This window comes from Marivirga tractuosa DSM 4126, assembly GCF_000183425.1.
GTDB lineage: Bacteria > Bacteroidota > Bacteroidia > Cytophagales > Cyclobacteriaceae > Marivirga > Marivirga tractuosa.
In genome coordinates, this window is sequence record NC_014759.1 from 576713 (window position 1) to 634383 (window position 57671).

Sequence of the window (57671 nt, forward strand, 5' to 3'; positions counted from 1 at the left end):
ATATAGTAATAAACCAGTTCTACGGTGACATAACACTCAAAAATAGGTTGATAGGGATCCAAAATCGTCCGTAACACTGTTTGTTAAGAGGTTGGTAAGCCAAAAAATTATCCCTAGTTTTGAACAATTTTGTTGTAAAGCAGTTGCTTTTGTAACTATTTACCTATCAAATCGCTATTTAAGACTTAATTAAGTTCTTAACTACGTACAACAAGTTTAAAATCAGTTTTTAATTAACTTTCAAGTTATCTATGAACAAAATTTTAAGATTAGTACTCATTCCATTTTTTTTACCAGCATTACTTCAATCAAATTTACAAGCCAATTCTTCACCCACTAATGATTCTCTACAAGTAGAAGTAGAAGTCATTAACCCTTCTTCTACAATCAATAATGGAGAAATCAGGTTGAAGGTGACTGGTGGAAAAGAACCCTATCAATATAAATGGTCAAATCAAAATACGGCTTTAACAGCTTCTAAAGCATCCGGTCTGATCGAAGGAAAGGAATACACGGTAAGAATTTCTGATGCAAATAATCAAGTCCTAGATAAAAAAATTACTATTGAAGCAGAATCTATCACTGAAAATTTTAATGCGGTTTTTGATCCCGTGGTTGAAGTCATGGGAAATGTCCTGTTTTGGGATCCATTTGCTGCTATTGGATTGTATGATCCAGTAGTGATGACGGACCAGGAAATGATTAGAACTCCAGATTGGAATGCAAGAACGGATAAAATTTTCATCTTGAAAGAAAAACTTGTAGCCGATGGTGAGCAAGTAAAAGAAGGAGATCCACTTGCTATTGTTTCAATAGATAAGCAAGATGCTGACACTGTGAAAGCTACAGCAAATGGAGAAATCAACTTTAATGTAGAAGAAGGTGCCGTAATTTTTAGCCCTGACAATACAAAAGATTTAATCGAACAAGGAGCTCAATATTTCGCAAGCATCAAATTTGATGAGGAACAACCATTGCTTTACGCAAACGGAGATATTAGGAAAAATAGCATTCCTTTCATTGTAGTTTGGTTGATTGCAGGTGCTGCTTTCTTTACTGTCAGAATGGGCTTCATTAATGTCAGAGGGTTTAAACATTCCATTGATCTGGCTAGAGGAAAACACAGTGATCCAAATGCTCCTGGTAAAGTAACCCACTTTCAAGCTTTAGCAACAGCAGTTTCAGCCACTGTAGGATTAGGAAATATAGCAGGTGTGGCTGTGGCAGTGTCCATTGGTGGTGCTGGTGCTACTTTCTGGATGATATTGGCAGGTCTATTGGGTATGTCCTCGAAATTTGTCGAATGTACACTAGGTGTAAAATACAGAGAGATAAAAGCCGATGGGAAAATATTTGGTGGCCCAATGAATTATTTGCGATACGGACTTGAAAAGCGAAATATCAAAGGGGTCGGAAAAGTGTTGGCAGGAATATTTGCTGTACTTTGCATAGGAGCATCTTTTGGAGCTGGAAACATGTTCCAATCCAATCAATCATTCCAAATTATGGCGTCTCAGTTTACCGTCTTAGAAGGTTGGGGCTTTTGGTTCGGAATTGGATTAGCTGTTTTAGTTGGTATCGTCATTATCGGTGGTATCGAAAGTATTGCCAAAGTAACAGAGAAAGTAGTTCCAATTATGGCCATTGTTTATGTAGTGGCCGCCTTAGTTATAATTGGAATTAATTATGAAAATATAGGTCCTGCATTTTCTGCAATTTATAATGGTGCATTAAACTCAAGTGCTCTTAAAGGTGGATTTTTGGGAGTATTAATCATCGGATTCCAAAGAGCCGCCTTTTCAAATGAAGCGGGAGTAGGTTCTGCTGCGATTGCCCATAGTGCCACTAAAACCCATAACGCGCCTTCAGAAGGATTTGTCGGCTTAATGGAGCCATTTATTGATACAGTGGTTGTTTGTACCTTGACGGCATTAGTTTTGATCTTTACAGGAATGCACGAAGTACCAGATGTAACCGGTGTGAAATTAACGGCTCAGGCCTTCGGTTCTGTGATCGGTTGGTTCCCTTATGTATTGGCTATTGCCGTATTCCTTTTTGCTTTTTCTACTATGATCTCTTGGTCATATTATGGAATGAGGGGTTGGACTTATCTTTTCGGAAAAACAAACAAATCAGAATTAGCTTATAAAATTACTTTCTTGGTATTTGTTGTGGTGGGTGCATCGGTGAGTTTAGGTGCTGTTCTCAGCTTTTCCGATATGATGATATTGGCTATGTCGGTCCCGAATATGATTGGACTTTACATAATGTCAGGTGAGGTAAGAAAAGATTTGGCCCATTACTTTGAGAAAATGAAAGCAGGTAAACTTGGGCAACCTGATGATGATTTAAAAGCAGATGTATCTGCCATAAAAGGTGACGACTGATTATCTAATTATTCTATTCAAGACCTCATGCTTATTTTGTCTTGAAATGGGCAACTGTTTGGATTTCACATTCAGACAGTTGCCTTCAATTGATTCCACTTTACTAATATTGACAATGTAGCTTTTGTGTGATCTTATAAAATGATTTGGAGGCAATTTTTCTTCCATACTTTTCATCGTCATTAATGAGATGATTTTCTGAGAATCAGTATGAATAATGACGTAATTCTCCATTGCTTCAACATAGCATAGTTCATTGATCACCACTTTTTCCAGTCTCTGCTCTGATTTCACAAAAAAGTAATCTAACTCCCTATCTTGTACAGTTTCCTGATTGCTTGAATTCTCCAAAACAAATCGATCTTTAGCTTTATTGACTGCTTTTAAAAAGCGATCGAAAGGATAAGGCTTTACCAGGTAATCAATCACATCTAGTTCGTAACCCTGTAAGGCATAATTAGGATATGCTGTGGTAAAAATCACCATTGGAGGTTTAGAGAGTGATTTTAAAAATTCAATTCCTGTAATTTTTGGCATTTGTATATCTAGAAATATCAAATCGATTAATTGTTCGGATAGTATTTTATTCGCTTCTAACGCATTTTCACAATAGGCAACCAAATCCAAAAACTCAATCTCAGCAACGTAAGACTTTAAGCCTTCTGCTGCCAGATGTTCATCTTCCACAATTAAAACTTTCAAGTTCTTACGCATAGTCAGATAATTCTAATTCAAGATTTACGATAAATAATTCATCTGTTCTACTGATCTCTAATTGGTGTTTGTCTGGGAAAAGCAGTGCCAATCTTCTTCTCACGTTGGCAAGACCAATTCCTCCCTCCTTTCGTGGTGCTGATTGCTGATCAAAAGTATTCGAGAATTCTACTTTTAGTTTATTTTTATCTTTGGCCATATTAATTCTAACTTGATTGGGCTGATCCGTATTGGAAGAAAGGTGTTTGAAACAGTTTTCTAAAAATGGAATCATCAATAATGGAGGCAAAGAAAAATCATGCAGCGCTCCCTGTTTTTCAAAATCAACTTCCACTCGATGTGCTCTTCTTAGTTTTTCTAATTCAATATAGTTCTCTAAATATTTGATTTCTTCTTCTATAGTAATTTTATCACTACTGAAATCGTACAACTGAGACCTTAACAAATCTGATAATTTAATTAGCATATCAGCCGCTTTATCAGGATTCATTTTGATTAAAACATATACGCTATTGATGGTGTTAAACAAAAAATGAGGATTTACTTGGGCTTTTAAATAGCTAAGCTCTGACAATAGACTCTCCTGTTTTCGTTCCTTCTCAAACTTTTGCTGACGGGATTTGTCTATCATAGATTTGACCCCAATCAGAACGCCTCCCATAAAGAGATTAGAAATCAAAAACACAGAGAATATGGTAAGAAACTCTTTTCCGAAATAGAGCGGCATTTGATCCCCTAAAATCAAATAGATTACTCCATACATCACCAACGAAAGAAAAACTGCAAGAACGACATAGCCGAGGAAAAACAACCACGGCTTGCCTTTTTTAAAACTGAAAGCTGTCAATACATATTGCGATATGTAATACATCAGCGCATGCGAAAAAACATAGACTGAAGTGACTAATAGTAAATCAAGTTTATTTTCATAAAAACGGTTGTAGCCAGCCGCTGCTATGATTAAGTAAAGTAGCCATCCAATTAGATGATGAATTTTGTACTGAGTCAATCTTTTTAAAATCATTCCCTAAAGATATTAAAGAAGATGCTATTCACAACTTGGCTTGACGAATTGCTTGTATCAATTGACGAATGGTATTTTAGAGGAATATTACATAAAGCTTCTAGCGTTTTGTGTAGGAATGCAGTTGGTCAATATAATCAAGCCAATGGTCAATCAAATTTAATTAACTCAAAATTCAGTGCTTGATTTGAGCAAACAAAAACTAAAAAGTCATGAAAAATTTATTCTTAAAATTATCAGCAGCACTATTGAGCATTGCTCTTATAATGATGGCTGCGAAAGCAAAATCCGAAAATATACTCAGCACCACCATTGTTGGAAAAGGACAGCCCATGATTCTTATACATGGTATGTCATGTTCAGCTGATGTTTGGAATGAAGTAACCGAGCACTACAAAAATGATTACGAAATTCACCTGGTTACTTTAAAAGGATTTGGAAATAAGGAAAGCGTAGAAAGTGAGCATTTCTTAAAAGAAGTAAGAGATGAGTTGATTGACTATGTAAAAACCAATCAATTAAAGAATACAATATTAATGGGACATAGCATGGGTGGGTTTTTATCACTTTGGGCAGCTTCAGAAGAACCTAATCTTTTTGCCAAGATCATTTCAGTTGATGGAATTCCCTACTTCCCTGCTATTCAAATGCCAGGGCTCACGCCTGAAAGAGCACAAAACATGGCTCAACAGATGCAAGCAAATATGAAAAATGTGAGTGAAGATGCTTTTGCGCAACAGCAGAAGATGATTATCGCTGGAATGATTGCAACTCCAGACAAAAGAGAACAAGTGGTTGAAATGGGGATTAATAGCAATAGAACTGTTACTACTCAAGCTTATGGAGAAATGTACACCACCGATATTCGTTCGGAAATGAGTAAAGTAAAAACACCTGTTCTAGTATTGGGCGCATGGGCTGCTTATGAACAGTATGGAAGTACAAAACAAGCTGTTGAAAGTAATTATGAAGCGCAGTGTAAGGACATCGAGAATGTAAAAGTAGCGGTAGCGGATGAAGCTTACCACTTTATTTTCTACGATGAGCCTAAATGGTTTTTTAATCAGGTGGACAGTTTTTTAGCTTCAAAATAATTGAAATCTAGAGTGTGATATCGAATCACACTCTCTTCTTATTCACCAAAAAATATTAAAATCATGATGATCATGTCCGTATTATTAAGTGTGGCAATTACATTCTACATCCTCATAGTAACAGGAAAAATCAAAAGAATAGAAAAGTGAAAAAGCCTCCTACGATCTTTTTCTAATTGGCTCTAAAATAATCCTAAGCAGTAGCACTGCAATCAGAATCGTTACTAAGGCTAAGGATTTCTCAAATATTGATGCCGCCAATATATTTCCTAGCGTATTTAGCAGAAACATGAAAAAGAATAAGCTCAAGCCTATTCTTGATATGATTAACCATATTTTAGACTTAGCCCTATTTCTTAATAAAATCAATGAAAAACAGAAGCTTGAAGCCAGGATTGAAACCATCTCCAATTTTATAAATTCATCTGAACTTTTAATTTCCCCACCCCAAGTATATTTCATAAAAAAATCGATCTCAAAAAGAGTGAGGGATACAATCAAGATGTGAAACGCAATTAAAAAGCCAATCAATAACTGACTAACTGTTAAGGCCTTTTGAAAAGTAATAATTTGTGACATGGCAGTTCTTCCAAAGATTTATTTCAATAGTAAAAATTCAATATAACGGAAGGCTGATGCTAAAAGATTTGATCTTTCTGCTGCTTTCACCTCAAATGTATTGAGGGTAGCTCGATTGATCATTCTACCCCCAGAAAAGACAATCTGAGGTTGTTCTAGAGTTGCTAAATTATCAAGAGGATTATCATCGACAAGTAACAAATTTGCCACTTTACCCCTTTCAATGGTACCAAAGTCATTTAAGAATTCATGTGTTTTCGATGGATTTATGGTAGCTGTTTTTAAAACTTGATAATTGCTTAGTCCAGCTTTCTTGTAAAATGCCAGTTCCTGATGAATGGATTTTCCTGGAATGGTCACCCCTATTCCAGCATCAGTACCGCAAACTATGTTTACACCAGCTTCGTGCAATTTTTTAATAGCCAATAAATGAAATTCATGTTGATTTTTAATACTGCTTTCAATCGTACTGTCATTTCTTTTTGCACTATTCCATCGACTAAATTGTGCTTCACTATCCACCATCCTTATTAATGGATTCATATAATTCAAATCCGATGAATGTAGGATAGAATCATTGATAATCATTTTATAAATATTGTGATAGACAGTAAGTGTGGGACAAAAGGAAGTTCCTTCAGCTTTTGAGAAATCTATCACTACTTCTTCTAATTTCGCTGAATCCAATTTGTATTCTAATGGTTGCTGTACTATATCTTCTGCATGCTCAATAGTTTTAATCTGCGAATTAAAATGATAATCATAAGCAACTTTATTACTCGGATGCGCTGCAATATCCAATCTGCTCAACTTAGCTTGATCTATAACCACGTCAAAATACTCCTGAGGTAATCCATAATAGGTTTTGATGAAATCATAGCCTTTTTCCTTCGTATCGATAACCACCTCTTTAGCTTCCTCTTCGCTGAAAATTTGCAAATTATCATCCCCCATGAATTCTGAACCCGTCAACTTGGGACCACTAGTAAAAAAATTAGGACTTAAAATCTCTCCAGATTCAATCAGTTCCTTCATTCTTAAATGCATGGGTTGCCCCCATAGGTTTCGTACTGTGGTGACTCCATTGGCCAAATACAAACCTAATTCATATTCATCCCAAACATGCACATGCATATCGATCAAGCCAGGCATCAAGTATTGATCTTTACCATCAATGATGGTGTGTTGCTCTACGCTAATATCACTTGAAATTTCAGTTATCACTCCATCTTCGATTAGCACCATTTTATCAACTAAAATAGTGTCGGAGGACATGGGCACAATATTTACATTTTTTATCAGATAAGAATTTCTTTCCCCTTCAGGATGGTTTGTAATTTTAAGATAACGGGTGTTTCGGTTATCCAATATGAATACAGTCAAAATGAAAATTACGATAACTGTAATAAGTACTATAATAGCTTTAGCCGCTATTTTTAAGAGTTTCATTTCTTTAAAAAGTAAAGTCTACTAGAGTTAATACACCAGTAAATATAGCAGTTTCGGAATAATTTCACTAGAAATCTAAGTGATGTTATTCCATCTTGACCAATTCACTTTATTTAAGCAGAATTTAAATTGTATCACTTTTTAAATGATACTTCCCTCCCTTTCCAAAATTCATCTTCATCCTGATTAGGCTTACGTACAAATTCATGCTGCCACACTCCCTCTAGATTGTCATTGGAATCTATTCTTAAACGAAAATCGGCAAACATGGGCGTCACGGCTATTAGGTGGAGGGAATCCTTTGTACTTGATTTTACAACAACCGGATAGGTTTCTCTTTTACGACTTCTTGTAAACTCAATTTCTCCTTCAAACATACCATTTCTAGTGCTTTTTAATGTGAGTTCGGCTTTTTTTCTTTTATCATACAAAGAAGTGACTATACCTGTCCATACTCCAGTCAAATACTCACTGTTTGAATTAAGACCTGCTTTTGCGCTTTTGGCATCCAGAAAAATTTGGGCGATGGCGTGTGCTTCTGCGTCATTAAAGAATACATGTTCACCTGTATTACTCATATAAGCCAATACTATCTCCTCTTCTGGCAAAAGAAGCCAATGCGTTCTGGCGGTGGGCATGCTTCCATTATGATACCAGACTTCAGTATCAATTTTGCTTGAACTTAGCTCCCAGCCCAATCCATAATAGGTCAACGCTCCATTTTTAAGATGCAATGATTGGGTCAATGTATCTACTGTTGATTTTTTGAGAAAATCGAAATTGATAAACTGAAGCCCAATTCTGACCAAATCTTCCGCAGTTGACAAATAACCGCCACCAGCATACATGAATGACCTATTTTCAAAAGGTGCCAATTCTCGGCTTTTTCTTCCTTTAATATAAAATTTACTGATGTCCTCAGAATCATGATTAGGAGAATCAAATGAAGTATTGTCAGCTCCAAGCTGATTCCAACTGTTATTCATTATTTTTTCAAAAGAAACACCAGCAGCTTTCTCCATTATAGCGCTCAAGAGTACCCAGCCATAGCTTGAATAGCCATATTCAGTAGCTGGCTCAAAATCCAGTGGATCATCTCGAAAAATGGTTATCGCATCTTGAACTGTTTTGTAGTTTTCAGTTCTGAACTTAGGATCTGCTTCATTATAATGTCGGATTCCTGAAATGGATCCGGCTAATTGCCGTACTGTAATTTGCTTTGCGGGAGCAGGATAATCAGGAAAGAAATCCTCAACAGTATTGTCTAAACTTATCAGATTCTCTTCCAGCATCTTTCCTAGGGCTATGGAGGTCAATGGTTTTGCAAGACTAGCCGTTCTAAACTGAGTTTGGCTCGTAACTGGAACAGCATTTTCCAGATCAGCATAGCCCATTTCTTCATTCCAAATCATTTCACCATCAATCATTACGGCTACTTGCAGCCCAGGAATCTTAGTTTGCTTTTGATGTTCCTGAATGAGGAATCTCGCTTTGGCAATTGCTTGTTCATATTCTTGTGCTACCAAAGAATAGCTCAATAAGAAATATGAAATTAATACTGTGATTCTTCTGACCATCACTTCGAAACAGATTTATTCTTAATAATGAATTCTTCTCCGTTTCCTTTTAACACTTTTAAGCTATCAGTACTTATTAGTTCACCAACATGCTTTAGATAGTCACAGTAATTATCAAATAATTCTCTTGGTGTTTTGCCATTTACTGAAGTTAATGTGTCCCCCAAAACAAAAGGTAAATCTTCAGTAGTTCTATCAACCACCCATTGATTATCATTCAAAACACCTGGAATGAATGGAGCATTAGGATCAATACTGACAGTCTTTCTTTCAATCAACTGAATTATATTCTTATCATAATTAATAATTACCTCAAAGTGCTTCAAAAACTCATTGCCCAAGAGCGCTTTTCCGTTTGCGGAGAAATTAACAGGAATACTAGTCTGAAATCCATCAATTTCAACTTCCAACTGTTTTTCAATAAGTGTATCCGCTTTGGCTCCGTAAATTCCAGTAGTTGATCTGTCGAAAAATAGCTTATCACTTCCTTCAAATTCTTTGGCTAAGGCAATGGGTAATACTAAACCACCATTATAGCCTACATCAAATAGGATATTCTGCGCTTCCTTTCCACCTATTTTCATACTAATCAATGGCGTTCCAGAAAGCAATGGGTTATCAAATTCAATATTGTAAGCTGATTCTTTAACTTCAAAGGGTTGATCTGAAAAATAGATCATCTGATGTTCGTAATCAATTTTCCAGTGGGCTAGCTTCATAATATTAGCTCCAATGATGCCATGCTGCGCTATGCAAGGACTAGCAGACTGCTCATCATACTCAACTTTTCCAGCTCCGACATTATAAAAAGCCGTTTCTCCAAAAACTAAGGAGTCTATTCTAGTGACCTCAATTTTTCTAGTTACTCCAGCTGCGGTAGAATTGGATTTGGTAGTGATGGTTTTCAAGCTGAGCGACTCTGCCAATCCTTTTTCAATTTTGCTATTGAAAGCGCCCGTATCAAAAATAAATTCTCGCTCGGTGCTATCATCATTTACTTTTGCTTTTACCACAATCAAATCCTTTCTCATTTCAAAAGGGATGGCTTGTACAAACTGCTGACGCTTTAATTCTCCGCCACTCAATAGCTGTACATTTTTCAAATAACTACAGCTTGTCAACGTACTGGAAAGGATGATGAATACTACGTAAAAAATATTTTTCATTTTGTGTTAAATTTTAATTCTGTTTTGTTGGTCCAGTATATTATAAATGGGATTCCGATTAGTGAAGGTAATGCAAAAGCTATAAATGGATTCATGAATTCAAATCGCGTTACCATAGTGGAGAAAAAGGCGGTGAAGGTTGCTATGTAGCCTCCCATCATATTTCCTAAATGATAAGTGTACCAATGATAGGCTTTTTCAGGTTTGGAAATAAATGGTTTCATATTGATGTAACTGAGGTACATTCCCCCTATACCAAAACCTGCAGAAAGCAATACGCCAGGCACATTTACATCTGGTGTAACCGCATAATAAACGGCCATGCAAACAAATGAAAAGTTGGCTATGAAATTTATTGATCCTGCCAACCAATCAAACCATCTGGCTTCCTGCCCTTTGTGAAGCTTCTTCAATTTTAATATGCGAACTCCAGCAAAAACACTGTAGTAGCTGATGAAAGCGATTAAAAATAAGAACTTATTGAATTTATAAGAAGCTATTGTGATTCCAGTGATAAAGACCACTAACATTGCCACTGAGTATATTTTCCCAGCTTTTTGATGCGTTCCCTTCCCTTTGGTGGAACTTATGGCCACTGCGCCACTCAATAAAGCAATTGCCCCTGCGCAAATATGCACGAATAATATATTTTGAACTATGTAATTCATATGATTAACGAGTATTTATGATTCTATTCGGATAAATAACCAATTGAATGATATTGAATTCAAATTGATCGACTCTTGATATTTCTCCAGTAGGATTTTTGACTTTTTGTAGAGGATAATATCGAAGGTTTGTGCGTAAGACCCAGGTCTCCAATGGAGATGGAACTATGTCCCAGCCGAAAATTATCCCTGGCGAAATCATTTTTGTTCTGGCTACTTCACTTGTCATCACATCATCTTCAAATTCAGCCGCACCCCATCTTTCATAGCTAATACTTGGTCCAATGAAAGGGACAAATCCATTATAATCCCAGAAGAATTTTAACGCTTCTAATGCCACAGATCGTCTTCGAATTACGTGCTCTAGACCGTAGCTATTTGAATTTGAGCTGTAATCTCTATAGCTAAAACCAATATGAAGCCCCGCATCATGAAATAAGTAGCCTAGCCCAAAATCCCAATTAAACTCGCCTTTATGCCGTGGTAAAGACTGCTGCTCACCTTGAGAGAATTGTGGGGCTTGCAAGAAATATGCTGCACTCGGTGCGAGACCAACAGAAAAGCTATTTAATTTCCCTTTCCTTCTCAATTCGTCTTCCTTCTTCTTGGTAGATCCATTTTTATAGCCTTTCTCTTCCTTTAGTGTGGTATCGAAAAACTTTACAATCCCAATTGAAAAGTAATTTTGTGGTAAATGAAATATTTCTCTTTGATTTCGGCTCGTATAGAACTCTTTTTTGTTCGTGGGTACCCACATAAGTTCCGCATTGAGTTGCCACCCCTTATAAGCATAGGAAACGCCTGCTAAAGGCGATGCAGTGAAAAATAAATCATCTCTGCTCCCCAATTCTTCATGATCCAACTTGAAAACCATCTGGTTAAATGAAACACCAGCATAAGGTCTCAATTTACCAAATTCCATTCTCCATGGATAGTACCGAGCACTTAAATCTGCTCCTGGTTTAAAAAGGTACTCGGTTTCTTCTGCCACTTTTTTATCCCCCAAATGACCAAGAGGAAGGTTTACATTGAAATCCCATTTTCCCCAGAAATGCAAGCCTCCTATATTAAACCTAGGAGAAATAAGCGTTGGAAATTTATTGCTCAAACCGTCTGATACAAATTGACCTTGTGCTGGTACTATCTGTGTATTAAATCCGACATAGGTCTGGGCAAATCTATGCTTGCTTTTTTCCTCCATGTACACTTGTGCATGGAGTAATTCAGTAGTGAATAAAATAGTAAATGCTAATAGAACCTGCTTCATTTTTGACTTTTGTGTTTATGAATGATGAAGCAAATATGAATGGTCAAATCAGCATTTGAGCAGTCTTCAGTACTGTTTGGTATTAATGGGAACGATTAGGTATAAAAGGGATGCACCTATATATGACGATTGATTTTTTCCTTCAATTCAGAAGATTTTGATCTTGCTACAGGTATGGGATTATTGCTATATCTTAGTATAACTTCAAAGTTTCTAGCGTTACCCTGGACTTTCTGCACCTGAAGGAGATTAATAAGAAAACTTTTGTGACAATGAAAAAAGGTGTCATTCGGAAGTTGATCTGCTAAGTTCTTTAATCTATTGCGAATGAGCTCTTTCTTGATTTCCTTAGCTTCATTCAAATAAAATAATTCCAGGTAATTACCATCTGACTGCGCCCAAAGGATTTCGTTAGTTTTTAACTGCAAAACAAGTTGGCCATTTTCTGCAGTAACGGAATGAATAACATCCAAATCTCCATTTTCTGCTTTTACTTTTTGATTCAACTTTTCAGCTTCCTTCAACTGTTTCCTTTGGTAATTGTATTGTTCAAATAATACCATAAAAAGAATAGGGAAAGCACTAAATAAAAGTGTTTTGACGAAAACCGTTCTAAATAGCTCCCAGGGACTATGCTCTGTAACATTGATACTGAAAAAGATAAAGAAGATAGTTAATACGATAAAAACCAGCACCGTAAAGATCAAAAGGATCTCTTTGCCCAAAGTCCAACTATCTTCATCCATCCATTGAGGTGCAATAAATTTCAATAGCTTGACTGTAAACCAAACCAATATTGAAGCAATCAAGCCAAAGCCTAATGCAAAAGCTACAACATAATTGAGCGGTAGACTATTAAATCCCAGCGGTCTAAAAAGCAAAATCAAAAGGAAAGTGAAAATACCAGGAATAAGAATACTTCCCGAATTGAAAATAAAAGGATGCGGTTTTTTAAAGATTGAAAGCATAAGGCAAAATTAACATTTGCTTACAAAATGCTTTCAAAAAGATAATATTCTTGAAGATTTATTTATTCCAAAATCTCGAATTAGAAGGAATATCAGATTTTACCTACATTTGTTTCTAAGCAATTACTTATATTTCACTATGGATTGGATTTACGAGACTGATAAAACTGGTGAGTACCGCTATTCTTTAGGTAAAAAAGGAAAAAAGACCTTGATATGTATTGGCGTAAATCCAAGTCAGGCCAAACCTGAACAATATGATGGAACAGTATCTTCAGTGGAAAGAATAGCAAGTCACAATCAATTTGATAGTTGGATTATGCTGAATATCTATCCTCAAAGAAGTGCGGATCCAAAACTGCTTCATTACAAAATTGAAAAGAAATACCATGAAGAGAATTTGGAGGTAATTGAGTCTTTTCTTGAGGAGGACGAAGTAGTTATATGGGCTGCTTGGGGAAATCTGATTGACACAAGACCATTTTTAAAGCACTGTTTATCAGATATTTTTAACATGAGCCAATTTTATGAATGTCAATGGCTATCTGCTGGTAAACCATTGAAAGCAGGACACCCAAGGCATCCTTTGTATCTAAAAAAGACTACCATCTTATCCGAATTCGATATGGAGCACTATATGGAAACGGTCATTCAACCTGAGGATGATATATCTTAGCCGCATTTTTATAAATTTCCTCTTTATCTAAAGTCATAGGCTTTAGTTCCTTATTGACAAACATTTCCATTTGATCCGTATAATGAGGACTTTCAGCTTTTGAGGAAGCCCCGTAAGGCATAATAGATTCCAATTTTGGCAAACCTTCCCCAAATCGAGCCAGTAAAATATACGATTCTCCTACATAAGTCTTTTCCTTCAAGCCCCCTGCCAATTTCTGAGTGTACATTGGGGCAATTACATCTGGCAGTCCATCGATAGCCATTTCTTTCTCCCCTCGCTTATGTACCTGTAACTTACTGAGCGGTACTACAATTGTCCCAAATTCGTCTATCAGTTGAGCTTGGGATCTTTTAACAATTTCGATTGCTGTAGTCCTATCAATTTCTTTTCCTTCGGCATTACTAATCAGCACTTTCATCAATCCTGCTCCAACACTTTCCTTCTCTGCTTTTCTGTCCCAGTTCTGAAGGATTTCTAGGAACTTCTGAATTTCAGGATAATCCTTAGGGTTTAACTCGAAAATAATATTCACATCCTCCCTGAATTGAAATTGATCAGGATATTGAATATCGAATTTTAGCCTTTTAAAATCTTCATAACTTAATTTCTCTTCTTTGCTCATGAGGTTTTGAAATCGAATGCTTCTATTGTTATCCGTTAGAGAAAAGCCCATTTCAGCAGGAAAATCCAAAGAATCAAGATTTTCAGCATGATCTGTAGCATTAAAAGGGCTATTATTCATATTAAATAAGTAGCCTGCTTTTGGATCTGTATATTGAGGTAATTCTTCAAAAGAATGATACTTGCTCCAAAGGGTAGCGGAGGTATCACCTTGTAAAACCTTTCTCCAGTTATATGCTGGGTTCCGTACGGGTAATTTAGCATTGCTTACATAGAAAATATGATGGTATTTGTCTGCATATACTATATTAAAATCAGGCAAATAGAGTTGAGAAACTACGCTTTTAAATTCCTCAAGATCTTTCGTTTTTGTCATTTCATACCATTGCTGGATTGCTTTCAAATCCTGATTTGCTGCAAAAGTTAAAGCAAAAAAACCATGATCATTTTTTAAGGTCGGACCATAAACACTTTGATAATAGGTTTTTGACAAAGGAATCGGAATTCCTAAAATCTTAACTTTTAGTTTAGCTTTTCGCTTTTCAAGAGCTAAGATTTCTCCATCGAAATAGTAATGCTCCTTTTTATCAGGATGCATTCGTAATTGATAAATATCCATTTTATCTGGGTGATTGACTGTATGCGCCCATCCTAAATTTTCATTTACTCCATGAAATATTGTTGGGCTAGCTGGGAATAAAGAACCCAACATATTCCAGCCTTCTTCACTAGTCAAATGAACCTCATACCAGCTGGCTGGACCCTCGAAAGGTTGATGAGAATTTACGGCCAAAAAACTTTCTCCAGTGGTTGTTTTAGACTTGCTAATGGCAATTCCATTTGAGCCTATTCCTTTATATGGATTATTGAACTGTTTATCCGCAACAATATCGCCTACAATTTTATCTGCACCACTCATGGCAGAAAGCGAAAGGACAAAAGCAGTCAACATATCATCATCTGTAACTGGAAATAGTTTTCTATGCACTACTTCTTGCTTATGATGAAGTGCATAAGAATTAATTCCCTGTACATATCCATCCAAAAGCGCCAGAAACTCAAGGGATAGTTGATGCTTCTTTTCACGCACTAAGTCGGGAGCACCGATAAATTGAGTAAAGAAATCTATTCCTGCTCCATCTTTTCCGAATTGCCTTCCAGCCATAAGTTTCCCAGCTATCAATGTGGATTGAATGGTTTTAAAATCGTCTTCAGCATGCGCCCAAGCTAATCCATAAGCTACTTCTGCATCTTTCTCTGCGTAAATATGTGCAACTCCCCATCGATCACGAACTATATCAATATTTTCTGGTGAGATTTGAGAATAAAGTGTGACGGCATTGAAAATAAAGAAAAATAGAAGGACGTTTTTCATGCGATGAATAGATATACTAGAGGTTAAAACAATAAAATTATTAAGGAAAATTTAATCTGAGCATAAATTGCTATATTATTGCATTCATTATATCACTTTTTCCTTGAATTTGTTTAGAACATGATTAAATATAATCCAAAAAACTGGTTCGGCCTTATTTTTCATTCCTATAGCCGACAGGTCGTCAGAACCCTATTTCCATTTTTAACAATAATGGCAATATATACTGCTGCTGTTACTTTTTTAATTGAAGATTATTTTGAGTTAGAATTTAACAGCACTACGGTTGTTCATTCACTTTTAGGGATTGTATTGGGTTTATTTTTGGTTTTTAGAGTAAATTCTGCTTACGACAGATGGTATGAAGGCCGAAAATTATGGGGTTTGTTGCTGAACAACTCAAGGAATTTAGCCTCAAAGTTAAATGCCATGCTTTCTTTAGAAAATAAAGAAGACAGAAGTTTTTTCGAGGAAATGATCCCAGCATTTGCTTTTGCCTTGAAAGACCACTTAAGGAAAGGTGCGAAAATCAAACATTTAAAAATTAAAGATAAATCAATCGTAAAATATCTTGAGAATAAAGAGCACATACCAAATGCTATAACAGGCTTGATTTATAAAAGACTAAATCAACTTTTGAAAGATGGGAATTTAACACCTAATCAATTTCTGGTCCTCGATAAAGAAATGAAAGAATTTTCTGACATTTTAGGTGGTTGCGAAAGAATTAAAAATACACCTATTCCCTATTCTTACAGTATGTTTATCAAAAAATTCGTGTTCACCTATACTATTACACTCCCTTTAGCTTTCATTACTGAGTTTCATTATATCACAATTCCTATCGTCATATTTATATTCTTTATTTTAGTCAGCGTGGAATTGATAGCTGAAGAAATAGAAGAACCTTTTGGAGGAGATGTGAATGATTTACCGACTCAAGAGTTATCCGAGAAAATTGAAAAAAACGTTAAGGAATTATTCAATTCATAAGAGCTATTATCAAATTTCTTTGAATCCCTAAGCATTCTAAATTTGTTATACTAAGTTTGCAATTTGCTATAATTAATCAAAGCTTGAATATGCAAATAGACCAGAAAAATATATTTCCTATCATGGGAGAATGGCTTAATCAAGAAAACAGTATACAACTAGATTTCTCTAATCAAAATGCTGATTTATTAAAGCTTGATCTACAATCGACCCCGATTTTCAATGATTACGTATTTGGTTTTTTGCAGAAAAAAAACAAAAAATTTGGTCATGGTGGCTATTTGGAAAACCGTATGATCTATCAAAGAAGTACCCATTTTCAACAGGGGGAATCACGCTGCATGCATCTTGGTGTTGATGTTTGGTGTGAAGCTTTGCATTCGCTCTATGCTCCGCTAGATTCAAAAGTCCACAGCTTTGCCGATAATAATAATTTTGGAGATTACGGCCCCACTATTATACTTCAACATGAACTAGAAGGGGAAGAATTTTATACGCTTTATGGCCATTTAAGCCTCGTAAGTTTAAAAAACATAGCCATCGGGGATTTCATCCAGAAAGGTAAGGAATTCAGTGAATTAGGTCCATTTCCTGAGAACGGAGACTGGCCGCCTCATTTACATTTTCAATTGATTTCGGATATGAAGAATTTGAAAGGTGATTTCCCTGGAGTTTGTGCTCCTTCGGAATTAGAGACTTTTAAGCAGCTATGCCCTGATCCTAATAATTTCTTGCTATCAGATTCTTAGAAAATGAGCTAAAAATTCCCGCTCAGCAAGCGGGAATTTACACTACTTCATATTCAGTACGACTTTTCCCTTAGCATGTCCCTTCTGTACATATTCTAAAGCACTTACAGCTTCAGAAAAAGGGAATTCTTTATCGACCACTGCTGCAATATTCTTATTTTCAATAAGGTCTTTAATGTCATTGAGCTGAGATCCATCCGCGTGCATCATTACGAACTTATAGAGTGCATTTTTTTCCTTAGCCAACTGATCTATTTTAAAGCGCTTAAGCTTTAGTAAGAACCTAATCAATCCGTTTAAACCTAATTCTTTAGCCGTTTCATTATCCGGATCTCCGGCTATACTAATTACTTTGCCGCCCTTTTTCAGAATCTTAAATGCGTCCTTTGTATAATCGCCTCCAAGGGTATCATAAACGACATCTACATCTTCAATGATGTTAAGATAATCCTCTTTTTTGTAATCAATGACTTGATCCGCACCAAGGTCTTTGACCCAATCCACATTTTTTGTGCTGGTAGTGGTGTAAACATAAGCACCTTGTGCTTTAGCATATTGAATGGCGAAACTTCCTACTCCACCAGAACCCGCATGAATTAATACTTTATCTCCTGACTTAAGATCGGATTTTTGAAATACTTGCACTGTTGTCAAGCCCACTAGCGGAATACTAGCAGCTTCCACAAAAGTCATTGCAGCAGGTTTCTGACAAACGGCTTTCTGGTCTACCGCTATCATTTCCGCAAAAGTCCCAGGCGAATCTGTAGGAACTCTTGCAAAAACCTCATCTCCGAGATTGAAATCGTTTACCTTCTCCCCTTTATCTACCACTTTGCCGGCAACGTCAAAACCAATTGGAGCTGGAAAAGACAACGACCTGATATTTTTCATGGCTCCTTCAATGATTTTATAATCTATAGGATTGATACTTGCAGCATATACCTCTATTAAAACCTGATTATCGCCTACTTTCGGATTTTCTATTTCCTTTATATCTACGTTTTTAGCTATTTCACCATAGCCAGTAATTTTTAATGCCTTCATTTAAATTCGCTTTTTTCTATTCAACTAGGCATCGCTAACGGAGAGGAGTAAAAAAGTTGGTGGAAATACAGTGAATTAAGTCTATTTTCTCAAAATGTGGATTGACCTTCTCGTTAAAATATTCAATTTATTTCGGATATATAAAATTCAAAAGATAATTTTCTTTTGGTTTATGTAGCTTCAAAACTACAACAATTCATAAAATAATATCCTGAATCTGATGAAATCACTGTAAAAAGTTCTTGGTGATATTCTATGGATTTAGAATTGTTATCTATCTCTTCCGCTTTCCTAAAATGAAGTACAGATTTAATCCGATTGATAGAATTGCTATAAAAACCAAGACCACAATAAATGAATTTTGTTTTTTAGATACAGATTCTATTGGGGAATCAATTGTATCTAGCTTAGTATTATTTTGCGTGGAAATCTGACTGAGTTCCTCTAATTCTTGCCACTTATGAAATGAAGAGGCCGCTTTCACACTACATCCATCAATAAATAGTATGTTTTTACTAGATACAAATTCACCAAAGATGATATACTCTTTATCCAGTTCAAATGTATAAGGACAAGCACTTGATACAATTACTGATATTCTATTCCCTATTGCCTCATCAGGAACATTTTTATAGTTAGATTTTATTTCAAGTGTAACAAAATTATCTCCAAAATTATAGGTAGGGTAAAAATGATTATCATTTTCAATCCAGAGAACTTTTGCTGAAAACACCTGATCACTTTGACTAAAATGTTCTTCCAATTCAGGAATGAAACATACACATGAATGAGCACAATTGAATGACAACATTGTAATTACCATAGCAATTGGAATGATTCCTGCCTTTAAGACCTTCCTCATGATAGTCAAGAATTATTTCACTTCTTCCAATATCCAGCTACTCATCAATTCCAAAGCTTGAGGTGCAATAGTTTGTTGAATTTGAGCATATTCACTTGGAGCCCCAGTTTCGGCTTCTTGAAACAGATGGTTTAATCCTTCTAACTCTTTGACAGTATACTGTGTATTTCCACCTTTTTTTAAGGCGGTCTCAATCGCGTGTAAATTCACTTCAGCAGGAACTTGTAAATCTTTTTCTCCAATTATCGCCAATACTGGACAATCCACTTTTTCTAAAGCTTCTGCAGGATCATATTTTAAGAAATACATCATCCAAGGGCTTGTCAATTGACCCAAAACCTGATCCACAAAGACTTGTTCCTTCAGTCCATTTGCTGTTGCTAACTCAGGACTTTTAGCAACTGATGCTTCCAGATATTCTTTAAGCTCGGCTCTGACTTTTTCTTGACTGACACTATTGACCACTATATCATAAGCACCCTGATTGAATGCTCTTGCTGTTTTAAGTTCTTCCTCTTTCATTCCAGATGCTCTGCCAATCAATTCACTTTGTCTTAAAAGCAATTCATCTCCTCTAATTCCAGTCCCTGCCATCAAAACAATGAATTCCACATCCTTTGACTCTGCTGCCAACATTGGCGCAATAATTCCGCCCTCGCTATGACCAATTAATCCAATGCTTCCAATTTCCTTTTGGGTTTTTAAATAGTCAACTGCCGCAGCCACATCAGTTTTAAAATCTGCAGAAGTAGCGGTATTAAAATTTCCCTCTGATTCGGCTGTGCCTCTATCATCAAATCGTAATACAGCTATTCCTTGCCTGGTCAAATGATCAGACAAAACCAAAAAGGGCTTATGTCCTAACAATGCTTCGTCTCTATCTTGTGGACCACTTCCGCTAATTAAAACAACTGCAGGAAAATTGCTTCCTTCAGAAGGCATCGTTAATGTTCCAGCTAGCTTAATTCCAGCAGTCTTATTTTCAAAGAATATATCTGTACTTAGGTAAGGAAAAGGTTCTATTGGATCCTGAGGCTTCTTTTTATTAGACTTCTTCACTTCATTTTGGCTGAGTACCAAGGGAATTTCAGCTCCTCCTTGTTTAAAAACTCCCGTAATTTCACCATCTGAATTAAGGGTTCCTTCATATTGAATTGGGGGCATATTCATTCCCAAAATCAATTGATCATCTTCAAAAGAAACTTCTTGAACAGCCAAGCCGAAAGCTCCTTGGTCAGGACTGTCCATAGTGGCAACTAAGGAATCCTCTTGTTGGGAAATATTGAAGACAATAGTGAGTTCCATACCTTGCACCTTAAGTAATCCTTGCCATTTTCCTTCGATATTCTGTGCAAAAAGACTGAAACTAAATAAGAATAGAATTACTGTGGTAGCTAGTTTTTTCATGATTTCATCGTTTTTATAACAATATAAAAAACAAAAATAGAAATCAGTTACAGATCGTGCATCTTTATAGAGCAGTAAGACCTAAACTACTATAACTTCCACCTAGAATCATCAATATTCTTGGATATATCTTTTTAAAGATATTCCGTTAGCTTGAGGAAGCTAGCAATTACGTTAATTACTCTACTAGTGCTCCAGCAATTGTTGCCGTCATCATACAAGCCAAAGTAGCTGCCAAAAGTGCTCGCATTCCTAATTTGGAAAGGTTTCCTTGTTGGTTGGGTGCCATGCCTCCAATTCCACCAACTTGTATGGCAATAGAACTAAAATTAGAAAATCCGCAAAGAGCGTAAGTGGCTATGATAATCGATTTTTCACTTAAAATACCCGCAGTCTTCATTTCTGACAATCCTAAATATGCCACAAATTCATTAATAGCTGTTTTTTGCCCAAGTAAACTACCCACTGCTAAAGTATCATTCCATTCGACTCCCATGGCAAATGCAAAGAGTCTGAATGCTTGGCCCAAAATATATTCCAAACTAAAACTATCAAATGTTCCATTAGTAGAACTTGCCACAAAAGCATTCAAACCAGTCCATTCGCCAATTAAATTACCAAGAAAGTAATTTATCGCTGCTATCACTGCAATAAAGGCTAATAGCATCCCACCAATATTTAAAGCTAACTTTAAACCCTCTGCAGCACCATTAGAAAGAGCATCTATCAAATTGACACCTAATTTATCTTGGCTTACGTGTAAAGTATCGTCAATTGCATCAGGGTTTGTTTCAGGAATTAATATTTTTGAAATAACAATAGCTGCTGGAGCATTCATTATGGAGGCACTTAGCAAGTAGGAAGCAAAACGTGCTTTTTCAACGGGATCATCTCCACCTAAAAAGGCAACATAACCTGCCAAAACTCCTCCTGCTATGGTAGCCATTCCACCTGTCATCAAACACATTAGCTCGGAGCGTGTCATATTCGGAACAAAAGGGCGAACAAGCAAAGGTGCTTCGGTTTGCCCTAGAAAAATATTGCCGGCTGCAGATAAACTTTCCGCTCCCGATAAACGCATCGTTCTGGACATCACCCATGCAATTCCATAAACTAGCTTTTGCAAAACTCCTAAATAATATAAATGCAGTTACCGTGGAAAAGAATATAACTGTAGGGAGTACCTGAAAGGCGAAAATAAAGCCGTAAGAATCTCCAGCTAAATCTCCAAAAAGAAAACGAGCACCATCACCGGAAAAACTTAAAAACACCACAAAAGCCTCTGACACTTTCTTGAACATCAATTCTACAAATTCCACTTGTGTAATTAGAAGTCCAAAAATGATTTGTAGAAGTAATCCTGTACCGACCAAACGCCAGTCAATTTTCTTTTTATTTACTGAAAATAGCCAGGCAAAACCAACTAAAACTACTAATCCAATAAGGCCTCTAAGATAATCCATAGAATGTTTTAAGTAAAGCCTGATAGGCTTTTGCACATGATAATTGTATTAATTAACTGATAATCAGCATAAAACAACTATATGCAGCATGTTAAATATTTAAATCGACATTAAGCAGCGACAAAATTAAAGGAATGTATCTAATTAAAAAATCTATGGACATATTCAATTGACCTATTATGTAATATCTATTTTTTAAGTAGTTGTTACCATAAAATGCTTAAAACAAGAAACATAATAAATACAGGCCGTTTTGATTTTATCTAGTAGAGCCCATTCATTAAAAATAATTGAAAAATAGTTAGCTTTGTGCATGCAACTATTTTATCAAAATCTTCTCCCAGAAATCAACTATTTAGACCAAGATGAGTCGAAGCATTGTATAAAAGTATTGCGGAAACAGCAGGGTGATGAACTCGATATTATTGATGGAAAGGGCACTTTCTATAAAGCTAAAATCACAGATGCAAGCGCAAAAAAATGCAGATTTGAAATTATATCGACCACCCAAGAAAGGAAAGTAGCTTTCCACCGCCATTTAGCCATTGCTCCCACTAAAAATATGGATAAAATGGAGTGGTTGGTAGAAAAGGCAACTGAAATGGGGATAGATGAAATAAGCTTTTTTCAGAGTTTCCATTCAGAAAGAAAAGTCATTAAAATCGAACGCTTAGAGAAGAAAGCCATTAGCGCTATGAAACAATCCTTGAAGGCCAAAAAACCGTTGCTAAATGAAATAATACCATATAAGCAATTTTTGAAAGAAACTGATGTTAGCAATAAGTTAATTGCTTATGTTGATTTCAAAAATAAGATACACATGAAAAATGAGTTAAGCCATCAACAAGACACCTTAGTTTTAATTGGTCCAGAAGGAGATTTCACACCTGAAGAAGTTAGTCTTGCAATAGAAAATAGATATAAGAAAGTAAGCCTTGGAAACAGTAGATTAAGAACTGAAACAGCAGCATTAGCTGCAGTGCATTTGATGAATTTAGCGATGGAATAAATGTGTTACTTCAAAATAGGAAAACTTAACTCAATTTTTGTACCCTCTCCTTCTTTTGAGTACAGATCAAATTCCCCCTTTAATTTGACCAGCATATTTTTTACTATATAAAGTCCTAAACCTGAGCCTTCTTTGCTCTGTGCTCCTCTGTAAAACATATCGAATACCTTTTCTTGTTGATCCTCAGGAATTCCAATGCCGTTATCTTCGATAGAAATTTTGAATTCCTTTTTACTTTTTTCAGCCCTAATATCTACTTTGCAATCCCCCTTTCCAGGATCAGAGTACTTGATGGAATTGGAAATCAAATTATTCAATATCACTTCCAATCTAGCTTTATCAGAAAATAGTGGCGCATCAAAATTAATATCTTTATTGAACTCAATTTTCTCCATCCCTTCTATATAATTATTGTTCTCAATTATTTCATCCAGCATTTTGTCGAGGTCAATTGCTTCTGTTTGTATTTCTGTTCTTGTGTTCCGTGAAATCTCAATAACTTCTTTAATAAAATTTGTCAAGCGTTCAATTCTATTCTCAATCCTGACAAAGTAATCTATCACATTATCGTCCTTCACCTCATATTTTGCTATATTGATAAGTCCTAGAATAGAAGATAAAGGTGCTTTTAAATCATGAGAGGCACTATAAACAAAATGATCCAATTCATCATTTGCCAATTCCAACTCCTTATTTTTTTGTTCTAGTTCCTTCAATGTTTCCAAGCGAACCTGATCAATTTGCTTATTAATAACATCAATATTATACATAGAAAAAACCACGACAAATAGAGAAATGAACATATTAACATAGAAAGAAGTGCTTTCGGATTTACCTTCGGTCAGATTGATTTCTCCAAAAGGCTGATATTCGGTGATCTCTAATATGAATAATAAAATCAGTACATAAACAACAGAATAATACTTATATCTTCTTTCTTCATTACTAAATACTAAAAAAATGATGGCTAATATTGGAAAAAAGATAAGGTAGACTCCTATTGATTTTGGAATGATTGCTCCATAGACAAAAATGTAACCTGTGCCTAGAACTATAAAAATAAACTTTGCGATTACATGATTCCGATTCTCATTCACTAGGAAAGTAGCAATTGCTATACCCACAATCACCAAATCAAATCCAACTGCAACATAATTTATATTGAGTAAATCATTAATTACTTGAATTAATGATGCAATAACCGCTATAATTGAAAACTGTGATAAAAGTATATTGGGTTTTTGTTCTAAACTCTTCTCTAACTTTGACCACTTATTAAGATTAAAAAATCTGAACACTGAATTTGATTTTGAGTTCTAATTTATTAAAATATAAAATTTATATTGAAGTTTATCAATAAACCCGACAATTGAGCTATATTATTCGAAAAAACTTATCCACATACCAGTCAAATAAAATAATTTCATATTCTCATTGTCATAAAATAGCTTTACAACTTCTTAAAATAAAAAATTACATATGAAACAACTACTATTCACTATTACACTAAGTTTTTTCTTGATCCAAGCTGATGCTACCGCACAACTGTTTGGGAAAAAGAAAGACAAGGAAGATAAAAGCAAAACAGAAAAACCATCATCAGAGCTGAAAAATTATGACAAGATTATTAAGGGTGATGTAAAATCTGATGAAGGCTTATTTACCACCCATGAATTAGATGGAAAACTTTATTATGAAATTCCATTTGATAAACTAGAAAAAGATATGCTCTTGGTGACCCGTATAGTAAAATTACCGGATAATTTTGGTGGTGGATATATCAATGCGGGGTCAAAAATGAATGAGCAAGTGGTTCGTTGGTATAAAAGAGACCAAAACATTGACTTAAAAGTAATTAGCTTTCAAAATGTTAGTGACGAAGAATCTCCTATTTATAAATCTGTAGAAGCCAATAACTTCTTCCCAATTCTTTACAGCAGTAAAATTGAAGCAATTAATCCAGATTCCACAGCATATTTAGTTGATGTAAGCAGTCTTTTCACTGATGAGGTAAGTGCAATTAATGCTATGTCAGACCGATTAAGAAAAGCTTATAAAGTGAAGCGATTAGATAAAAGCAGATCATATATTGCATCAGCGAAATCATTTCCTGAAAATATTGAAGTGCAGCATTTAATGACTTACGATGCAGGAGATCCTCCAAGTAGAGACCAAGCTGGGACTATCAGCATGTTATTGAATCAATCCATGATTCTTTTACCAGATGAAAAAATGCAACCTAGGCTGGCAGATGAAAGAGTTGGATGGTTCACCATTCAAAAATATGATTACAACTCAGATAAATTGAAATCTGATGATTATGAACTGATTAGAAGATGGAGATTGGTACCGAAAGACATAGAAGCATATAAAAGAGGCGAGCTGGTTGAGCCTGTCAAACCAATTGTTTATTATTTGGATCCAGCAACACCTGAAAAATGGAGGCCTTATTTTATTCAGGGAATAGAAGACTGGAATGCAGCTTTTGAAGAAGCAGGGTTCAAAAATGCTATAATTGCAAAGGAAGCACCTACTAAAGAAGAGGATCCTGATTTTAGCCCCGAAGATATTCGCTATTCAGTGGTGAGATATGTCGCAACTACTACCAGAAATGCAGTAGGGCCATCTGTTTCTGATCCCCGAACAGGAGAAATTATCGAAAGTGACATTATATGGTATCATAATCACTTAAGGTCATACAGAAACCGATATATGATCGAAGCCGGTGCTCAAAAGGAATCTGCCAGAACCCTTGAAACCCCTGAGGCAGAAATTGGTGAAATGATGCGCATGGTAATAGCACATGAAGTGGGGCATGCTTTGGGATTACCTCATAATATGAAAGCTAGTTCTGCCTACCCTACTGATTCCTTAAGGTCAGCTTCGTTTACGCAAGAATATGGCCTCACTCCTTCTATTATGGATTATGCAAGGGTCAATTATGTAGCTCAGCCAGAAGATGAAGGGGTTCGCTACATTAGAATGATGGGACCTTATGATAAGTATGCTATCAATTGGGGGTATAGATTTATTCCTGATGCCAATAGCAAAGAAGAAGAAAAGCCAATCTTAGATGATTGGATATTGGAAAAAGCAGGAAATCCATGGTATGAATTCGGAAGCGGATATGGAGCTGCAGATCCAAGAGCAAACAGAGAAAGTTTGGGAGATGACCATGTGAAATCTAGTGAATATGGCTTGGCAAATTTAAAAAAGGTGGTGCCAAATTTAGTAGAATGGACTGCAGAAGAAGGTCAAGGCTATAGCGAATTGGCAGAAGTTTACAGGGAATTAGGCTATATGTGGAGTGGATATATTAGACACGTAACTGCAAATGTTGGTGGTATTTACGAAACTCTTAAAACATCTAACCAAGAAGGAGTTGTATATGAACATGTTCCAGCTTCAATTCAACGCAAGGCTGTAGCTTTCCTTAATGATCATGCCTTCACAAATCATGATTGGTTACTCAATAAAGAAATTATTCAAAGAATAGAAGATGATGGAGCAATTGATAGAGTGAAATCATTGCAAGTAAGAGCTTTAAGTAGCTTACTGGATGAAGATAGACTGTTAAGAATGGTGGAAAATGAAAGTTTAAACGGTAATGATGCCTATTCACCATTAGAAATGCTGGAAGATGTTCGAACGGGGATTTTCTCCGAGTTATATCGAGGTCAAGCAGTGGATGCCTACAGACGAAATCTACAAAGAACTTATATAGAATTGGCTTCCAATACGATTGCAGAATTAGAGGCAGAAGAAAATAGAAATGGTGATGTGATTATATCAGATATAATTCCACTGATGCGTGCTGAACTAGAGCAGTTAAAATCAGATATTAGTAGCAGAAAATACAGAACTTCTGATAAAATGAGCAGAATTCATTGGAATGACTTATTGGCTAGAATCAATAAAAGTTTTGCTCAATAAAATTTAGAATAAATAGCTTTTCCGAAGTTCTAAACTTTGGAAAAGCTTATTTCCATTCCCTTTCAAGCCAGGCAAATTTTCCTTTAATTTGCATCAAAATTTACAAAATGGCATTAAAAACATTCGTTAAGATATCTGAAGTTAATAATTTGAGTGATGCACGCTATTGTGCGGGTATGACCGTAAACCTGATGGGTTTTGATTTGTATAAAGATAATCCTGCATACGTTAGCCCTGAAAATTTCATGGAGCTTACGGGTTGGTTGTCAGGAGTGGATTTCGTAGGCGAATACGGCAATGCTTCCGAAGATGCCATCAAAGCATCCATCAAAGATTATGAAATTCACTACCTACAAACCGATAATCCAGCCATTATCCCTCTTTTCCCAGAATTCAAAAGAATATTAAGATTTGACATGGATAAAGTGTCTAATGCAGAGGAAGTAAAAAGCATTATGCATAAAGCCGCAGATGATGTCCAGTTTTTCCTATTTGAATCCGGAAACGGTAATCATTATAAAGAAAATGTAGTCAATCAAGTATTAGATTTAGCAAAAGACTACCCTGTTGTCTTAGGCTTTAATATTGACGACAAAAATGTAATGGAATTAGTTGAAAAGACTTCTATAAAAGGTATTTCACTCAAAGGTGGAGAAGAGATTCGACCAGGTTATAAAGATTTTGATGAGCTGGCTGATATTTTGGAGACCTTGGAGATTGATGATACAGTAGAAGGCTGATTGAAGCTTGGTAGAAAGCTCACACGCTGAAAAGCATGCGCCAACGTGAGCTCGATTGGATTAGCACAGAACGGAACTCTATTGGATAGTTGATATTTACAAAATAATCACCGCTTCAACTTCTCATCCAAAGTCTCAACTAACTGCTTTAAAGTATCTCTGAAATGAATTATTTCGGTTTCAGAGGTGGTCTGATCCTGAAAAGAGCCAATGATCTTTTCAGGAATCTTAACTGCTTTTTCCTTTAGCTTCTCTCCTTCTGCTGTTAAGGATACTTGAACTGTACGTTCATCTTCTCTCGAACGTTCTCTTTTTAATAGCCCTTTGTTTTCTAGTCTTTTCAGCAATGGGGTTACAGTATTAGTTTCTAATAAGAGGCGTTCGCTTATTTTATTAACCGTTTGGGCATTATGCTGCCACAACACCAATAAGACTAAGTATTGAGGGTAAGTAATATCCAACTCCTTTAAAAATGGAGTATATAATTTAGTCGTAAGCCTTGAAGCAGCATAAAGTGGAAAACAGATTTGATTTTCCAGATATAAAGATGCGAAATGATCATCCATATTATAGCAAATTTTTAATGGTCTCTTCCATTTCTTCAGGTTTGGTTTTAGGCGAAAATCGCTTGACCGGATTAGCCTCCTTATCAATAACGAATTTAGTAAAATTCCATTTAACACGACTGCCCAAAATCCCTCCTTTTAGTTTAGACTTCAAGTATTTGAAGATGGGATGCGCATTCTTTCCATTCACCTCAACTTTTTCAAACATCGGAAAACTTACTCCATAATTGACTTGACAAAACTCTTGAATTTCTTCGGAGTTGCCTTTTTCCTGATTAGCAAATTGATTACAGGGAAATCCCAGAATAACCAGCCCATCATCCTTGTATTTTTTATAGAGCTTCTCTAAGCCTTCATATTGAGGCGTAAGTCCACACTTACTAGCCGTATTGACTACCACCACCGTTTTATTCTCAAATATTTTCATGGAGATCTTCTCTCCTGTCAATAAATTAGCATCAAAATCGTAAAAACTCATATTTCTATTTTTTAATAACTGTTTTCAAATATTTCCATCCAGCAGTTGACCATAAAGCCCATAAAACCAAAACCGGTTGAAAAAACAATCTGATCAATCGTTTTTGATCGGTATCTAAACCAAAGGCATCAATGCCATTGGTGTATTGCGAAATATTACCAGGGAAAATAAGGATGTAGAAAATCGCTAATGCTATCCCTACTTTAGCCTTATGCTTAGCCAAAAAGATCATTAACAGCCCTAACGTAATCTCTACTATACCTGAAGAAAGTACAACAAAATCCATAAAACCGGGATCTGTTGGCAACCATCTGGGAACCTGAGCTAAAAATTCTTCTCTTTGAAAAGTTAAATGACCTATACCTGCCAAAGTCATAATGGCTCCTAAAAGAACTCTAAAAATCGTTTGAACTAGATTTGTTTTCATAATATAATTATTAATCGTTAACGTTTATATCGTGTGCGATACAAAGTAAAGCAAGTTTATTGATTTAACAAAATCTCTGTTCTATAAGCTTTAAAAAGGGTTGAACTGGCAAGCAGAATTTTCAAATAATAGAAAGAAAATATAAACTAGTTTTAGGAGGATCCATTAAGAACAATCAGCACGTGTCTTGCTCCGTAGCGCACGCTAGAGGGTAGAAACGATGACTAGCGAAAGTTTAAATAATTTTTTTGTACCTTCAATAAAGATGTAATTCGTGTGAAGTATTTCCTAATTCTCATATTATCGATCACTCCATTGCAACTGTTCTCGCAGGATGATCCCAGCGCTCAGAATGAATCGGAACTCAAAAAAAATTCAATCCATGCTTCAATTGGGACAGTCATCCTTTATTCTACTATCAATTGTTACTATGATCGAGTGATTTTTGAAATGGGCAGAAATAAAAAAACCTTAGGACTCCTCAGATTAGGATATGGGTGGTTTGGCGGAATAGAAAATGATGGTCAGCAATATATGTTGCAATCCGGTATACAGCGAGAATATTTTGAAGGATTACTAGGATTTTCTATTCGACCTCAAGATGGAGACGAAGCCTTAAAACCCGCTATTTCAGTTGGGTTTAGGTGGCAAAAACCTAACAAGAGTTTCTTATTTAGAACTGGAATAGCCTACCCTGAATCTTTATATTTAGGTGTAGGGTTTGCTTTCTAAGCAAAATGAAATACATTATTATAACCCAAGCCTACTTGTAATATCTACTTATTAAATATTCTTTGCCCTCTTCTATAATCATTAACAAAATTATACTATTCCGTTATTCTCACTGTGCAACTATAGTCTACACATAACTAAAATTATATTTTTTCGCAATCGAAACCGCAATCGTTTTCGGAATTATGATCTGCTAAATTCTTTTTTTAAAGATATATATTACTGTAATTAGGCTTTCAACCAAATATTATACTTTATGAAACGATTAATTGCACAAATTTTTTTTCCTTTATTGCTGATAGCAATAATTGTATCTTGCTCAGAAGATACAAAGCTGGAAGAACAGCGAAAACACTCTAACAAAAAAGCAACTGATCCATTTGAAACTACTCAATCAAATGATGATCTTGCACAGCGAAATCCTGGGCCAGGTGGCGGAATTATCATGCAGGCATTCTATTGGGACGTTCCTGCTGGTGGTACTTGGTATCAAACCATTGAAAGTAAAATCCCTGATTGGGACGCAGCCGGTGTCAGTGCTATTTGGCTACCACCAGTTTCCAAGGCTATGAATGGAGGTTTTTCTATGGGATATGACCCTTATGATTACTTTGATTTTGGTGATTACAATCAACAAGGTTCTATTGAAACGCGTTTTGGATCACGCTCTGAATTAGAAAGTCTAATTAACACTGCTCACCAATATGATATTGACGTTTATGCTGACATTGTATTAAACCACAATAGTGGTGGTGATTCAGAAGCCAATCCTTACACTGGAACTAACACCTATACTGACTTTAACCCTGCATCCGGTAAATTTTATAGATCAGCCAGTGATTTTCACCCTAATGCCGTTGTAGGAAGTGATGAAGGAGTTTTCGGTGGTTTTCCTGATTTAAGTCATTCCGTTACTTATGTTCAAGATTGGCTTTGGAACCGAAGCGATGGCGTAGGTAAATATTATAGAGATGAATTAGGATTCGATGGCTGGAGATTCGACTATGTGAAAGGTTTTGGTGGCTGGGTTGTTCGAGAATGGATGAATAATGTAGGAGGATTTGCTGTAGGTGAATATTGGGATGGAAATGCTCAATTACTACAGGATTGGGTAAACAGCACTAATAGAACAGCTTCCGCTTTCGACTTCGCCTGTTATTACCGAATGGATGAAGCTTTTGATAGTAACGATTTAACAAAACTACAAGGTGATATGCTTTGGAAAAGAGATGCCGCAAAAGCTGTCACTTTTGTAACGAATCATGATACTGATGAAATCTGGGACAAAATGCATGCCTATGCTTATATCTTCACCCATGAAGGCTATCCTACCCTATTCTATCAAGATTACGAAGAATGGTTAGACCAAGACAAGCTGGATAATCTTATGTGGATTCATAGAAATTTAGCAACAGGCGGTACGGATATTTTGTATGCTGACAATGACGAATATGTGGCAAGAAGAAATGGAAACCCAGGAATTGTAGTTTACCTGAACAGTTCAAATCAATGGTTAGAGAGATGGGTACCTACAAACTGGGGCAATTCAGTCATCAAAGATTACACAGGAAATTCAAATTGGGAACCAACAACTCAAAATGACCAGTGGGTAAAAATACAATGCCCTCCTAATAGCTACACTGTTTGGTCGTTAAAATAAGTTTTATTTTTAGTCGTCTAAAAAGTCACCTTCTTTAAAAGTTGGTGGCTTTTTTATTTCCTGCTTGTCCCGTCCTGAGATAGTCTTTTACAAAAACTAACTTTAGAGAAAATAAACTATAGCTTAACTACTATTTTTGTACTTTTGAAAAGCATGAAATCGCTTCAAGACTAAAAACTAAAATATGACTAAGGTAAAATATTTAATAATCGATGATGATATTATATTCAGTAAGTGGCTAAAAGCTAGTATTGAAGACCAATATCCTAATTTTGATCATATTAGTTCTCGCAACAATACGCTTGGGGGTTTGCTTGATATCCATAGAAATCAACCAGATTTAGTCTTTCTTGATCAATATATAGATGGTTTAAGTGGTTTTGATGTATTGGACTTAATGAAACATGAACCTAAAATAATCATGATCTCATCGGAAAGTATTGATCAAAAGCAATTAGAAAACTATCCAAATGTTATCGGTTTTATAGACAAACCCATAGACTTGGATAAGCTGAAAGCTTTATTGCAAAACAATGGTCTTATCTAATAAGCTATTAACCTAAGGTCAGCACTACTTTTCCAACGGTTTTTCCAGATTGAAAAAGTCTCAATGCTTCATGCATATCGTCAAATTTAAATCGATGTCCGATATACGGTGAAGCCATATTGAATTCCTCTAATTCTTTTAATATTTGCTGCATTAATTCCTTTCGATCGTAAAGCCATATTAAATTGAATCCTAAAATTCCCTTATTGGTTTCAATCATTTTTTGTGGATCAATTTTAGGCCTAGTTAAGTAAAGCCAAGCAAGACGAGGCCAGTTTGGTGAATTTTTAGTATCTCCATAACGAGCAGAACCATAGTTTATGACACGACCTTGCGGTGCCAGCATATTATAACCAATTGTAAATATCTTCCCTCCTATGCATTCCATAATAAGATTTAAATCCCTTCCTTCTAGGGCTTGTTTCAAATCCTTTTTGAAATGCTTTGAACGCACTATATACTTTTGATACCCTTCTGCTTTAAGTAAATCAATTTTTGCGGCTGACCCTATGGTTCCAATAGTAAATGCTCCTGCTTTTTGAGCCATTCGGTTGGCTAAAAGACCTACACCGCCCGCTGCAGAATGAATTAAAACAGCATCTCCTTTTTGAAGATTTCCCAAATGAAAAAGTCCGTAATATGCAGTTAGTGCCTGCACTAAAAATGACGCTCCTTCTTCGAAGGTCCACGACTGAGGAATTTTACTAACATAAGCTGTATCAATATTGATTTGAGAAGTGTAAGCACCAAATCTCGTTACTCCCATCACACGATCACCAATTTCAAAATCGTTAACATCTTGACCTATGGAAACGATTTCACCAGAATATTCAAGTCCCGGGATAAAACTTCCTTCTGGAGTGGCGCTATACAAACCCAGAATGGCGAAAACATCTGCAAAATTTAACCCAACAGCTTTCACCTTAACCTGAACTTCATTTGCCTTTGGGTCTGGCAATTCTTCTTCTACTAGTTTCAAGCGACTTATTGATCCTGCTTTGTGAGTTCTGTAAGACTTTCTTATGGGCATTTACCAAAATTTACGGATAACAAATTAATAGACAGCAAAGAAGCAAATAATGGAATCTAAAAAAAAATTCTATTCGAAGGTTCTCATCATTCTAACAGTCTTGCCAAATTCTATCTCTTGAAGACCAAGACATTCTGTATCTCGACAAAATTCAATCTGAGAAGAAATTCTATAAATCAGGCCTACATTAGCGGCATATACTTCTATCCTTTGATCATAATTAGCAATTGAATCCTGATTATCCTCCTGAATGATTTGAACAGTGTTTTCAAAAGTCGAATCCGCCAGATCATAAGATTGAAAGGCTTGCTTGATTGTGAAAATATCCTCTTCTAATGCTGCTGGTATTCCATTCCAATTTTCACCCTCTGATATTGGAAAGCTTATTTTCACTTCCTCTGAATTACCTATTTTCACTTGAGCCAATTGAGAAGTACGGGTTTTGACAATGGTAGACGCAATCCTCTTCTCGCCATTCTGATCAATTCGATAACGATAACCTTCTAATTTAGTACCTCCATTTATGGGAATTGAATCAGTCCATTCATCTTGAAGAAAATAGCGACTAGTATCAATAGTACCGTCATTATTATAGTTGATTTCTTCAACTGCATACCTGTCAATATTTTCAAAATCAAGTGGAAAAAATTGTAGCCCCAAAATCTCTTCATTTGGAGCTACAGTTGAGTTTTCACAGGCCGTAAAGCCTATAATGAGACTAAATAGAATTAGATAATGCCTCATTTTTTAATTTTTGTTGATTAAAGGATGAATGTATCCAGCCACCGCCTATAACATCATCACCTTCATAAAAAACAGCGGCTTGCCCTGGAGCAATTGCCGGAACACCATTTCCAAAAAATACTTTCATGGTATCTCCTACTTGCTCGATTACAGCTGGAGCGCCATCATCATTATATCGGACTTTGGTTACGGTATCTAATCGGTCTTCTAAAGACGTATATTTACTCATCACCAAATTTTTGACGTACATTCCATCTCTAGATAATTCATCGAAAGTGCCTAAAACCACTCTGTTTTTATCTTTCTGAATTTCAGTTACATAAACTGGATATCCGAGTGCAATTCCTAAGCCTTTTCTTTGCCCTACAGTGTAGAATGGATATCCTTCGTGAGTCCCAACAACAGTACCATCTTCTAATACAAATTCACCGCCTTTAACCTCTTCTTCTAATCCTTCCACTCTTCTCTTTAAAAATCCTCTGTAGTCGTTATCCGGCACAAAACAGATTTCATAAGATTCTGATTTATTAACCAATTCATAGAATCCTTTATCTTCCGCCATTTTGCGAATTTCGGGTTTAGTTAAATCACCAAGTGGTAAAATGGTTCGGCTTAAGCTTTCCTGAGAAACACCCCAAAGCGCATAGGATTGATCTTTATTTAAGTCTTTACCTCTGGAAATGATATATCGTCCGTTTTCTTCACGCACTTTTGCATAATGACCAGTTGCTATGTAATCGCACCCCAGCTTATCTGCCCTACGCAATAATGAATCCCATTTAATGTGCGTATTGCATAAAACACATGGATTTGGTGTTCTTCCTGCCAAATATTCATCCGTAAAATGATCGATTACATAATCGCCAAATTCTTCCCGGATATCCAAAATGTAATGAGGAAAACCCAAATTTACTGCTAAGTTTCGGGCATCGTTAATGGAATCAAGGCTACAACAGCCTGTTTCCTTTTTGGAACTACCTGATGAGGCATAATCCCAGGTTTTCATAGTCATACCAATGACTTCATAACCTTGTTCATGTAACAGAACGGCTGCCAATGAGCTGTCAATTCCACCGCTCATGGCTACTAATACTCTTCCTTTTTTGCTCATAATTCACGTTTTCACAGGATTCACAGTCCTGCTTTGGTGACACATTTATTTCTTTTTTGCCAACAATTTTTGCTGGTATAAAGTGCAAAGTTAATGAGAAAATAAATAAATCGTTAAATGATTAAGATTTATCGATGAAAATAAAACCAAAGTGATGATTTACACCGTTTATGTAGGTACATTTAAAATATAATTATTTACATGACACTACGTTCCACAGCATTAGCTCCATTATTTAACAAAAAAGATATTTTTGGTAGACAAATAAACCTAGAGGACTATAAAGATAAGAAATTATTAATCGGGTTTTTCAGACATGCAGGATGTCCATTTTGTAATTTACGAGTACACGCCCTAACCAAAGTTCATGAAAAATTGAAAGCTAAAGGGCTTGAAATGATTTTCTTTTTTGAATCTAAAGAAAGTGTTCTATTAAGAAGCTCATTTCACCAGGAAGTTTCTCCTATTCCTTTAATATCTGATCCGGAGAAAGAGATTTATGCAAAATATGGATTGGAAGAATCAAAATCTATTTCTACAAAAAGCCATATCACAAGTTTTATACAAACCGCAATTAAAGCAAAGTTGAAAGGTGTTCCAATGAATATGCCAGAGGAGCAAGAATCACTTAATACGATTCCTGCTGAGTTTTTGGTTGATAAAGGTTTAAAGCTGAGAAAATTACACTATTCCAAAAGCTTAACTGACCGTCTAGATATCGATTTAATTGAAAAATTTGCTGACGATAGTAGTATTTTTGATAATCACGATAAGGAAGCAGCTTAGTATCCGGCTTCTATCCGTGTATAAATCGATTTTCAAGATATTTTGCTTTAGACTCATTGACGAGGATATGATGGTTCCACTTGTTGATTCGTTTTTCCGAAGACAAGATGAAACCGTCATGCTTTAAATAACACAGTAGCAGATTAGAAAGACCACCTGTGACCTTAATAATTATTCATTCCCAATATTTTCCTTAACTTTTGGCAAAAAACGAATGCTAAAGAAATTAAGGCAATTGGGACCTGGAATGATTGTGGCTGCAGCTTTCATAGGTCCAGGAACAGTTACTACTGCAAGTATGGCAGGCGCAGGTTACGGATACACCCTGCTATGGGCTATGCTGTTTTCAATTCTTGCTACGATTATTTTACAAGAAATGACGGCTCGTCTTGGCACACAAGCTAAAATGGGATTGGGTCAAGCTATTCGTTATAAATCAACCAACAAATTTTTAAAATATTTAAGCTTTGGCTTAGTTATAAGTGCCATTGTGATTGGGAATGCCGCATACGAATCAGGAAATTTGGCTGGAGCCGTAATGGGTTTTGAGGATTTCCCTCCAATTTTCGGAATCAATTCTCTACTTTTATTAATAGGGATTACGGCTTTTATTCTTCTCTTTCTAGGAAAGTATAAATATATAGAACGCTTTTTGATACTATTGGTAAGTATAATGGGTGTAGTTTTCATTCTCGCAGCAGTGCTTCTACATCCTTCAATAATTGAAATCTTAAAAGGACTTTTCATCCCTGTTATACCCGAAAAAGCTGGATTAATGGTGATGGGATTAATCGGTACTACGGTAGTTCCTTATAATTTATTTCTTCATGCATCAGCAACTAAAACCAAATGGAAAAATGGAGATTCATTAAATCTATCCAGACTAGATACTATTCTATCGGTTAGTTTAGGTGGATTGATTACAATGGCAATCATGATTACTTCAGCCGTTGCTTTTCAAGACAGTCCTCAAGAAATTGATGGAATTGAAGCTCTTGGAGAACAATTGAAGCCAATTTTAGGTGATTGGTCTACTTACTTCATTGCATTTGGATTCTTAGCAGCTGGATTTTCTTCTAGCATTACTGCTCCATTGGCTGCAGCTTTCGCAACATCGGAAATTTTAGATTGGAAAGATGGCTTAAGCAATAAGAAATTTAAAATGGTTTGGGCATTTGTTTTGTTAACGGGGATTATTATCGCTTCATTGGGAATAAGACCTACTTCCTTAATTCTTTTTGCTCAAGTGGCTAATGGTTTACTGCTACCTATTTTAGCGATCTATTTGATATGGATTGTTAATGACAAAGCATTAATGGGAAAACATGTTAATACAAAACTCATTAATGTAATAGGCGTTGTTGTGATTGTGGTCACTTTCTTATTAGGTTTAAAGAGTATAATTTCAGCATTCGAAATCATTTAATCTAAACGATGGATTCAATAGACATTAATTGCGATTTAGGGGAAAGTTTTGGTCAATTTATAATGGGAAATGACGATTCGGTTTTTCCTTATATAAGCTCCTGTAATATAGCCTGCGGTTTTCATGGTGGTGATCCTTTGCATATGGAAAATACTATTAAAAAAGCGCTTAATCATGATGTTCAAATTGGAGCTCATCCCTCCTATCCTGATTTAGCTGGCTTTGGTAGGAGAAAAATCATCTTATCGACTGATGAACTCAAAGCAGCAGTTAAATATCAAATTGCAGCTTTGCAGGGAATGGTTAAAAGTCTAGGCGGAGAATTAAAGTATGTAAAAGCACATGGTGCTTTATATAATACCATTGCCCATGATATGACTGAGGCCGAAGTATTTTTAACTGCAGTTAATGAAATAAACCCCAACCTAGCCATAATGGGATTGGCTGGAAGTCCCTTTGAAGAATTCACACGAAAATTTGGTTTTAATTTTATAAAAGAAGGGTTTTTAGATCGAAAATACCAAGATGATGGTAGTTTAATGCCCAGAAAGGAAGAAGGTGCAGTTTTGCAATCAGTGCAGGAAAGCTTAAATCAGTTTAAAATGATTTCTGAAAATGAAAAAGTTGGAACAGCCAGTGGAAAGTTAATACCTATGAAAGTTGATAGCTTATGTATTCATGGGGATAATCCCCTTGCCGAGGAAATCTTAAGAAAAATTAAGCATTCAAATGATTTTATCAATGTTAAATCTTTTCAACTATGATGGATATTCGACCTTATGGTGATTCTGCTTTGCTTATTAATTTTGAGCAAAAAATAGATCATGATATTCATGAATTAGTAAAGGCATACTTTAATTCAATTGCTGAAATTGACGGAGTAATTTATCAAATCCCTGCATATTGCTCCATTACTGTAGTGTTTGATAAAAAAAATATTGAATACTACAATTTGAAATCAAAGATTGAAAATACCACAATTCAGTCTGGAACTATTGAACAAAATATTGCACCAATTGAAATTCCTGTTTGCTATGAGTCAGAATTTGCACCAGATTTAGAGTCTCTTGCCAAGGATATTGATTTAAGTCCTGATCAAATTATTTCACTTCACACATCAACAACTTACGATGTATTTATGATGGGCTTTCTTCCAGGATTTCCATATTTAGGTCAACTTCCAGCGCAATTAGAATGTAAAAGAAAAGCTGTTCCAAGAAAGCTGGTTTCAGCTGGAAGTGTGGGCATAGCAGGTAAACAAACTGGGATTTATCCCTTAGATGCTCCAGGAGGATGGCAATTAATTGGCCAAACTCCACTTAAAATCTTTGATGCACTTGCAGAAGAAAGCTTCCTAATGAAAATGGGGGACAAAGTGAAGTTTAAATCAATAAGTGCCGAAACCTTTAACAAAATACAGAAAGATGGCAAATGAATTGATTTTAACGTTTCTTAAAGCAGGGCTGCATACGACCCTACAAGATGAAGGAAGAGTGGGCTCCCAAAACTTAGGCGTTCCTGTTGGGGGTGCGCTGGACAGCACTTCGGCTAAAATGGCAAATCATTTAGTGGGGAATAAGGGAAACACACCGCTATTAGAAATCACCATGACTGGCCCTGAGATTTTGTTTGATTCTGATGCATTAATTGCCCTTACTGGTGCCCCATTCGAGCTGTATTGTGATGAAAAGGTAATTGAAAACAATACTCCCATTTATATCAAAGGTGGTTCAGTCATTAAGTTTGGGAAAATAAAATCTGGATGTCGAGCTTATTTAGCAGTAGCAGGAAACTGGAAAGCAACAAAATGGCAAGGGAGTGTCAGTCCCATATTGCAACTAAATGAAGCAACCCCAGATAGCTTAATAAAAAAAGGTTCTAAAATACAAATTGAATCTTCATTATTAAACAAAACAGGAAGTTGGGATAAAAATAGACATACACCCATCATTGCACATAGAGTAAGATTAAGAGTTAAACCAGGACCAGAGTTTGAGAGTATTTCTAGAACTGCAATAGCCAAGTTTTTTGGGCAAGGCCATAAAATTTCTCAAGATGCCAACAGAATGGGCTACAGATTAACTACAGAATTAATATCAGAGGAGGAAAGAGAAGAAATGATATCTTCGGGTATTGTCCCAGGAACTATCCAAATTACGGGAAGTGGTCAACCTATTATTCTTTTGAATGATGCCCAAACTACGGGAGGATACCCAAGAATTGCTAATATTCTATCTGAAGATATGGATCAGTTAGCTCAGCTTAAGCCTGGAGATGAGATTTGGTTTAGCATTGAATAGCCCCACAATTAAGCTCAGGAATGAATTAATTCCCTTCATCTCCTTAGAAATTTTGAACAAGAAAAAACCGCTTTAAAAGAATAAAGCGGTTTGATTAATCAAGTTTATAAAAAGCTCAATCAAGCACCAGTATCAGCTGGAGCAATTCTTTCCGTAATTTCCTGATATTTAGCTTTCATATCCGGATCTACTGAAAGTGTAGATTTAATTAATTTATATTTCTGAGCTCCTAACAATGCTTTTACAGTAGTGTTTAACACTTCCTTCATTGCATCTGTTTTTTCATTCTTTTCTTTGATTATAAGAGCCATAAATTCTACTTCAAAATCATTAGCACCTAATGCTCTTAATTTCGCTTCATCATCTCCAGCACTTTTCAATTCACTATATCTATTAGTGTCAAAACCTTCTTGCGCTTCAATTATTGCTTGGATAGCTGGGCTTACCTCAGCTTTCATTTGCTCAATAACCTGCATAATTAATGCAAAGTTGTACAGATCCTTATCTGTAACTTCTGAATCTTGCGCCATTACAGCAGTAGAATTTAATAATACTATCGCTGCCAATGCCAACATTCCTTGTCTCACTATTCTTTTCATAATTGTTTTGATATTTGATTATTTGAATTGATTACCTATTTTTAAAACCCGAATTAAAGCTTTTTGTTGTCATAAGGCAAATTTTTTCCTTATTTTATGACATAAAAGTAAGAAATATGAGAAAAGTAGTCTATTATTTAAGCACTTGTGATACCTGTAAAAAAATTATGGCACAATTAGAGTTAGACGATTTTGATAAAATCGACATTAAAAACAACCCACTTACTGAGCCTCAATTACTTGAGTTATATGTTATTACTGAATCTTACGAAGAATTATTTAATAAAAGAGCTATCAAGTTCCGACAAAGAGGACTAAATAAGAAGGAACTAAGTGAAAACGATTATAAAAAACTACTTCTGGAAGAATATACTTTTTTGAAAAGACCAGTATTCTTAATTAATGGTGATCTTTACGTAGGGAATGCTAAAAAGAATGTCGAACAGCTAAAAGAAAGGATTGGTAAATAGTATTTTTCAATCCTTAAGATATTTTTTAACAATTGTTTTATCTTCCCACAAGACATTTTTCTGGATATCGATCAGCTCAGCAACTATGATATAATCAATGTAATTATCATTTTCTGTTACAAATTCCTCTGCAGTGATTTTACCTCTCAACAAAAATTCAGGCATTTTCTCCGAACGGTTTTCTATTAATTCAACTGATGAGGCTGATTTAGCATATTGTTTAAAATACTTTTCTAGTTGTTCTCCCCCATTTCTAAAGTTGCCATCAAATTCCAAAATCTCTATTCTAGGCTTCAAGTCATTTTTAGCCTGATATTCTTTAAGCCAAGAGGAAGTAGTAAAACTATTAAACAACTCATTTGTAGCAATTTCAGCATCTGTGGTATTCCATCTTCCACTTAAATCGATGTCTTGTTGAGTATCTGTTTTCAAAACTTTCTGAGTGCTACATGAAATCATTAAAAAGCTAATCAGAAGGAGAAATATATTTTTCATTATTTTCTAAAATTTAACGATTCCTTTAAGGTTCAAAAACCTTGCCGACAAAGAGTTAGGTACTGCAAAAGTCTGTGCATTTACATCTTCAATCCACGAATAAGAGATAGTATTTGTGACACCCAACACATTTAATACATCTAAACCAATCCAAAAAGAATCAATATACTCAAGATTTTGGATTTTATCACCCATAAATTGCTTAGAAAATCCAACATCCATTCTTCTATACCATTCTCCTGTGAAAATATTTCGACTTTCTAAACTGTTGGGTGGTCCAAACGGAAGCCCTGAACCTATTTGTAGCTTCAAATTTACTTTCAAACTGGGATCATTAATAAAGTTGTCTTGAAAGAAGATGGATCCTGTAACCATTTGATCGGTTGGTCGCCTTATGTAACCTCTGTTGTCTTCCTGCACATCCTCACGAGTAGAGAGCAGTCCCAAACTAAACCAAGACTCCATGTCTGGAATAAATTCTCCACTGAAGCGGAAATCAGCTCCATAAGCATAGCCATCTGCTGACAGTTCAGGGCGATAACGTATTCTAATATTATCCACATCAAAAGGAATGATGTTATATAAATGCTTATAATATAGTGATGAATTCAGCTGAAAAGGCCGTTCCCATAGTTCAACGTTTTTAGAATATGTTGCTACAAAATGTAAGGCTGATTGAGCCCTAACATCAGGCGTTATATTCCCCGAAAAGTCACGTAATTCTCTGTAAAAAGGAAACTGTCTGTAGATCCCGGTTGAAAAATTGAATTGCCCGCTTTTGTCGGAATGTAACTTTACTTGATACTGAACACGTGGACTCAACAACCATTCCTCCGTATTAGAACCGTAATTAAACCTTAAACCAGAATTTAAAGAATGCCGATTATTAATTTGCCATTCATGCTGAACATAAACATTTGCAAAAGTGGCTTCTAAATTATTGTCTTGGTTTATAACTCTATTCACCTGGGCAAAATCAGCAGAATCTCTAAATTCATACTCATCTAAATAATCATTAACAAATTGCTTTTTATACTCTAGGCCAAAAGCCAAAAGTTGATCATTTCTAATCTGCCAATCATTACGAATAATAGCTTGGGCAACCTGAGCATACAGGAAATTACGGGCATAATTGTAATTAGCTCCTATCCCTTGTAGACTGATGCATTGATCAAATGTATCAGAAGAAAGATCTCTGTCCACATCACATAATCTATAAAATCCTTCAGTATTTATATATTCATATTCGGAGGTAGAAAAAGCAGATAAAATAACTGACGTTCTAAAATTATCAGTAAACAAATGTCTTAACCTAGCACCACCTTGGAAACTTCTGTAGCTTAAAGATTCAGCTCCTTCATATACAACAAAAAATCTTAACTTCTCCTGAAAAGAACCAAAGTCTGTTTCTCTAGAAGCAGGCTCTACGCGATAATCATTTTGAGCAAAAACAGCTAATAAATCTAGGGTAGTTTTATCAGAAAATCGATAATTGTAAAATGCTTGAAAATCAAGAAACCTTGGTAAGTACTCGCCCGATGTTTCGAAAGTATTAAATAAATATTTAGCATTTTTATACCTTAACCCAAGTAATAAATTATCTTTTTCATTGAATTGAGCAGACAAATAACCAGAGGCTCCTAAAAGCCCAACATTTACATTCCCTTCAGTTTCCTCAGTTTTTTTATAGTCAATCAGCAAGTTACTGGACAATTTATCACCATATTTTGCTTCCCAACCACCCGCAGAAAATTCTATATTACCTACCAAGTCTGGATTGATAAAACTTAAGCCTTCCTGCTGCCCGGCTCGCACCAAAAATGGCCGGTAAATTTCCATACCATTGACATATACCAAATTCTCATCAAAATTTCCTCCCCTCACAGCATAGGAACTACTGAGCTCATTATTAGAGACAACCCCTGGAAGTGTAGTAAGCAGCTGGTTAAATTCATTAAAAGGGGTAGCCGTTTCATTTACTGAGAGCGGCTCAATTTTTTGAAGCCCGTTTTTTGGTAAATAGTCGGTTTGCCCACTTACATCAACTTGTTGCAATAGTAGATTATCAACCTGTAGTTGAATCACGGTGTAATCATTAGATTCAATACTAACAACTTGATTAATAAAACTAACGTGAGATATTCTTACTTTATATTCTGATTGTTGAGGAACTTGAAAATCGAAAAAGCCCAAACTATCTGTTTGGGCGCTGATTTCTGTATCAATCAATTGTATACTTGCAGAGGCAATCCCTTCACTATTTCTGACATCAACCACCTTGCCTTTTAAGTTTTGGCTTTGACCTAAAGTGTAAAGAGGGATAATAAATACTAAAATGGCAATTAGAATTTGACGCATGTACTGCAGGCTATTTATCAATAAGAAACGTCTTTTAGTTCCTGTATCGTATGAATAGGGTTCTCAGATTTGAAAACAAAATTTCCAGCGACCAATACATCGGCTCCCGCTTCCAACAATTTAGGAGCATTATCAATATTAACACCCCCATCAATTTCAATTAAAGTCGAGGCATTTTGATCTGCTATCAATTCCTTAAGTTGTCGCACTTTGGCGTAGGTTTGTTCAATAAATTTTTGTCCACCAAAGCCAGGGTTTACAGACATCATGCAGACTAAATCGGTATTCTGGATGACGTTTTCTAATAATGACACATTTGTATGTGGATTTATAGCTACTCCGGCTCTCAAGCCTAAATCTCGTATAGCTTGCAAAGTTCTATGCAAGTGCGGACTTGCCTCATAATGCACTGAAATAGTGGCTGCTCCAGCATCATGGAATGCCTGAATATAATTTTCAGGTTTTTCAATCATCAAATGGACATCCAACGGCTTTTTGGCATGTTTATAAATTGCTTCACAAACGGGCAATCCAAATGAGATATTAGGAACGAATATACCATCCATGATGTCTACATGGATATAATCTGCTTGGCTTTCATTCAACATTTCCACATCTCTTTGCAAATTGGCAAAGTCTGCGGCTAAAACGGAAGGGGCTATTAAGTGACTCATTCGGCAAAGATATAAAATTTGGCATTACTGACCACTTAAGCGGTTAAAAATGCAGCTCCAAAAACTCCGGCACTATCTCCAAGCTTTGGTTTAACTATTGGTGTTTTCATATCAGGATTAAAAGTAAATTGTTTTACCGACTCTACTCCTTCATCATATAAATGAGGAATATTTCCAACACCACCTCCTATTATTATCACATCAGGGTCAAGAACATTTACTATTACGGATAAGCCTTTACCAAAATAATGAATTAATCGGTCATAAGTTTTTTGGGCAAAATCATCAACGTTTTTATCTGCTATAATGTCTTTTAGTTTTTTATCCTCACCGGAAATTCTTTTATAATACCGTTCTAAAGCTTTTCCGGCTAGAATGGTTTCTACACAACCACGTTTTCCGCAATAGCAATCTTCTCCATCTTCATCCAAGAAAATATGGCCCCACTCCCCTGCAATTCCATGTTTACCATTCCAAACTTTCCCATTAATGACCAGTCCACCACCAACACCTGAACCCATAATGACTCCGAAAACTACTTCTGCTTTAGGGAATTGTTCTTTAACTACTCCCATTTGTGTTTCAGCCACTGCAAAACAATTCGCATCATTTGCCATGAAAACAGGAATATTCAATAGTTTCTTGAGGTCTTGATGTAGCGGTTTATGATTCAAATTAGTTGAATTACTATTTTTTAGCAATCCGCTTTCTGGATCGGTCGAACCAGGAGTACCAATCCCGATTGATTTTGGCTGAAAACCTATTTCTTCAGCCATTTGGCTCACCAATAATTTAATTCGCTGAGTTATGTGCTCATATCCTTGATCAGCCTCAGTATCAATTCTTTTTCTTAATAGAACTTCAGGATTTTCTTTTGATTTTAAGATTACCCCTTCAATTTTGGTACCGCCCAAATCAATACCCCATAATGCATTTTGATTTTCCATCTTTAAAGAATTTTAAACAAATCTAATATGATAGTATCATCTGACTATTTGAAATGAAAGTAACTTTTAATTGAAAAATTTACAATCTGCTTTAACCAAAAGGAACTGGCTTGATCTTAATTCCCAATTCTTGTTGGATTTTTTTAATTTGAGTCACTTCATTTTTAGTACACAAAGCCATACTAATTCCCGTTTTTCCAGCTCTTGCTGTTCGTCCGCTTCTATGGACATAATAATCCACTTGTTTAGGGATTTCATAATGCACTACAAATGCTAAATTTGCTACATCTATCCCTCTGGCAGCAACATCTGTTGCTATTAATAAATCAAGCTTTTTGTTTTTGAAAGCTCTCATTTCTTTATCTCTATCCTTTTGGTGCATATCGCCTTCCAAAATTCCAGTTGAAATTTTCCTAGCATTAAGCTGCTCATGAAGTGCTCTTGCGGAGTTTTTGGTATTACAGAAAATAATGCCTCTCTCCTTTTTTTGCGTTTTTAGAAAGTAATCCAACACCATCATTTTCTCATCAGTATCACATGGAACATACTGATGCATAATCTTCTCATTTACCAATTCATTACCCGATGCTTTGATTTGTTTAGCATTTGGCTCTAAATATTGCTTAATGATGTATTTGATATCCGTAGGGATTGTTGCTGAAAAAAGCCAAATATCCTTTTTATGCTTCATGGTGTTCAAAATGAATTCCAAATCCTTCTTGAAACCCATGCTTAGCATCTCGTCTGCTTCATCCAACACCATCAATTTAGCGTCTCTGATATCAACTGCTTTTCTTCTTATCAAATCATTTAGCCTTCCTGGAGTAGCTACCAAAATTTGAGTTGGCCTTTTCAAGTTTTGAATTTGCTTTTCGATTTTCTCTCCACCAAAAACCACTTCCATGAATACTTTATCGGAGTATTTGGTAAACTTAAATAGTTGGTGTTTAATTTGCTGGGCTAATTCTCTTGTAGGAGATAAAATTACAGCTTGAATCTTATCGTCTTTGGGATTAATGCGTTCTAAAATGGGTAATCCAAATGCAGCCGTTTTGCCGGTACCGGTTTGCGCTTGCGCTACCAAATCTCCAGTATTTTGCATTAAATGACCAATCACCAATTCTTGGATCTTAGTCGGGTTTTGTATATTTAATTCTGATAGACCTTTGATAAGTTTATCGGAAATTCCTAATTCTTTAAATGTCATGAGTTGTATTACTGAAATTATCTATTCTTTTTTCTGAAAGGCTTCTTCTTTTTAAAACCCGAAGGCTTTCTTTTACGGGCATTTTCTTCATATTCAGGCCCTTGTCCAATTTGATTTGGCAAACTATTTGTTTTCATAATTGACTTCTCGATTAATGCCTCAATACGATTAAATTTCTCCATATCCATTTCATTGATAAAGGTGATGGCTTCCCCTTTTGTTGCTGCACGGGCAGTTCTACCAATCCTATGGACATAATCTTCTGGATCACCCGGAACGTCATAATTAACCACTAGACTTATATTTTCTACATCGATACCTCGTGAAATAATATCAGTACCAATTAAAACCTGAACCTTTTTAGCTCTAAAATCACGCATAATGATTTCTCTTTCCTTCTGATCTAAATCACTGGAAAAAGCTTTTACAGACATGCCGATATCTTTCAAGTCTCTTTCTAAAGATTTCACTTTATCTTTTTTGCCAGCAAAAACAATAGCCGTTTCATAGATACCTGATCCTAAAATGAATTTTAAAAGCTGTGTTTTATGGCCATCATAAGTTAAAAATGCCTTTTGAGAAATTCCAGCAGCTGGTTTGGAAATGGACAAACTGATTTCTTCAGGATTATTTAATATAGCTCCAGCTAATTTTTTAATCTTCGGTGGCATGGTAGCCGAAAATAAGAGCGTTTGTCTTTTCTGCGGTAGTTGCTTTACAATCCTCATGATGTCATCATGAAAGCCCATATCAAGCATTCTATCGGCTTCATCTAAAATAAGATGTTGGACATTATCCAATTGCGTTTCATTAGAATTTAGAAGTGCAATAAGCCTTCCAGGTGTAGCCACTAATATATCTACTCCAGCTCTAATCGCTTTTTTCTGTTGTTCCCATGCTGCACCGTCACCACCACCATAAATGGCGATGCTACTAGCATTGGTGAAGTATGAAAAACCTTCAATTTGTTGATCTATCTGCTGAACAAGTTCACGTGTGGGGGCGATTATCAAGGTGTTAACCCCTTTCGTTTCACCACTATTAGCTATTTTATGTAAAATAGGTAGCACAAATGCAGCCGTTTTTCCTGTTCCCGTTTGTGCACAGGCGATTAAGTCTTTACCTTCTAATATTTTAGGGATCGCTTCTGTTTGAATGGGGGTAGCTTTTTGGAAGCCCATCATTTCCAAGCCTTCGCTTAGCGTAGGATGAAAGTTTAATTCTTTAAATTCCAATTTCTTTATTTTTATTAATTAGAAACTTTGCAGTTTACATCAAAGGTAATGAATAGCAGCGATATATAGCTATAGATTGTTCAGATTCCCATTTCAATTAGGTATTCTCTGTTCTTTCTGTTCTACTTACAACATCTCGGATAATTACATCTAATTCCAGGGCACTATCTCTAATAGATCGAATAATTTTAATTTTATCATTTACATCAAAGTTGTCATATTTCTCGAAGTAATCCAACAATCCCAAAAGCCTAGCTAATGGAGCTCTTACTTCATGACTTTGAATCCAAGCAATTTCTTTAAGTTTAGCATTTTGATTTTGAATTGACTTTATATAGTTATTTCTAACCGTTATATCTCGAATTATACCTTGAATTTGTCCTTGGTAAGTGCTGTTACAACTAATTTCAACAGAGGTTTTTTTATTATCACCAGAAAAGAGGGTTGCTTCTTCTAACGCTTTTCCCTCTTGGTGAATAAGCTCTATTAATGATAGTCCATTGGCATCCTCTAACTTTATAATGGAATTTAAATTAAATGAATATACTTGATCAGCCGAAATCCCAGTCAATTCTAGCCCCTTTTGATTCAATTCCAGAAGATTACCCTTTTCATCAGCTAAGAAAATAGCATCAGAAGCTTGTGCTACTAAATTTCGATATTTTTCTTCGCTCTTTTCTAACTTTTGTTCAGATAATACTTTGTCGGTAATCTCACGTACTACAGCCAAAACCTTTTCTTTGTTGATGGCTACATATCGCGATTCAAAATATTTCTTTCCATCCTTAAAGTCTAAGCTATAAGAATGGTCTACCACCTCGTTACGCTTTATTGCTTTAAGTATTACTTCATGAACATCACTTGCAAAGGATTTATCAAATAAATCGAAAATTGATTTTCCGATAAATTCTTTTGGTTTGTAGTATAATAGAGATTGCTCATAAGCATGAAAATCAAGATAACGTCCTTCCTTGTCATAAATAAAAATTAAGTCAGGTATCGCTTGAACCATTGATTCCAAATATTCATTATTTTCCTCTATTTCCTTAGTCTTTACTGAAAGCAGCATCTCTAATTTTTCAGGTTTTTTCAAAATTTGATAAGTGTATAGACCACTACCCACAGAGGATGCGATAGTAAGCATGATTACTAATGCAAGCAGGAAATAGATTGTGACTTCTTGACTATAAACAGCAGTTATTTTCCAAGCAGATTCTTCAAATATATAGCTTAATGAAAGACTTTCCGACTTTTTATTATCGGTAAAATATTCGACTTTATTTGTATTTGGGTTGATTTTTGAGAATTCAAATGTAATATTTGTGTAGTCATTCTTTGCTATTCCAGAGGCCTTCAAAAAATCTTCAATTTTAATAAGGACTGCGGAAAAACCCCAGAATTCACTTTCCTGAAAAATTGGTAATCGACCTACTATTCCAAGTCCTCCTTGTTTTAATTCAAGAGGTCCTGCATAATAAATCTTTTTATCTTTAATCGCCTTTTCTGCTTCAAGTTTAGTTTCAGGGTTTTCAAGAATGTTATAACCTAATACATCCTTATGTTCTTCATAAGGATATACATATTGAATTTCACCACCCTTTAAAATCTGAACCCCATATAAATACGGATGTCTATCCATAATTTCTTTGGCAACGTAGTCAAAATTTTTGATAGTGTCTTCTAAAGGATCTATTGTTAGACCAATCGAAAATGCTGCTAAATTACTGTTTGTCAATATCTTGCGTGTATTTTCAGTAGCAAGATTTAAGGCTGTCTGTAATTGCTGAGTTTTTTGTTTTTGATAATATTGAAAACCAATCAAAATGGTTATAGTGAAGGTTAGTGCAGTTACTAAACCTATCCCTAGTGAAAACAATAAATATTTACCATTTCGCTTTGATTGATTTTTTTTCATTGGTTCATTTAATTCTTTGATAAGATATATCATTTAAATGGTATGAAATACCATTTAAATGATATATTTAAAAAAAAAGCTTTGGATAAATCCAAAGCTTTCCATTTAACGGTTTAAATAATTATACTGCATCTGATAAACTCGTAAACGTAAAGTCCCGAATTTTCATCACAGGCACTAAATTCCCATTAATTCTTTGTTGCTGTCCTAATTCCTCCAAATTATTCAGCATAATTATTGGGCTTTCATTAAAACGCATATTTTTGATTGGATGTTTTATTTTACCATTTTCGATGTAAAATGTTCCGTCCCTTGTTAAGCCAGTATAAAGCAAAGTTTGAGGATCAACAGTCCTAATATACCATAAGCGAGTGACAAGAATTCCTCTTTTGGTACTTTTAATCAAGTCTTCAGTAGTGGCATCTCCCCCAACCATAATTCCGTTTGCAGGCCCGGGAACAGGCTCAACACCTTGTTTTTGTGCCCAATACCTGCTGTAGGACATATTTTTTACAACACCATTTTCAATCCAGCTTGTTCGTTTTCTAGGTAATCCATCACCAGACCATCCATTAGCTGGAACTAACTCATTAAATGGATCAGAATAAATGTTGACTCTTTCATCGACTAGTTTTTCACCAATTTTAGTTCCACCACCTTTTTTGGAAAGAAAACTTCTACCCTCATCAGCTTGCCTTGCGCCCATGTTGAACAACATATTTCCTAAAAGCTGAACAGATGCTGCAGGTTCCATAATAACTGTATACTTACCAGGTTCAATTGCCTTTGCCTCTCTACTCATGATTGCTTTTTCCAAAGCTACAGCAGACGCCTCAGCTCCATTGAAAAGATTCACATCATTGAAATCTCTTGTAACCCACCCTGAACCAGTACCATCATTGGTTCGCATTGTCACGGTGAATTCCAACTCAGATGATTGTGAATAGGCGAATAAGCCTTTTGAATTCATAATACTCGAAAACCCAGATGAATCTTCTAAATATCCAGCAGCCGTAACTTCTTTTGCTTTCGCAGGCTCAATGCTATTTTTAGCAATTTCAGCTCTAAATTCTGGACTTATATCTGCCGTACTTTTAAAAAACGTTTTTGACTCTTTGTATTCTTGCGGCCCTAAGGGCTCCATAAATTCAGGGTTCTCAGGTGCTAGTTTTGCTAGTTCTTCTGCCCTTTTCACCACTTTTCTTAATGACTCATCGTCAAACTCGTTAATGGTAGATGAAGCTGATTTTTTTCCGAAATTAGCCGTCACACCCAAACTGATGTCATCATTAAAACCACTGGTGGTTACTGTATTTCTAGCATATCGGATATTGCCTCTTCCACTACCCGAAAGACCCGCTTCCAGGCTATCAGCAGTAGAAAAGCTCATCACTTTTTCCAATATTTGCTTTGCTTCTTCTTTAGATAATATTGCCATTGTTAAAGATTTTAGTTTTAGACTAATAGGATAAATAACTACTTAAAGTCATCACCTATTGAATTAAATATTTCTTGCAGTATTAATAACATTCACCCCATCAAAACGGGTGGTGGCACTGCCATGAGAAACTGAACTGATTTGTGAAGGCTGTCCTTTTCCATCAAAGAAAGACCCAAAGGTTTTATAATCACGCTTATCACAAATCTTAGAACATGAATTCCAAAACTCTTGCGTATTAGATTGATACGCCACATCATTTACCGGGCCTTTAATTTTTCCATTCTCAATTTCAAAAAATAAAGTTCCTCCAAATTGGAAATTATAGCGCTGCTGATCAATTGAATATGAACCACGACCTACTATGTAAATTCCTTTCTCAACATCCTTGATCATATCATCTGGACTATATTCTTCTTTACCAGGCTCTAATGATACATTTGGCATTCTTTGGAATTGAACATCATTCCAGCTTTGTGAATAACAACATCCGTGAGACTCATCTTCATTAATGATATGTGCTTGATCTCTAATCGCCTGGTAGTTCACCAAGACTCCATCTTTAATCAAATCCCATCTTTTGGTTTTTACTCCTTCATCATCATACCCAACTGCGCCTAAAGAACCTTCTTGCGTTTTATCAGCAAAAACATTAACGATATCACTACCGTATTTGAAATCTTTACTTTTCCACTTATCCAAAGTAGCAAAACTGGTTCCAGCATAATTTGCTTCATAACCTAAAACACGATCTAATTCAGTGGCATGCCCAATACTTTCGTGAATTGTTAAGCCTAGATGATTTGGATCTAATACTAGATCATACTTACCGGCTTTAATAGAATCTGCTTTTAGCATTTCTTTAGTTTGTTTACCTGCTAATCCTGCATCTTCGATCATATCATATCTATCATAATAATGCATCGTACCACCTGGGCCTTCCTTTTTGCTGGATGGTCTAGGATCCATATACTCAAAGCCCATTCCCATTGGAGAACTTAAAGCTTGTCTTGATTTATATTTTCCGCTGTCAGGATCAATAGCAGTAACATTAAAGTTTGGCCAGATTCTATGTACATCTTGATCGATATAAGAACCTTCTGTGCTAGCAAAATATTTTTGCTCATTAATCATGAATAGCGCACTATTCACATAATTAGCACCGTTATTAATGGCTTCTGCGTTAGCCGATAACAACAGATCCACTTTTTCTTTCAAAGGGACTGCTACTGCATTCTTTTCAAGTGGTGTTTTCCAGCTAACCTCTCCGTACGATTGGACTGGTGCTAATTGAACAGGTTCAGTTTGAATTTTCCCGTTAGCTTTTGCAATGGCAGTGGCCTTTTCAGCTGCTTTTTGAATACCTGCTTCACTAACATCTAAAGTTGAAGCAAAGCCCCAAGTCCCGTTTGCTATTACCCTTATTCCCACACCAAAAGATTCTGTATTAACTGCATTTTGCAGTTTATCTTCTCTTGTGAAAATATATTGATTCAAATATCTTCCGATACGAACATCGGCATAGGTAGCGCCATTCGCCTTAGCTGAATTTAAGCCTATATCGGCCAGCCTTTTTTTCTCTAAAACATCTAATGGGTTTTCTAAAAGTCTGTCCATATCAACAGCATTCCCAATTAAAGGAACTGTCAATAAAGCGCCTCCTATTCCCATTCCGGTCAGTTGTAAAAACTCTCTTCTCTTCATTTGGTTAATATTAAAAATGAATTGATTTATTTTATAGGAAATAATATCCGTTTTATTTCATTATTTAGCTAATACAAAAGGATAAACGGTAAGAGAAAACTTTAAGCGGATAAGCTTTGGAAAAAGAAAGAGAACGCAAAATTATTCATGTGGACATGGATGCCTTCTATGCATCCGTTGAGCAAATGGATTTTCCTGATCTCAAGGACAAACCTGTTGCTGTAGGGGGTAATCGTCAAAGAGGTGTTGTGGCAGCTGCCAGTTATGAGGCTAGGAAATATGGAATCCATTCTGCAATGCCTTCAAAACTAGCTGCTTCGAAGTGCAAAGATCTCGTTTTTGTAAAACCTCGATTTGATAGATATAGAGAATTGAGCCACCTAATACGCGAAATTTTCTATAGATACACTGACTTAGTCGAACCTTTATCTTTAGATGAGGCGTATTTAGATGTGACCGAAAATAAAATGGGGATATCAACAGCAACTGATATAGCTATTGAAATCAAAAAAGCCATTAAGAGTGAAATAGGACTAACGGCTTCTGCAGGCGTATCCATCAATAAATTTTTAGCTAAGATTGCTTCAGATTATCGCAAACCTGATGGTATATTCATTATAAAACCTCATCAAGTACTAAGCTTTATTGAACAGTTACCCATTGAAAAATTCTTTGGGGTTGGAAAAAAGACAGCTGAGAAAATGCATCGACTCAATATCAAGACTGGTGCTGATTTACAAGCCAAATCGTTAAAGGAACTTGTGAAGCATTTTGGCAAACAAGGACGCTATTTTTATTCAGTGAGCCGAGGTGAAGATTACCGAAAAGTGAACCCGAACAGAATCCGGAAATCAGTTGGTGCTGAAAATACCTTTTCAATTAGTTTAAAAACAAAATCCGCCATTTTGGAAGCCTTACAACCGATAGCGGAGAAATGTTGGAAAAGATATAAGCAAAGTGACGCCAATGCACACACTATTACCTTAAAAGTAAAATTTGACGATTTTAAACAAATAACTAGAAGCAAGTCATTTGAAGAAGCAATCTATTCGGCAGCTATATTTGACCAAGGCTTAGAAAGCCTTATGGATTCATTTGAATTATATCAATCAGTCCGTTTAGTTGGATGTTCACTCTCCAATTTCGAAATTGAAGAGAAGATTGCCGAAAACGGACAACTGACATTGAGGTTTTAAAGCAGCATATCGAAATATAAAAAAAGGGGAGATTAAAAAACTTCCCTTTTTTGGTCATAGAATATATTTTTGGATTTATTTCTTCTTAATAAAAATGAAATCTCCACCTTCATCTCCAGCACCTTGAATGACCCCAAACTGAGGAACAGAAGGGGCGTTATTCATAACAGGTTCATATATTCGTGAAAAAACAGTTGAAGCAGGTAAATAAGGAAATTCATTTTCATCTAATGTCTTAATTAACATATAAACAAAAAAGCTTTCATCCGGTACTTCAGTCAAACTCCCACTTGTAATAGCTTTTCTACTTCGGTCTTTATAAAGCTCATTTACTTTCATTTGGCTCATACCTGAAACGGCTCTGGTTTTAAAAATACTCCCACCGAAGCATGCATCTGTTATTAATAAAGTATGTTTAGAAGGTATGGCACCTATATAATCCTTGATAGTACTATTTGGAATCCAATTTGCCGTACTTTCTGCTCTGGCATCAGATGGCAACCAATAACCAAAGTCTTTTGGTTGATCATAATAACCATGGCCTGCATAAAATATCAATAAATTATCTCTATCAGATACTTTATCCGCTAACCCATGAAAAGTATCTATAAGGTTTGCCCTTGTTGGATCTTTCATTAAGGTGACATTTTCAGGCTTAAAATTATATTTAGTAGTTAATACAGTGTATAATTCAGCTGCATCCTTATTGGGTTTGTCAAGATTAGGCAGTTTAGCACCGGCAAACTCGTAATTAGAAACGCCAATTATCAAGGCATGATAAACAGGATCAGAAGGGGCACCTAGGGCTTCTCTCACTGTTTGCTCTGCTGTTGCTGGCTCTACTTCAGAACTAGCCGACCGTTTTTCAATGGAATAATCCACCGCCACACTGTTACTTCTACCCGAAAAAGTTTGGGCTAACCCCCAATGGCTCATTAAAGCCATGATGAGAATTAATATTTGAAATTTACTTTTCATTGTATTTAACTTATTATCTTATAATAATCTTTTTATTGATACTACTCACCCCGTTCCTTACTCTTAATAAATAGACACCTAGAAGTTCTTCTTCAGTGCCCAGATTTATATTCCAACTACTCGATTGGAAACCAGAATGCCCAATAGCAATTTGTTTTTGATTTACTAAACTGCCATTTAAATTGTATAGCTCCAGAGTCATTGTAGAATTCGCTTCACCTTTTGGAACAAAATAACTCAAATTCACAACTCCATTTGTTGGATTAGGATACGGATCATTAACATGAAAGCTTGAAAGATTAATGACACTATTTACATAATCCATTGAACCATAAATTATTTTCAAATCTCTACCTTTGCTATTTCTTAGCTGATATTGATTTGATTTCTTCATGTCAACTAAATTTTGAGATGATGGATCCCATAAAAACAACTCGCTGCTGTTGTTGAAAATGCTGGATGAAGGTAATTCCCAACTAAGTATTGTTTCCTTTACGTTGAGATTTGATTTAATATCAAAATTCCAATTATATTGATCCTGTAATCGTACAATATTTTTAGCTACATGATAACCATTTGTCTTTATTGGATGATTCAAATCTATATAATTTAAAAAATGAGGGAGGTTAAATTGGTCTTTACTATCTAATTCATTAGAAGCATTTTCATGCATTCCGATTCCCGTTAATTCATTTCTGACATTTCCATTCTCCAGCACCAAGTTCATTTCCCATCCCTGTCCTTTATCAAAACTCTTTCTATTGTCACTTCCTGTTGGAGGAGTTTTAGGAATTCTAAGGGTGAAGTCACTTGAATTCGGCCAGTTTACGAAGCCACCAGAAAATGCAGACAGTGTGTTTCCGTCAGAAAATGAACCATTGAAAATACGCAATTCAAAATCTTCATTATTAAATTCCTGAATATCACTCCATGAAACATCATATGGATAGGGATTGCCAATTTGATTCCAGCCAGGACTTAAGACAATCTCATATGGTTGATCTACACTTGCTGGAACATTTTTACCTGAGCCCGTATTAAAAGAAACGTCATTATCATTTACTATCAACCAGTAACCTCTACCTGGAATTAAATTGCTGCTTCCGGTCATTTCAGAAGTTGTTTCATTACTATATCTGAACATTCTCCATTTAGATAAATCACCATATTCACCCAATTGGCTTCCAAAAACCCCATTTACAGTACTATTATCTAAAGTGAGAGGAACCGATACAATTCTATAGTCTTCTTGAGTATTACCAAAAGAGTTATAGGGAATTGCCAATCCTTCATCCGGAAAAACAACTGTAACAGATTGAATAGCTGAAACATCGTCAAGCTGTGCGATATTTTTTGCGAAAATTCGGAATTCAAAACCTGCTGCACCGACAGCGGGTAATTGATAGGTATATTCATTTTCAGAGCCCTCCATAGCCTGAACTGTAGCATTTTCAAAATTAGTTGCTCCTGGTACAATATACTGAATAGCAACTTCTTCAACGCCAGATTCTTGGTCAGTAACGGTGACACTTATTGACACTGGGGCACCTAATTCTACTTCTTCTGAATATTGAATATTTTGAATACTAGGTGCGCTATTATCTACTAAGGTAGTAGCAGTACCAGTCAAAGGATTACTTATGTTGTAATTAATATGCTGTCCTTCGCCATTATATGAATAAATTGCATAAGAATAGGTATCACCAATGGTTAAAGCTGTTTCTTGAAATGTTTGCTCAGTCCCTATGGACACTACTTCTTCACCTTCCGCCAAAAGGTCTCCTTCCACATAGCTGATCCCTCCCATCGGCACAGAAGATGGAGGATTTTCTCCCTCCTTTCTGGCAATCAGATAACCTTCGGCTTCATCAAGATTACCAGAAAAACTAAATGTAAAGCTGTCAAAAGTCTGTTCTGTTACGCTAAAGTCAGAAGCCTGCGTACTTGGTGCATTAGTCAAAGTTACCAACTCTCCTAGAAGCGGAGAAGACTGCAAATAATTAATTTGATTTCCTGTTCCATTAAATGCAAATACTTTATAAAAATAATTTGTAAAAGAACTCAAATTGTTTTCACTCCAACTACTTTCAGTTCCAATGTAGGAAATAGTTGCATTGCCAACTCTACTATTTATTCCGTAAGTAATACCATCGGCTGGTGTAAAGAAAAAATTACTTAGACGAGACCTTACAATTAAATATCCAGAAGCATCACTTGATGTAAAACCTAAATTGGCTGTAGTTGTGGTTTTACTTAGTACTTCAAAACCATTCGGTTGAGCTTGAGGTTGTGCAGCTAAATTCGGTAAAGTTGAAGTGGTTAAGTTTCCCGCTAGAGGACTAGTAACAAGATAGTTTATTAAGTCACCTGAGCCATTATAAGCAAATATTGCATAGAAGTACTGAGTTTGCGGATTCAAATTATTGTCAATGATAGAAGTTGCAGATCCGCGGTAAACTACCACATCATTATCAATCTGATCCCCGTATTGATACCTTATGAAATCTTCTGGTGAACTAGAAGGGCTCTGGTTATCATTACGAAGGATTAGATATCCGGCCACATTTGGTGCCGCTGTAAAACTAAAACTAACAGAATTTGGCCCGAGACTATTTACCGTAAAATTAGTAGGCTGAGCAGCTGGTTCAGCAGAAGGGACATTAAAGCTGCCAGAAAGCGGAGCATTCTGCAAATAGTTAATGCTAGCTTCACTACCATTATAACTATAGACCAAATAATGGTAAGAACTATTAGAAACGATACCCGACTCTGTAAACTGAGTTGCAGACCCTACATAAACAATTGAATCAGCATTAAAACCATCACCCTGTTGATACACTTGCCCATCTGAAGGCACAAATACTGGCTTGGAATTCAATC

Annotated in this window: 49 protein-coding genes and 1 pseudogene (1 of these 50 cut by a window edge); 18 read left to right on the top strand and 32 right to left on the bottom strand. The window is 35.7% G+C overall.

The annotated features are described in order from the left end of the window. Positions 1 to 251: 251 nt before the first annotated feature. Positions 252 to 2387, top strand: coding sequence for an amino acid carrier protein (locus FTRAC_RS02230; protein WP_013452601.1), 2136 nt, complete (start codon positions 252 to 254; stop codon positions 2385 to 2387). Here FTRAC_RS02230 and FTRAC_RS02235 read toward each other — a convergent pair whose 3' ends face one another. Together FTRAC_RS02235 and FTRAC_RS19095 are read right to left on the bottom strand one after the other, a co-directional pair. Continuing rightward, a complete protein-coding gene (locus FTRAC_RS02235; RefSeq protein WP_013452602.1) occupies positions 2388 to 3101 on the bottom strand; it encodes a LytR/AlgR family response regulator transcription factor in 714 nt (237 codons plus the stop codon). It lies immediately after the preceding gene. After that, entirely contained in the window at positions 3094 to 4125 is a 1032-nt protein-coding gene (locus FTRAC_RS19095; RefSeq protein ID WP_013452603.1) for a sensor histidine kinase, read from the bottom strand. Before FTRAC_RS19095 ends, FTRAC_RS02235 begins: the two co-directional genes overlap by 8 nt. A gap of 212 nt (positions 4126 to 4337) precedes the next feature. On the opposite strand from FTRAC_RS19095, the gene FTRAC_RS02245 reads away from it, so the two are divergent. After that, the gene (locus FTRAC_RS02245) at positions 4338 to 5219 is read left to right on the top strand and encodes an alpha/beta fold hydrolase (protein WP_013452605.1); all 882 of its coding nucleotides are present in this window, start codon (positions 4338 to 4340) and stop codon (positions 5217 to 5219) included. 597 nt (positions 5220 to 5816) lie between these two features. Here FTRAC_RS02245 and FTRAC_RS02255 read toward each other — a convergent pair. The 6 genes from FTRAC_RS02255 to FTRAC_RS02280 all read right to left on the bottom strand — a co-directional run bounded on the left by FTRAC_RS02255 (position 5817) and on the right by FTRAC_RS02280 (position 12893). Further along, positions 5817 to 7247: an amidohydrolase family protein gene (locus tag FTRAC_RS02255; protein ID WP_013452607.1), complete on the bottom strand. Its 1431-nt coding sequence runs from the start codon at positions 7245 to 7247 to the stop codon at positions 5817 to 5819. 134 nt (positions 7248 to 7381) lie between these two features. After that, entirely contained in the window at positions 7382 to 8824 is a 1443-nt protein-coding gene (locus tag FTRAC_RS02260; protein WP_013452608.1) for a serine hydrolase domain-containing protein, read from the bottom strand. Further along, on the bottom strand, positions 8824 to 9990 hold the full coding sequence (locus FTRAC_RS02265; protein ID WP_013452609.1) for a retropepsin-like aspartic protease: 1167 nt from the start codon (positions 9988 to 9990) through the stop codon (positions 8824 to 8826). The genes FTRAC_RS02260 and FTRAC_RS02265 overlap by 1 nt, the downstream gene beginning before the upstream one ends. Continuing rightward, positions 9987 to 10658: a DUF2306 domain-containing protein gene (locus FTRAC_RS02270; protein WP_013452610.1), complete on the bottom strand. Its 672-nt coding sequence runs from the start codon at positions 10656 to 10658 to the stop codon at positions 9987 to 9989. Before FTRAC_RS02270 ends, FTRAC_RS02265 begins: the two co-directional genes overlap by 4 nt. A 4-nt stretch (positions 10659 to 10662) precedes the next feature. Beyond that, positions 10663 to 11925, bottom strand: a complete 1263-nt coding sequence (locus FTRAC_RS02275; protein WP_013452611.1) for a hypothetical protein — start codon at positions 11923 to 11925, stop codon at positions 10663 to 10665. 116 nt (positions 11926 to 12041) lie between these two features. After that, entirely contained in the window at positions 12042 to 12893 is an 852-nt protein-coding gene (locus tag FTRAC_RS02280) for a LytR/AlgR family response regulator transcription factor (protein ID WP_013452612.1), read from the bottom strand. A gap of 139 nt (positions 12894 to 13032) precedes the next feature. On the opposite strand from FTRAC_RS02280, the gene FTRAC_RS02285 reads away from it, so the two are divergent. Continuing rightward, positions 13033 to 13569, top strand: coding sequence for a DUF1643 domain-containing protein (locus tag FTRAC_RS02285; RefSeq protein ID WP_041649431.1), 537 nt, complete (start codon positions 13033 to 13035; stop codon positions 13567 to 13569). Here the strand turns inward: FTRAC_RS02285 and FTRAC_RS02290 are convergent. Further along, positions 13541 to 15568: a penicillin acylase family protein gene (locus tag FTRAC_RS02290; RefSeq protein ID WP_013452614.1), complete on the bottom strand. Its 2028-nt coding sequence runs from the start codon at positions 15566 to 15568 to the stop codon at positions 13541 to 13543. The genes FTRAC_RS02285 and FTRAC_RS02290 overlap by 29 nt on opposite strands. A 120-nt stretch (positions 15569 to 15688) precedes the next feature. On the opposite strand from FTRAC_RS02290, the gene FTRAC_RS02295 reads away from it, so the two are divergent. Together FTRAC_RS02295 and FTRAC_RS02300 are read left to right on the top strand one after the other, a co-directional pair. Then, on the top strand, positions 15689 to 16561 hold the full coding sequence (locus FTRAC_RS02295) for a bestrophin family protein (RefSeq protein ID WP_013452615.1): 873 nt from the start codon (positions 15689 to 15691) through the stop codon (positions 16559 to 16561). A gap of 89 nt (positions 16562 to 16650) precedes the next feature. Further along, positions 16651 to 17310 carry a peptidoglycan DD-metalloendopeptidase family protein gene (locus FTRAC_RS02300; RefSeq protein WP_013452616.1) on the top strand — a complete coding sequence of 220 codons (660 nt, stop codon included), beginning with the start codon at positions 16651 to 16653 and terminating at the stop codon, positions 17308 to 17310. A 42-nt stretch (positions 17311 to 17352) separates the two neighbouring features. Here the strand turns inward: FTRAC_RS02300 and FTRAC_RS02305 are convergent, their stop codons facing one another. From FTRAC_RS02305 to FTRAC_RS02320, 4 genes and pseudogenes are all read right to left on the bottom strand, one after another. Beyond that, positions 17353 to 18354: an NADP-dependent oxidoreductase gene (locus FTRAC_RS02305; protein ID WP_013452617.1), complete on the bottom strand. Its 1002-nt coding sequence runs from the start codon at positions 18352 to 18354 to the stop codon at positions 17353 to 17355. A 274-nt stretch (positions 18355 to 18628) separates the two neighbouring features. Continuing rightward, positions 18629 to 19216, bottom strand: coding sequence for a hypothetical protein (locus tag FTRAC_RS02310; protein WP_013452618.1), 588 nt, complete (start codon positions 19214 to 19216; stop codon positions 18629 to 18631). A gap of 12 nt (positions 19217 to 19228) precedes the next feature. Next, the gene (locus tag FTRAC_RS02315) at positions 19229 to 20623 is read right to left on the bottom strand and encodes an alpha/beta hydrolase family protein (RefSeq protein WP_013452619.1); all 1395 of its coding nucleotides are present in this window, start codon (positions 20621 to 20623) and stop codon (positions 19229 to 19231) included. Between the two features lie 178 nt (positions 20624 to 20801). After that, a pseudogene (locus tag FTRAC_RS02320) lies at positions 20802 to 22086 on the bottom strand (NupC/NupG family nucleoside CNT transporter). Between the two features lie 313 nt (positions 22087 to 22399). Here FTRAC_RS02320 and FTRAC_RS02325 point away from each other — a divergent pair. Further along, positions 22400 to 23095, top strand: a complete 696-nt coding sequence (locus FTRAC_RS02325; protein WP_013452620.1) for a 16S rRNA (uracil(1498)-N(3))-methyltransferase — start codon at positions 22400 to 22402, stop codon at positions 23093 to 23095. A 5-nt stretch (positions 23096 to 23100) separates the two neighbouring features. Here FTRAC_RS02325 and FTRAC_RS19100 read toward each other — a convergent pair whose 3' ends face one another. Further along, a complete protein-coding gene (locus FTRAC_RS19100) occupies positions 23101 to 24393 on the bottom strand; it encodes a sensor histidine kinase (RefSeq protein WP_013452621.1) in 1293 nt (430 codons plus the stop codon). Positions 24394 to 24574: 181 nt separating this feature from the next. Between FTRAC_RS19100 and FTRAC_RS02335 the strand changes: the two genes are divergently transcribed. Further along, positions 24575 to 27028, top strand: a complete 2454-nt coding sequence (locus tag FTRAC_RS02335; RefSeq protein ID WP_013452622.1) for a zinc-dependent metalloprotease — start codon at positions 24575 to 24577, stop codon at positions 27026 to 27028. A 107-nt stretch (positions 27029 to 27135) separates the two neighbouring features. After that, positions 27136 to 27768 (top strand): phosphoribosylanthranilate isomerase, encoded by a 633-nt coding sequence (trpF, locus tag FTRAC_RS02340; RefSeq protein WP_013452623.1) that lies wholly within the window; start codon positions 27136 to 27138, stop codon positions 27766 to 27768. Between the two features lie 107 nt (positions 27769 to 27875). Here trpF and FTRAC_RS02345 read toward each other — a convergent pair whose 3' ends face one another. From FTRAC_RS02345 to FTRAC_RS02355, 3 genes are read right to left on the bottom strand one after another with little or no spacing between them, the layout of a single operon-like run. Then, positions 27876 to 28334, bottom strand: coding sequence for a MarR family winged helix-turn-helix transcriptional regulator (locus tag FTRAC_RS02345; RefSeq protein WP_013452624.1), 459 nt, complete (start codon positions 28332 to 28334; stop codon positions 27876 to 27878). A gap of 1 nt (position 28335) precedes the next feature. Further along, positions 28336 to 28812 (bottom strand): glutathione peroxidase, encoded by a 477-nt coding sequence (locus FTRAC_RS02350; protein ID WP_013452625.1) that lies wholly within the window; start codon positions 28810 to 28812, stop codon positions 28336 to 28338. A 4-nt stretch (positions 28813 to 28816) separates the two neighbouring features. Next, positions 28817 to 29239, bottom strand: a complete 423-nt coding sequence (locus FTRAC_RS02355; RefSeq protein ID WP_013452626.1) for a DoxX family protein — start codon at positions 29237 to 29239, stop codon at positions 28817 to 28819. 276 nt (positions 29240 to 29515) lie between these two features. Here FTRAC_RS02355 and FTRAC_RS02360 point away from each other — a divergent pair, with 276 nt between their 5' ends. The 3 genes from FTRAC_RS02360 (at position 29516) to FTRAC_RS02370 (ending at position 32178) form a co-directional block, all read left to right on the top strand. Then, positions 29516 to 29971 (top strand): hypothetical protein, encoded by a 456-nt coding sequence (locus FTRAC_RS02360; RefSeq protein WP_013452627.1) that lies wholly within the window; start codon positions 29516 to 29518, stop codon positions 29969 to 29971. Positions 29972 to 30227: 256 nt separating this feature from the next. Then, complete coding sequence (locus tag FTRAC_RS02365; protein ID WP_013452628.1) at positions 30228 to 31631, top strand: alpha-amylase; 1404 nt, start codon at positions 30228 to 30230, stop codon at positions 31629 to 31631. A gap of 184 nt (positions 31632 to 31815) precedes the next feature. After that, on the top strand, positions 31816 to 32178 hold the full coding sequence (locus FTRAC_RS02370) for a response regulator (RefSeq protein WP_013452629.1): 363 nt from the start codon (positions 31816 to 31818) through the stop codon (positions 32176 to 32178). Between the two features lie 7 nt (positions 32179 to 32185). Here FTRAC_RS02370 and FTRAC_RS02375 read toward each other — a convergent pair whose 3' ends face one another. From FTRAC_RS02375 to mnmA, 3 genes are all read right to left on the bottom strand, one after another. After that, entirely contained in the window at positions 32186 to 33208 is a 1023-nt protein-coding gene (locus tag FTRAC_RS02375) for a synaptic vesicle VAT-1 family membrane protein (RefSeq protein ID WP_013452630.1), read from the bottom strand. Positions 33209 to 33277: 69 nt separating this feature from the next. Beyond that, positions 33278 to 33952 carry a hypothetical protein gene (locus FTRAC_RS02380; RefSeq protein WP_013452631.1) on the bottom strand — a complete coding sequence of 225 codons (675 nt, stop codon included), beginning with the start codon at positions 33950 to 33952 and terminating at the stop codon, positions 33278 to 33280. After that, complete coding sequence (mnmA, locus tag FTRAC_RS02385) at positions 33927 to 35063, bottom strand: tRNA 2-thiouridine(34) synthase MnmA (RefSeq protein ID WP_013452632.1); 1137 nt, start codon at positions 35061 to 35063, stop codon at positions 33927 to 33929. Before mnmA ends, FTRAC_RS02380 begins: the two co-directional genes overlap by 26 nt. A gap of 201 nt (positions 35064 to 35264) precedes the next feature. Between mnmA and FTRAC_RS02390 the strand changes: the two genes are divergently transcribed. The 5 genes from FTRAC_RS02390 (at position 35265) to FTRAC_RS02410 (ending at position 39575) form a co-directional block, all read left to right on the top strand. Then, positions 35265 to 35849: a peroxiredoxin-like family protein gene (locus FTRAC_RS02390; protein ID WP_013452633.1), complete on the top strand. Its 585-nt coding sequence runs from the start codon at positions 35265 to 35267 to the stop codon at positions 35847 to 35849. Between the two features lie 214 nt (positions 35850 to 36063). Beyond that, positions 36064 to 37275 (top strand): Nramp family divalent metal transporter, encoded by a 1212-nt coding sequence (locus FTRAC_RS02395; RefSeq protein WP_013452634.1) that lies wholly within the window; start codon positions 36064 to 36066, stop codon positions 37273 to 37275. Positions 37276 to 37283: 8 nt separating this feature from the next. Then, on the top strand, positions 37284 to 38039 hold the full coding sequence (locus FTRAC_RS02400) for a 5-oxoprolinase subunit PxpA (protein ID WP_013452635.1): 756 nt from the start codon (positions 37284 to 37286) through the stop codon (positions 38037 to 38039). After that, positions 38036 to 38710 carry a 5-oxoprolinase subunit PxpB gene (gene pxpB / locus FTRAC_RS02405; RefSeq protein WP_013452636.1) on the top strand — a complete coding sequence of 225 codons (675 nt, stop codon included), beginning with the start codon at positions 38036 to 38038 and terminating at the stop codon, positions 38708 to 38710. The genes FTRAC_RS02400 and pxpB overlap by 4 nt, the downstream gene beginning before the upstream one ends. After that, positions 38700 to 39575 (top strand): 5-oxoprolinase subunit C family protein, encoded by an 876-nt coding sequence (locus FTRAC_RS02410; RefSeq protein ID WP_013452637.1) that lies wholly within the window; start codon positions 38700 to 38702, stop codon positions 39573 to 39575. Before pxpB ends, FTRAC_RS02410 begins: the two co-directional genes overlap by 11 nt. Before the next feature lie 119 nt (positions 39576 to 39694). Here FTRAC_RS02410 and FTRAC_RS02415 read toward each other — a convergent pair whose 3' ends face one another. Beyond that, on the bottom strand, positions 39695 to 40174 hold the full coding sequence (locus tag FTRAC_RS02415; RefSeq protein WP_013452638.1) for a hypothetical protein: 480 nt from the start codon (positions 40172 to 40174) through the stop codon (positions 39695 to 39697). A 116-nt stretch (positions 40175 to 40290) separates the two neighbouring features. Here FTRAC_RS02415 and FTRAC_RS02420 point away from each other — a divergent pair, with 116 nt between their 5' ends. Beyond that, positions 40291 to 40644, top strand: coding sequence for an arsenate reductase family protein (locus tag FTRAC_RS02420; RefSeq protein WP_013452639.1), 354 nt, complete (start codon positions 40291 to 40293; stop codon positions 40642 to 40644). A 6-nt stretch (positions 40645 to 40650) separates the two neighbouring features. On the opposite strand, the gene FTRAC_RS02425 is transcribed toward FTRAC_RS02420, so the two are convergent. From FTRAC_RS02425 to FTRAC_RS02465, 9 genes are all read right to left on the bottom strand, one after another. Further along, on the bottom strand, positions 40651 to 41139 hold the full coding sequence (locus tag FTRAC_RS02425; protein ID WP_013452640.1) for a hypothetical protein: 489 nt from the start codon (positions 41137 to 41139) through the stop codon (positions 40651 to 40653). 6 nt (positions 41140 to 41145) lie between these two features. Then, the gene (locus tag FTRAC_RS02430) at positions 41146 to 43497 is read right to left on the bottom strand and encodes a TonB-dependent receptor (RefSeq protein WP_013452641.1); all 2352 of its coding nucleotides are present in this window, start codon (positions 43495 to 43497) and stop codon (positions 41146 to 41148) included. A 17-nt stretch (positions 43498 to 43514) separates the two neighbouring features. Beyond that, a complete protein-coding gene (gene rpe, locus FTRAC_RS02435) occupies positions 43515 to 44171 on the bottom strand; it encodes a ribulose-phosphate 3-epimerase (RefSeq protein WP_013452642.1) in 657 nt (218 codons plus the stop codon). A 35-nt stretch (positions 44172 to 44206) separates the two neighbouring features. Next, a complete protein-coding gene (locus FTRAC_RS02440) occupies positions 44207 to 45118 on the bottom strand; it encodes an ROK family protein (RefSeq protein WP_013452643.1) in 912 nt (303 codons plus the stop codon). Between the two features lie 91 nt (positions 45119 to 45209). After that, the gene (locus FTRAC_RS02445) at positions 45210 to 46325 is read right to left on the bottom strand and encodes a DEAD/DEAH box helicase (protein WP_013452644.1); all 1116 of its coding nucleotides are present in this window, start codon (positions 46323 to 46325) and stop codon (positions 45210 to 45212) included. Between the two features lie 17 nt (positions 46326 to 46342). Further along, a complete protein-coding gene (locus tag FTRAC_RS02450; RefSeq protein ID WP_013452645.1) occupies positions 46343 to 47560 on the bottom strand; it encodes a DEAD/DEAH box helicase in 1218 nt (405 codons plus the stop codon). 97 nt (positions 47561 to 47657) lie between these two features. Further along, positions 47658 to 49475, bottom strand: a complete 1818-nt coding sequence (locus tag FTRAC_RS02455) for a PAS domain S-box protein (protein WP_013452646.1) — start codon at positions 49473 to 49475, stop codon at positions 47658 to 47660. Between the two features lie 121 nt (positions 49476 to 49596). Beyond that, on the bottom strand, positions 49597 to 50913 hold the full coding sequence (locus FTRAC_RS02460; RefSeq protein WP_013452647.1) for a TldD/PmbA family protein: 1317 nt from the start codon (positions 50911 to 50913) through the stop codon (positions 49597 to 49599). 63 nt (positions 50914 to 50976) lie between these two features. Further along, positions 50977 to 52617 carry a TldD/PmbA family protein gene (locus FTRAC_RS02465; RefSeq protein WP_013452648.1) on the bottom strand — a complete coding sequence of 547 codons (1641 nt, stop codon included), beginning with the start codon at positions 52615 to 52617 and terminating at the stop codon, positions 50977 to 50979. A gap of 116 nt (positions 52618 to 52733) precedes the next feature. Here FTRAC_RS02465 and dinB point away from each other — a divergent pair, with 116 nt between their 5' ends. After that, entirely contained in the window at positions 52734 to 53813 is a 1080-nt protein-coding gene (dinB, locus tag FTRAC_RS02470; protein WP_013452649.1) for a DNA polymerase IV, read from the top strand. Between the two features lie 75 nt (positions 53814 to 53888). On the opposite strand, the gene FTRAC_RS02475 is transcribed toward dinB, so the two are convergent. Continuing rightward, positions 53889 to 54791, bottom strand: a complete 903-nt coding sequence (locus tag FTRAC_RS02475; RefSeq protein WP_013452650.1) for a caspase family protein — start codon at positions 54789 to 54791, stop codon at positions 53889 to 53891. A 13-nt stretch (positions 54792 to 54804) separates the two neighbouring features. After that, a protein-coding gene (locus FTRAC_RS02480; protein WP_013452651.1) for a LamG-like jellyroll fold domain-containing protein crosses the window boundary here: on the bottom strand, positions 54805 to 57671 show its 3' portion. It continues 5104 nt past the right edge of the window; the window shows 2867 of its 7971 coding nt (coding positions 5105–7971); its start codon lies beyond the right edge, outside the window — the gene reads right to left on this strand; it ends in the stop codon at positions 54805 to 54807.

Bases quoted from the DNA above. Each gene is read 5' to 3' on its own strand.
- FTRAC_RS02230 (WP_013452601.1), top strand. From the start codon at position 252: ATGAACAAAATTTTAAGATTAGTACTCATTCCATTTTTTTTACCAGCA.
- FTRAC_RS02235 (WP_013452602.1), bottom strand. From the start codon at position 3,101: ATGCGTAAGAACTTGAAAGTTTTAATTGTGGAAGATGAACATCTGGCA.
- FTRAC_RS19095 (WP_013452603.1), bottom strand. From the start codon at position 4,125: ATGATTTTAAAAAGATTGACTCAGTACAAAATTCATCATCTAATTGGA.
- FTRAC_RS02245 (WP_013452605.1), top strand. From the start codon at position 4,338: ATGAAAAATTTATTCTTAAAATTATCAGCAGCACTATTGAGCATTGCT.
- FTRAC_RS02255 (WP_013452607.1), bottom strand. From the start codon at position 7,247: ATGAAACTCTTAAAAATAGCGGCTAAAGCTATTATAGTACTTATTACA.
- FTRAC_RS02260 (WP_013452608.1), bottom strand. From the start codon at position 8,824: ATGGTCAGAAGAATCACAGTATTAATTTCATATTTCTTATTGAGCTAT.
- FTRAC_RS02265 (WP_013452609.1), bottom strand. From the start codon at position 9,990: ATGAAAAATATTTTTTACGTAGTATTCATCATCCTTTCCAGTACGTTG.
- FTRAC_RS02270 (WP_013452610.1), bottom strand. From the start codon at position 10,658: ATGAATTACATAGTTCAAAATATATTATTCGTGCATATTTGCGCAGGG.
- FTRAC_RS02275 (WP_013452611.1), bottom strand. From the start codon at position 11,925: ATGAAGCAGGTTCTATTAGCATTTACTATTTTATTCACTACTGAATTA.
- FTRAC_RS02280 (WP_013452612.1), bottom strand. From the start codon at position 12,893: ATGCTTTCAATCTTTAAAAAACCGCATCCTTTTATTTTCAATTCGGGA.
- FTRAC_RS02285 (WP_041649431.1), top strand. From the start codon at position 13,033: ATGGATTGGATTTACGAGACTGATAAAACTGGTGAGTACCGCTATTCT.
- FTRAC_RS02290 (WP_013452614.1), bottom strand. From the start codon at position 15,568: ATGAAAAACGTCCTTCTATTTTTCTTTATTTTCAATGCCGTCACACTT.
- FTRAC_RS02295 (WP_013452615.1), top strand. From the start codon at position 15,689: ATGATTAAATATAATCCAAAAAACTGGTTCGGCCTTATTTTTCATTCC.
- FTRAC_RS02300 (WP_013452616.1), top strand. From the start codon at position 16,651: ATGCAAATAGACCAGAAAAATATATTTCCTATCATGGGAGAATGGCTT.
- FTRAC_RS02305 (WP_013452617.1), bottom strand. From the start codon at position 18,354: ATGAAGGCATTAAAAATTACTGGCTATGGTGAAATAGCTAAAAACGTA.
- FTRAC_RS02310 (WP_013452618.1), bottom strand. From the start codon at position 19,216: ATGAGGAAGGTCTTAAAGGCAGGAATCATTCCAATTGCTATGGTAATT.
- FTRAC_RS02315 (WP_013452619.1), bottom strand. From the start codon at position 20,623: ATGAAAAAACTAGCTACCACAGTAATTCTATTCTTATTTAGTTTCAGT.
- FTRAC_RS02325 (WP_013452620.1), top strand. From the start codon at position 22,400: ATGCAACTATTTTATCAAAATCTTCTCCCAGAAATCAACTATTTAGAC.
- FTRAC_RS02335 (WP_013452622.1), top strand. From the start codon at position 24,575: ATGAAACAACTACTATTCACTATTACACTAAGTTTTTTCTTGATCCAA.
- trpF (WP_013452623.1), top strand. From the start codon at position 27,136: ATGGCATTAAAAACATTCGTTAAGATATCTGAAGTTAATAATTTGAGT.
- FTRAC_RS02345 (WP_013452624.1), bottom strand. From the start codon at position 28,334: ATGGATGATCATTTCGCATCTTTATATCTGGAAAATCAAATCTGTTTT.
- FTRAC_RS02350 (WP_013452625.1), bottom strand. From the start codon at position 28,812: ATGAGTTTTTACGATTTTGATGCTAATTTATTGACAGGAGAGAAGATC.
- FTRAC_RS02355 (WP_013452626.1), bottom strand. From the start codon at position 29,239: ATGAAAACAAATCTAGTTCAAACGATTTTTAGAGTTCTTTTAGGAGCC.
- FTRAC_RS02365 (WP_013452628.1), top strand. From the start codon at position 30,228: ATGAAACGATTAATTGCACAAATTTTTTTTCCTTTATTGCTGATAGCA.
- FTRAC_RS02370 (WP_013452629.1), top strand. From the start codon at position 31,816: ATGACTAAGGTAAAATATTTAATAATCGATGATGATATTATATTCAGT.
- FTRAC_RS02375 (WP_013452630.1), bottom strand. From the start codon at position 33,208: ATGCCCATAAGAAAGTCTTACAGAACTCACAAAGCAGGATCAATAAGT.
- FTRAC_RS02380 (WP_013452631.1), bottom strand. From the start codon at position 33,952: ATGAGGCATTATCTAATTCTATTTAGTCTCATTATAGGCTTTACGGCC.
- mnmA (WP_013452632.1), bottom strand. From the start codon at position 35,063: ATGAGCAAAAAAGGAAGAGTATTAGTAGCCATGAGCGGTGGAATTGAC.
- FTRAC_RS02390 (WP_013452633.1), top strand. From the start codon at position 35,265: ATGACACTACGTTCCACAGCATTAGCTCCATTATTTAACAAAAAAGAT.
- FTRAC_RS02395 (WP_013452634.1), top strand. From the start codon at position 36,064: ATGCTAAAGAAATTAAGGCAATTGGGACCTGGAATGATTGTGGCTGCA.
- FTRAC_RS02400 (WP_013452635.1), top strand. From the start codon at position 37,284: ATGGATTCAATAGACATTAATTGCGATTTAGGGGAAAGTTTTGGTCAA.
- pxpB (WP_013452636.1), top strand. From the start codon at position 38,036: ATGATGGATATTCGACCTTATGGTGATTCTGCTTTGCTTATTAATTTT.
- FTRAC_RS02410 (WP_013452637.1), top strand. From the start codon at position 38,700: ATGGCAAATGAATTGATTTTAACGTTTCTTAAAGCAGGGCTGCATACG.
- FTRAC_RS02415 (WP_013452638.1), bottom strand. From the start codon at position 40,174: ATGAAAAGAATAGTGAGACAAGGAATGTTGGCATTGGCAGCGATAGTA.
- FTRAC_RS02420 (WP_013452639.1), top strand. From the start codon at position 40,291: ATGAGAAAAGTAGTCTATTATTTAAGCACTTGTGATACCTGTAAAAAA.
- FTRAC_RS02425 (WP_013452640.1), bottom strand. From the start codon at position 41,139: ATGAAAAATATATTTCTCCTTCTGATTAGCTTTTTAATGATTTCATGT.
- FTRAC_RS02430 (WP_013452641.1), bottom strand. From the start codon at position 43,497: ATGCGTCAAATTCTAATTGCCATTTTAGTATTTATTATCCCTCTTTAC.
- rpe (WP_013452642.1), bottom strand. From the start codon at position 44,171: ATGAGTCACTTAATAGCCCCTTCCGTTTTAGCCGCAGACTTTGCCAAT.
- FTRAC_RS02440 (WP_013452643.1), bottom strand. From the start codon at position 45,118: ATGGAAAATCAAAATGCATTATGGGGTATTGATTTGGGCGGTACCAAA.
- FTRAC_RS02445 (WP_013452644.1), bottom strand. From the start codon at position 46,325: ATGACATTTAAAGAATTAGGAATTTCCGATAAACTTATCAAAGGTCTA.
- FTRAC_RS02455 (WP_013452646.1), bottom strand. From the start codon at position 49,475: ATGAAAAAAAATCAATCAAAGCGAAATGGTAAATATTTATTGTTTTCA.
- FTRAC_RS02460 (WP_013452647.1), bottom strand. From the start codon at position 50,913: ATGGCAATATTATCTAAAGAAGAAGCAAAGCAAATATTGGAAAAAGTG.
- FTRAC_RS02465 (WP_013452648.1), bottom strand. From the start codon at position 52,617: ATGAAGAGAAGAGAGTTTTTACAACTGACCGGAATGGGAATAGGAGGC.
- FTRAC_RS02475 (WP_013452650.1), bottom strand. From the start codon at position 54,791: ATGAAAAGTAAATTTCAAATATTAATTCTCATCATGGCTTTAATGAGC.